This is a genomic window from Rhodococcus artemisiae (genome assembly GCF_036327795.1).
GTDB classification, from domain to species: Bacteria; Actinomycetota; Actinomycetes; order Mycobacteriales; family Mycobacteriaceae; genus Rhodococcus; species Rhodococcus artemisiae.
This window is the reverse complement of sequence record NZ_JAUTXY010000021.1, coordinates 1-55,173: the sequence shown is the minus strand read 5'-3', so window position 1 is coordinate 55,173 and position 55,173 is coordinate 1. Positions and strand designations below refer to the sequence as shown.

Annotated in this window: 62 protein-coding genes and 1 pseudogene (1 of these 63 only partly in view); 22 read left to right on the top strand and 41 right to left on the bottom strand. The window is 65.8% G+C overall.

Going from position 1 to position 55,173, the window contains the following annotated elements:
• On the top strand, positions 1-149 hold the 3' end of the coding sequence (locus tag Q7514_RS29935; RefSeq protein ID WP_330136888.1) for a hypothetical protein. The gene continues 268 nt to the left of window position 1, outside the view; only the last 149 of its 417 coding nucleotides appear in the window; the start codon falls outside the window, past its left edge; its stop codon occupies positions 147-149.
• A gap of 581 nt (positions 150-730) precedes the next feature.
• Positions 731-895, top strand: coding sequence for a hypothetical protein (locus Q7514_RS29930; protein WP_330136887.1), 165 nt, complete (start codon positions 731-733; stop codon positions 893-895).
• Positions 896-1,124: 229 nt separating this feature from the next.
• On the opposite strand, the gene Q7514_RS29925 is transcribed toward Q7514_RS29930, so the two are convergent.
• Together Q7514_RS29925 and Q7514_RS29920 are read right to left on the bottom strand one after the other, a co-directional pair.
• Positions 1,125-2,120, bottom strand: a complete 996-nt coding sequence (locus Q7514_RS29925; RefSeq protein ID WP_330136886.1) for a DUF4192 family protein — start codon at positions 2,118-2,120, stop codon at positions 1,125-1,127.
• Positions 2,121-2,961: 841 nt separating this feature from the next.
• On the bottom strand, positions 2,962-3,111 hold the full coding sequence (locus Q7514_RS29920; protein ID WP_330136885.1) for a hypothetical protein: 150 nt from the start codon (positions 3,109-3,111) through the stop codon (positions 2,962-2,964).
• 227 nt (positions 3,112-3,338) lie between these two features.
• Between Q7514_RS29920 and Q7514_RS29915 the strand changes: the two genes are divergently transcribed.
• Positions 3,339-3,617 carry a hypothetical protein gene (locus Q7514_RS29915; RefSeq protein WP_330136884.1) on the top strand — a complete coding sequence of 93 codons (279 nt, stop codon included), beginning with the start codon at positions 3,339-3,341 and terminating at the stop codon, positions 3,615-3,617.
• Positions 3,618-3,797: 180 nt separating this feature from the next.
• Here the strand turns inward: Q7514_RS29915 and Q7514_RS29910 are convergent, their stop codons facing one another.
• Positions 3,798-4,397, bottom strand: coding sequence for a recombinase family protein (locus Q7514_RS29910; RefSeq protein ID WP_330136883.1), 600 nt, complete (start codon positions 4,395-4,397; stop codon positions 3,798-3,800).
• A 511-nt stretch (positions 4,398-4,908) separates the two neighbouring features.
• Between Q7514_RS29910 and Q7514_RS29905 the strand changes: the two genes are divergently transcribed.
• The 8 genes and pseudogenes from Q7514_RS29905 (at position 4,909) to Q7514_RS29870 (ending at position 10,496) form a co-directional block, all read left to right on the top strand.
• The gene (locus Q7514_RS29905; protein WP_330136882.1) at positions 4,909-5,325 is read left to right on the top strand and encodes a hypothetical protein; all 417 of its coding nucleotides are present in this window, start codon (positions 4,909-4,911) and stop codon (positions 5,323-5,325) included.
• Positions 5,326-5,485: 160 nt separating this feature from the next.
• Positions 5,486-6,391, top strand: a complete 906-nt coding sequence (locus tag Q7514_RS29900; RefSeq protein WP_330136881.1) for a hypothetical protein — start codon at positions 5,486-5,488, stop codon at positions 6,389-6,391.
• A 679-nt stretch (positions 6,392-7,070) separates the two neighbouring features.
• Positions 7,071-7,337, top strand: a complete 267-nt coding sequence (locus Q7514_RS29895; RefSeq protein WP_330136880.1) for a hypothetical protein — start codon at positions 7,071-7,073, stop codon at positions 7,335-7,337.
• A gap of 54 nt (positions 7,338-7,391) precedes the next feature.
• A complete protein-coding gene (locus tag Q7514_RS29890) occupies positions 7,392-7,997 on the top strand; it encodes a hypothetical protein (protein WP_330136879.1) in 606 nt (201 codons plus the stop codon).
• Complete coding sequence (locus tag Q7514_RS29885; protein ID WP_330136878.1) at positions 7,994-8,437, top strand: hypothetical protein; 444 nt, start codon at positions 7,994-7,996, stop codon at positions 8,435-8,437. The genes Q7514_RS29890 and Q7514_RS29885 overlap by 4 nt, the downstream gene beginning before the upstream one ends.
• A 204-nt stretch (positions 8,438-8,641) precedes the next feature.
• Positions 8,642-9,003: pseudogene (locus Q7514_RS29880) on the top strand (Tn3 family transposase); the annotation flags it as partial.
• Positions 9,004-9,093: 90 nt separating this feature from the next.
• Positions 9,094-9,495: a MerR family transcriptional regulator gene (locus Q7514_RS29875; protein WP_330136877.1), complete on the top strand. Its 402-nt coding sequence runs from the start codon at positions 9,094-9,096 to the stop codon at positions 9,493-9,495.
• Positions 9,492-10,496 (top strand): alkylmercury lyase family protein, encoded by a 1,005-nt coding sequence (locus tag Q7514_RS29870; protein WP_330136876.1) that lies wholly within the window; start codon positions 9,492-9,494, stop codon positions 10,494-10,496. The genes Q7514_RS29875 and Q7514_RS29870 overlap by 4 nt, the downstream gene beginning before the upstream one ends.
• A 73-nt stretch (positions 10,497-10,569) precedes the next feature.
• Here Q7514_RS29870 and Q7514_RS29865 read toward each other — a convergent pair whose 3' ends face one another.
• Positions 10,570-11,493, bottom strand: coding sequence for a cation diffusion facilitator family transporter (locus Q7514_RS29865; protein WP_330136875.1), 924 nt, complete (start codon positions 11,491-11,493; stop codon positions 10,570-10,572).
• A gap of 220 nt (positions 11,494-11,713) precedes the next feature.
• On the opposite strand from Q7514_RS29865, the gene Q7514_RS29860 reads away from it, so the two are divergent.
• The 6 genes from Q7514_RS29860 (at position 11,714) to Q7514_RS29835 (ending at position 18,567) form a co-directional block, all read left to right on the top strand.
• A complete protein-coding gene (locus tag Q7514_RS29860; protein WP_330136916.1) occupies positions 11,714-13,723 on the top strand; it encodes a cytochrome c oxidase assembly protein in 2,010 nt (669 codons plus the stop codon).
• 376 nt (positions 13,724-14,099) lie between these two features.
• Positions 14,100-14,762, top strand: a complete 663-nt coding sequence (locus Q7514_RS29855) for a M23 family metallopeptidase (protein WP_330136915.1) — start codon at positions 14,100-14,102, stop codon at positions 14,760-14,762.
• Between the two features lie 48 nt (positions 14,763-14,810).
• Positions 14,811-15,173, top strand: a complete 363-nt coding sequence (locus Q7514_RS29850; RefSeq protein WP_330136874.1) for a BlaI/MecI/CopY family transcriptional regulator — start codon at positions 14,811-14,813, stop codon at positions 15,171-15,173.
• Positions 15,170-16,117 (top strand): M56 family metallopeptidase, encoded by a 948-nt coding sequence (locus tag Q7514_RS29845; protein WP_330136873.1) that lies wholly within the window; start codon positions 15,170-15,172, stop codon positions 16,115-16,117. The genes Q7514_RS29850 and Q7514_RS29845 overlap by 4 nt, the downstream gene beginning before the upstream one ends.
• 96 nt (positions 16,118-16,213) lie before the next feature.
• A complete protein-coding gene (ctaD, locus tag Q7514_RS29840) occupies positions 16,214-18,001 on the top strand; it encodes an aa3-type cytochrome oxidase subunit I (RefSeq protein WP_330136872.1) in 1,788 nt (595 codons plus the stop codon).
• A gap of 41 nt (positions 18,002-18,042) precedes the next feature.
• Entirely contained in the window at positions 18,043-18,567 is a 525-nt protein-coding gene (locus tag Q7514_RS29835) for a hypothetical protein (RefSeq protein ID WP_330136871.1), read from the top strand.
• 306 nt (positions 18,568-18,873) lie between these two features.
• On the opposite strand, the gene Q7514_RS29830 is transcribed toward Q7514_RS29835, so the two are convergent.
• Positions 18,874-19,497: a vitamin K epoxide reductase family protein gene (locus Q7514_RS29830; RefSeq protein ID WP_330136870.1), complete on the bottom strand. Its 624-nt coding sequence runs from the start codon at positions 19,495-19,497 to the stop codon at positions 18,874-18,876.
• Positions 19,494-20,165, bottom strand: coding sequence for a DsbA family protein (locus Q7514_RS29825; protein WP_330136914.1), 672 nt, complete (start codon positions 20,163-20,165; stop codon positions 19,494-19,496). The genes Q7514_RS29830 and Q7514_RS29825 overlap by 4 nt, the downstream gene beginning before the upstream one ends.
• Positions 20,166-20,342: 177 nt before the next feature.
• Here Q7514_RS29825 and Q7514_RS29820 point away from each other — a divergent pair, with 177 nt between their 5' ends.
• A complete protein-coding gene (locus tag Q7514_RS29820) occupies positions 20,343-20,915 on the top strand; it encodes a copper resistance CopC family protein (RefSeq protein WP_330136869.1) in 573 nt (190 codons plus the stop codon).
• 128 nt (positions 20,916-21,043) lie between these two features.
• Positions 21,044-22,279 (top strand): Nramp family divalent metal transporter, encoded by a 1,236-nt coding sequence (locus Q7514_RS29815; RefSeq protein WP_330136868.1) that lies wholly within the window; start codon positions 21,044-21,046, stop codon positions 22,277-22,279.
• 24 nt (positions 22,280-22,303) lie between these two features.
• On the opposite strand, the gene Q7514_RS29810 is transcribed toward Q7514_RS29815, so the two are convergent.
• The 11 genes from Q7514_RS29810 to Q7514_RS29760 form a co-directional block, all read right to left on the bottom strand.
• On the bottom strand, positions 22,304-22,576 hold the full coding sequence (locus Q7514_RS29810; protein WP_330136867.1) for a DUF4229 domain-containing protein: 273 nt from the start codon (positions 22,574-22,576) through the stop codon (positions 22,304-22,306).
• 60 nt (positions 22,577-22,636) lie between these two features.
• Positions 22,637-23,371, bottom strand: coding sequence for a DUF305 domain-containing protein (locus Q7514_RS29805; RefSeq protein WP_330136866.1), 735 nt, complete (start codon positions 23,369-23,371; stop codon positions 22,637-22,639).
• Positions 23,364-24,068 (bottom strand): DUF3105 domain-containing protein, encoded by a 705-nt coding sequence (locus Q7514_RS29800; RefSeq protein ID WP_330136913.1) that lies wholly within the window; start codon positions 24,066-24,068, stop codon positions 23,364-23,366. The genes Q7514_RS29805 and Q7514_RS29800 overlap by 8 nt, the downstream gene beginning before the upstream one ends.
• Positions 24,069-24,269: 201 nt before the next feature.
• Positions 24,270-24,998: a M23 family metallopeptidase gene (locus Q7514_RS29795; protein ID WP_330136865.1), complete on the bottom strand. Its 729-nt coding sequence runs from the start codon at positions 24,996-24,998 to the stop codon at positions 24,270-24,272.
• 208 nt (positions 24,999-25,206) lie between these two features.
• Complete coding sequence (gene lnt / locus Q7514_RS29790) at positions 25,207-26,772, bottom strand: apolipoprotein N-acyltransferase (RefSeq protein ID WP_408016214.1); 1,566 nt, start codon at positions 26,770-26,772, stop codon at positions 25,207-25,209.
• Between the two features lie 79 nt (positions 26,773-26,851).
• The gene (gene ccsB, locus Q7514_RS29785) at positions 26,852-27,811 is read right to left on the bottom strand and encodes a c-type cytochrome biogenesis protein CcsB (protein WP_330136864.1); all 960 of its coding nucleotides are present in this window, start codon (positions 27,809-27,811) and stop codon (positions 26,852-26,854) included.
• A gap of 3 nt (positions 27,812-27,814) precedes the next feature.
• Entirely contained in the window at positions 27,815-29,434 is a 1,620-nt protein-coding gene (resB, locus tag Q7514_RS29780; RefSeq protein WP_330136863.1) for a cytochrome c biogenesis protein ResB, read from the bottom strand.
• Positions 29,431-30,258, bottom strand: coding sequence for a cytochrome c biogenesis CcdA family protein (locus Q7514_RS29775; RefSeq protein ID WP_330136862.1), 828 nt, complete (start codon positions 30,256-30,258; stop codon positions 29,431-29,433). The genes resB and Q7514_RS29775 overlap by 4 nt, the downstream gene beginning before the upstream one ends.
• Positions 30,255-30,827 (bottom strand): TlpA disulfide reductase family protein, encoded by a 573-nt coding sequence (locus Q7514_RS29770; protein ID WP_330136911.1) that lies wholly within the window; start codon positions 30,825-30,827, stop codon positions 30,255-30,257. Before Q7514_RS29770 ends, Q7514_RS29775 begins: the two co-directional genes overlap by 4 nt.
• Before the next feature lie 44 nt (positions 30,828-30,871).
• Positions 30,872-31,504 (bottom strand): TlpA family protein disulfide reductase, encoded by a 633-nt coding sequence (locus Q7514_RS29765; RefSeq protein WP_330136861.1) that lies wholly within the window; start codon positions 31,502-31,504, stop codon positions 30,872-30,874.
• 207 nt (positions 31,505-31,711) lie between these two features.
• Positions 31,712-32,524 carry an SURF1 family cytochrome oxidase biogenesis protein gene (locus Q7514_RS29760; RefSeq protein ID WP_330136860.1) on the bottom strand — a complete coding sequence of 271 codons (813 nt, stop codon included), beginning with the start codon at positions 32,522-32,524 and terminating at the stop codon, positions 31,712-31,714.
• 394 nt (positions 32,525-32,918) lie between these two features.
• Between Q7514_RS29760 and Q7514_RS29755 the strand changes: the two genes are divergently transcribed.
• On the top strand, positions 32,919-33,104 hold the full coding sequence (locus tag Q7514_RS29755) for a hypothetical protein (protein ID WP_330136859.1): 186 nt from the start codon (positions 32,919-32,921) through the stop codon (positions 33,102-33,104).
• Positions 33,105-33,224: 120 nt separating this feature from the next.
• On the opposite strand, the gene Q7514_RS29750 is transcribed toward Q7514_RS29755, so the two are convergent.
• The 4 genes from Q7514_RS29750 to Q7514_RS29735 are packed head-to-tail and all read right to left on the bottom strand — an operon-like array spanning position 33,225 to position 36,410.
• Entirely contained in the window at positions 33,225-33,572 is a 348-nt protein-coding gene (locus tag Q7514_RS29750; RefSeq protein WP_330136858.1) for a DUF3703 domain-containing protein, read from the bottom strand.
• A complete protein-coding gene (lspA, locus tag Q7514_RS29745; RefSeq protein ID WP_330136857.1) occupies positions 33,569-34,078 on the bottom strand; it encodes a signal peptidase II in 510 nt (169 codons plus the stop codon). Before lspA ends, Q7514_RS29750 begins: the two co-directional genes overlap by 4 nt.
• A complete protein-coding gene (locus Q7514_RS29740; protein ID WP_330136856.1) occupies positions 34,075-36,036 on the bottom strand; it encodes a heavy metal translocating P-type ATPase in 1,962 nt (653 codons plus the stop codon). The genes lspA and Q7514_RS29740 overlap by 4 nt, the downstream gene beginning before the upstream one ends.
• On the bottom strand, positions 36,033-36,410 hold the full coding sequence (locus Q7514_RS29735) for an ArsR/SmtB family transcription factor (RefSeq protein ID WP_330136855.1): 378 nt from the start codon (positions 36,408-36,410) through the stop codon (positions 36,033-36,035). The genes Q7514_RS29740 and Q7514_RS29735 overlap by 4 nt, the downstream gene beginning before the upstream one ends.
• A 1,417-nt stretch (positions 36,411-37,827) precedes the next feature.
• Between Q7514_RS29735 and Q7514_RS29730 the strand changes: the two genes are divergently transcribed.
• Positions 37,828-38,367, top strand: a complete 540-nt coding sequence (locus tag Q7514_RS29730; protein ID WP_330136854.1) for a DinB family protein — start codon at positions 37,828-37,830, stop codon at positions 38,365-38,367.
• A gap of 358 nt (positions 38,368-38,725) precedes the next feature.
• On the opposite strand, the gene Q7514_RS29725 is transcribed toward Q7514_RS29730, so the two are convergent.
• The 20 genes from Q7514_RS29725 to Q7514_RS29630 form a co-directional block, all read right to left on the bottom strand.
• Positions 38,726-38,893: a hypothetical protein gene (locus Q7514_RS29725; protein ID WP_330136853.1), complete on the bottom strand. Its 168-nt coding sequence runs from the start codon at positions 38,891-38,893 to the stop codon at positions 38,726-38,728.
• Between the two features lie 165 nt (positions 38,894-39,058).
• Entirely contained in the window at positions 39,059-39,385 is a 327-nt protein-coding gene (locus Q7514_RS29720) for a hypothetical protein (protein WP_330136852.1), read from the bottom strand.
• Positions 39,386-39,404: 19 nt separating this feature from the next.
• On the bottom strand, positions 39,405-39,650 hold the full coding sequence (locus Q7514_RS29715; protein WP_330136851.1) for a hypothetical protein: 246 nt from the start codon (positions 39,648-39,650) through the stop codon (positions 39,405-39,407).
• Positions 39,651-40,179: 529 nt separating this feature from the next.
• On the bottom strand, positions 40,180-40,767 hold the full coding sequence (locus Q7514_RS29710; RefSeq protein WP_330136850.1) for a 3'-5' exonuclease: 588 nt from the start codon (positions 40,765-40,767) through the stop codon (positions 40,180-40,182).
• A 133-nt stretch (positions 40,768-40,900) separates the two neighbouring features.
• Positions 40,901-41,866: a coiled-coil domain-containing protein gene (locus Q7514_RS29705; RefSeq protein WP_330136849.1), complete on the bottom strand. Its 966-nt coding sequence runs from the start codon at positions 41,864-41,866 to the stop codon at positions 40,901-40,903.
• A gap of 289 nt (positions 41,867-42,155) precedes the next feature.
• Positions 42,156-42,482, bottom strand: a complete 327-nt coding sequence (locus Q7514_RS29700) for a hypothetical protein (RefSeq protein ID WP_330136848.1) — start codon at positions 42,480-42,482, stop codon at positions 42,156-42,158.
• A gap of 18 nt (positions 42,483-42,500) precedes the next feature.
• Positions 42,501-44,450: a Fic/DOC family protein gene (locus Q7514_RS29695; RefSeq protein WP_330136847.1), complete on the bottom strand. Its 1,950-nt coding sequence runs from the start codon at positions 44,448-44,450 to the stop codon at positions 42,501-42,503.
• On the bottom strand, positions 44,447-44,680 hold the full coding sequence (locus Q7514_RS29690) for a hypothetical protein (protein WP_330136846.1): 234 nt from the start codon (positions 44,678-44,680) through the stop codon (positions 44,447-44,449). The genes Q7514_RS29695 and Q7514_RS29690 overlap by 4 nt, the downstream gene beginning before the upstream one ends.
• Before the next feature lie 82 nt (positions 44,681-44,762).
• Positions 44,763-45,320 carry a DnaB-like helicase N-terminal domain-containing protein gene (locus tag Q7514_RS29685; RefSeq protein WP_330136845.1) on the bottom strand — a complete coding sequence of 186 codons (558 nt, stop codon included), beginning with the start codon at positions 45,318-45,320 and terminating at the stop codon, positions 44,763-44,765.
• The gene (locus Q7514_RS29680) at positions 45,317-45,595 is read right to left on the bottom strand and encodes a hypothetical protein (protein WP_330136844.1); all 279 of its coding nucleotides are present in this window, start codon (positions 45,593-45,595) and stop codon (positions 45,317-45,319) included. Before Q7514_RS29680 ends, Q7514_RS29685 begins: the two co-directional genes overlap by 4 nt.
• Before the next feature lie 216 nt (positions 45,596-45,811).
• Positions 45,812-47,287 carry a ParB/RepB/Spo0J family partition protein gene (locus Q7514_RS29675; RefSeq protein ID WP_330136843.1) on the bottom strand — a complete coding sequence of 492 codons (1,476 nt, stop codon included), beginning with the start codon at positions 47,285-47,287 and terminating at the stop codon, positions 45,812-45,814.
• 171 nt (positions 47,288-47,458) lie between these two features.
• Positions 47,459-47,902 (bottom strand): hypothetical protein, encoded by a 444-nt coding sequence (locus Q7514_RS29670; protein ID WP_330136842.1) that lies wholly within the window; start codon positions 47,900-47,902, stop codon positions 47,459-47,461.
• 428 nt (positions 47,903-48,330) lie between these two features.
• Complete coding sequence (locus tag Q7514_RS29665) at positions 48,331-48,651, bottom strand: hypothetical protein (RefSeq protein ID WP_330136841.1); 321 nt, start codon at positions 48,649-48,651, stop codon at positions 48,331-48,333.
• Positions 48,648-49,448, bottom strand: a complete 801-nt coding sequence (locus Q7514_RS29660; RefSeq protein WP_330136840.1) for a ParA family protein — start codon at positions 49,446-49,448, stop codon at positions 48,648-48,650. The genes Q7514_RS29665 and Q7514_RS29660 overlap by 4 nt, the downstream gene beginning before the upstream one ends.
• A 664-nt stretch (positions 49,449-50,112) precedes the next feature.
• A complete protein-coding gene (locus Q7514_RS29655; protein ID WP_330136839.1) occupies positions 50,113-51,396 on the bottom strand; it encodes an IS256 family transposase in 1,284 nt (427 codons plus the stop codon).
• 88 nt (positions 51,397-51,484) lie between these two features.
• A complete protein-coding gene (locus Q7514_RS29650; protein ID WP_330136838.1) occupies positions 51,485-51,970 on the bottom strand; it encodes a DUF3560 domain-containing protein in 486 nt (161 codons plus the stop codon).
• A 16-nt stretch (positions 51,971-51,986) separates the two neighbouring features.
• Positions 51,987-52,331 carry a hypothetical protein gene (locus Q7514_RS29645; RefSeq protein WP_330136837.1) on the bottom strand — a complete coding sequence of 115 codons (345 nt, stop codon included), beginning with the start codon at positions 52,329-52,331 and terminating at the stop codon, positions 51,987-51,989.
• 83 nt (positions 52,332-52,414) lie between these two features.
• Positions 52,415-52,627 carry a hypothetical protein gene (locus Q7514_RS29640; protein WP_330136836.1) on the bottom strand — a complete coding sequence of 71 codons (213 nt, stop codon included), beginning with the start codon at positions 52,625-52,627 and terminating at the stop codon, positions 52,415-52,417.
• 24 nt (positions 52,628-52,651) lie between these two features.
• Entirely contained in the window at positions 52,652-52,843 is a 192-nt protein-coding gene (locus tag Q7514_RS29635; RefSeq protein WP_330136835.1) for a hypothetical protein, read from the bottom strand.
• Positions 52,844-53,594: 751 nt separating this feature from the next.
• Positions 53,595-54,338 carry a DUF2637 domain-containing protein gene (locus tag Q7514_RS29630; RefSeq protein ID WP_330136834.1) on the bottom strand — a complete coding sequence of 248 codons (744 nt, stop codon included), beginning with the start codon at positions 54,336-54,338 and terminating at the stop codon, positions 53,595-53,597.
• 712 nt (positions 54,339-55,050) lie between these two features.
• Here Q7514_RS29630 and Q7514_RS33270 point away from each other — a divergent pair.
• The coding region (locus Q7514_RS33270; RefSeq protein WP_408016215.1) for a DUF4158 domain-containing protein at positions 55,051-55,173 on the top strand (123 nt) is incomplete at its 3' end.

Here is a 55,173-nt window from a genome sequence, read left to right as displayed (position 1 = left end):
GAGCGTCGACGGCGCAGGCTGTCAGCCGGGGCAAGACGACTGGCCCCGATCGGAATAGCGACCGGGAGTCGTCTACTCAGGCGAGCTCGAGTGCGGCGCCTGCGTCGTCGTCGGACGCAGTCCCTGACTCGACGGCTGCGGGCGAGTAGCGGTCGGCTGCGGTGGGAGCCGGGTGATGTGATCGAGCGGACCCGCTCCGGATTCCTGCCATCTATGGTTGGGCGCTCTGGGCGATGACGGGTACGGGCGCTTCTGGATTTCTCGCGGCGGGCAACAGATCGTCGTTCACCCGCACCGGTACGCGCTCGCCCTCGAACTGGACCAGGACTTGGAAGAGAATGAGGTGGCGATGCACCGGCGTTGCGACAATCCTCTGTGCGTCGACACAGACCGGCGATCCGTTCCTCGCGCACGTGGTGCTGTCGACCTCCTCGGAGAACATGTCGGACATGGGCCGCAAAGGTCGCGGCGGTGGACGTCGATGGTGGTTCGGTGTCGAACGGGCTCGACGTTCCAGGGCAGTGCAGAAGACCATTCTCAAGAACGGTTGGAGCCAACAAGCGATCGAGGCGGCGCTGTACGAAGGAACTCAAGGCACCTTGTGGTAGTCGATGATGCTGTCGGCAGGCGGGTGCCGGTCTCGATACTCGTCGTCAGGGTCGACGAACGCAGATGATTACAGTCGACCGCGCTGCTTCGGCGGTTGCGGTCGCAGACGTTAGGAGTTCGAATGCAGCGAAGTGTGGTGGAGTCGGCCTTGCTCGATGCGGTGCTCGATGTGATGCCGGTGTCGGACGTAGCACTTGAGGCTGCGGTGGCCGGCATTCCGATTCTCGACGTCCGGCGGTCTTCGGGTGTCGAGGTGATGCGGTCCAAGGACGGCTGGGACATCTGAGCGGCTTTCCTGATCCCGCATGACGCGGAGACAGTGACGGCGCGCATTGTTGCGACGGCCTGGCACTGGGCGGGCTGTCCTGTGCAGGTGTCACGGGAGGGGCCGGCCGAGGGGCTCGATGCCCCGAGGTCGGCGATGCGCATAGGTGCGGGGGTCGGGGTGGTGGTGTGTTGATGGGGCGAGGCCCCGCACCGGATTGGCGCGGGGCCTCGTGTACTTCGTGGAGGGGTTAGTCCTCGTCGGTGAATCCGAATTCGGGTAGTACCTTGCGGCCTGCTTTGAGGACTTCTTGCACTCGGTCGGGGTGCACGACGTTGTCGACTGCGGCGCGCATGAGTAGGGCGAGTTTGGGGATTTGGGTGTCGTGGGCGACTTCGGCCTCGATCACTTCAAGTGCGACTGCGGCGCGGGCGCCGTTTCCGTGCGCGTAGGCGACAGTTGCGAGGACGGATAGCACGGCGAAGCGTGCGTATCCGGCGGTGTGGCAGGCGGCGTCGGCGAGGATCGCGTCGGATCCGTTGGGCTGGGAGAAGTACAGAGCGACGTCGCGTGCGCGAGGGTTGTCGGCGAGAGTAACGGCAAGGGCGATGGCCTCGGTGGGAGTGAGCGCGCGACGATCGGTGACGGCGGCGCGGTAGGTGTCGAGGTTTTCGGTATCGGTAACTTGAGGGGCCTCGGCGCGGGTGTGGCGGGCTTCGAATTGGCGGGCGAGCGATTCGGCGGTGTCGTCCGCGGGGGCGAGTTCGTCGGCGAGAGCGTCGCGGCTCTCCGCAATGGGTGCGCTTCCGGCGACTATGCGGGCGGTGGCTACTGCGCTCGTGTGGGGGTCGGCGAGGTGGGCGGCGGTGGCGCTGGGGAAGTCGAAGAAGAATTCTCCGGCGGCGTACTCGCTGAGGACGGTCGCGATGGGCACCTCGAGACCAAGTGCGTGGGCGCGCTTGGTGGCGGCGAGAAGTGTGTCCTCGGCGGTGTCGCCGTCGGGGTGGGCGCTGACTAGCGCGACACTCACGGCGTCGGCCTGGGCTGTTTGCTTGAGCGTGTCGACGGCGTGGACTGCGGCGGCGGTGTCGTGGTCGACGCGGGCGATGGCGCCGACTCGTCCGGTGAGGGTCAGTGTGGCGATGACCAGTGAGTTATTGGGGATCATGCCGAGCATGGCGGGCACGCTGGCGATGAACTGGGCGAGGTTGACGGTGGTGGCGGGGTTGTTCTCTGCGTTGTTCATGTCTTAAGTTTACATCTGTTTTGGTGCTTTTCCGATGTTTATTAGGTGCTTTTCTGGTGTTTTTTTGGTGATGGTGGTCACAGTGTTTTAGGGATTTGACCTGGTGTTTTGTGGTGTATCGGGGGTGTGGGGTTGAGGTGGGAGCGGGTTCCTCGGTCGGTCGGCGTGGCCTGGTAAACCGGGCGCGGTGGCCGCCGGGCAAGGGCGGGTTTTCCCTTGCGTGGTGGTCGGCGGGTCCGGTAAGGCCCGTGTGCGGCGTCCGGGCGAGGGGCACGCGGGAAGCGGGAAGCGGAGACCTTGGGAGTGAGGTCGGGGGTCCGGGGGAGGAGCCCCTGGGATCACTGAACCGCCGCTGTCGGCAGACGGGCCGGGCACGCTACTGGCCAGGGCGAGGGGCACCGGCCGCCGACCGCGGAAGACACCGGCAGGCGCCCACTGTCGCTGTGGTACTCACCTGCGACTGCAAGTGAGCACGCGACTTTGCCCCCATCTCGCTGGTAGGGTCTGCCGCGGTTGCTTGTGAACCGTTTCCCAGTGGGCGACACTCACCGTGGCGCTGGGATAAAGACAAGTGCAGTGCCCGGTAGCTGAACTGTGACCGCGTCGAACAGAATGCGTCGAGGTGAGAGACGCGAAGACTGGTCGACCCATGCACACCTTCGGTTTTCAAACGTTCACCGGTGAATCCCGCTCATATCTTGCGTCGCGAACGCGAAACCCTTCCCCTGCACTGCTTTACTCAAACAGCCGCAGCCAAGAACTACTCGAATCGACGGTATTCCGCAGCCTGGCGGACATTCGAGAGCCCTCAACACATCTACTGCACGTCAAGCGCATCCGGTTAAGCGAAGTACGTGTGCCGATCGTGTTCCTCGACGCGCCCGCGGGGGACCTCAACTTCGGCGCACGATTCCTGGAATCCTGTCTCCCCGTCGAGTTTCTCGGTGGCGGACTGTCGTGCGGGATCGGAATCCGCATACTCGCCGCTCATGGTCGCGACCTCCACCTGGGGCTGGTGGACTCGAATGCTCGCCTGATCATTCGAGGAGCCCCATACACCGACTGGAACGCGTTGAGGAAGTCCTTCACCCGCCACTTGGAGGGATACGCCATTCCGCTGTGGAGCGAGAAGAAGCTGACGCCGGTAGAGCGCGCGTTCATCACCGACCTCCCCGCACTGCGGACACCGTCGGGCCCACGCATTCAGATGGAGTCGAGTTGCTCCGCAGGATCGGGGTCTTCAACGCGTTCAGCGCCGCCCACCTCGCCTACGCCTATCTCGGCGGCGCGGACACGACGCATGTGTGGTTGGAATACGATCCCTCGGCCCCGAGGGACCACGACACGTTGGTGGCGGCACTGACCGACCCACTCTGGGGGATCAACATGCAGGTCACCCGGGAGAGCTGCCGCTGCAAGGTCAGGGAGTCATGTCGCGTCGAGCTCACCAGCCGGACCGGTGATGCGACCTTGACACTGCGCGTCTCGGACGATTAGCACCCTCAACAATTCTGAGGTCCGGAGCGAACTCTATCTGCATCCCTCCTCGCAAGGTCGGCTGGTCGGTGATGGCGACCAGGATTAGTGGAGGATCAAGGCTGCCGCTGAGCGAGCGTGGGAGCGCCCGCGGACCACAAATCTGACCGATTGCCAAATCGAGTAGTAGCGACGACTGACCTACACTCCGGCCATTGGGCATGGCTCCTCTCGTGCGCGTCGGAGCGCCGCGTACATCGCCGACCGCGAGAGCCCGCTGATCTCGCAGAGCTGCGCGGCGCTGTACTGACCGGACTCGTAGTCGTCGAGCAATCGCTTGTGTTGCAGCGAGGAGAGTTTCGGCTGTTTACCTTTGAGTCGGCCGGCCTTCTTCGCTTCGGCCATGCCTTCCTTCGTCCTGGCCCTGATCAAGTCGGACTCGAACTCGGCCATCAACGCGAGCATGCCGAAGAACATCTTGCCGATCGGGTCCGTGGGGTCGTGGATGGATCCGCCGATGTTCAGGAGGGTGCCTTTCGCTTCGAGCTCGTCGGCGATGGCGCGCAGATCGACGGCGGAACGACCTAACCGGTCCAGTTTTGCCACGACGAGCTGATCGCCCTCCCGACAGGCGGCCAGTGCTTCGCGCAGGCCCGGTCGGAGGCGGTTGCGTCCGGTGTAGCCCTTGTCGGTGTAGATCCGGTCCGGCTCGACGCCGAGACGTTTGAGCGCTGTGCGCTGCGCTCGCAGATCTTGGCCTTGAGTTGAGCATCGGGCATACCCGATGAGGATTTCGGTCACCAGGCAACGATAGTCCGTCATAGGCAGCCTATTCCGGACCAACATGCAGGACGGTTAACCAGCACGGCCTGCGGGGCGGTGATCGGCGGCGGGATTCGGGGGCGGACCGGTTTTCGGGTGTGCTGGTAGACGATCGTCTTACAGGACACCGTTTCACCTTGGGTCAGGAGCCGTTGAGTCTGCAATGAACGCGATCGGAACACAGAGAGCAGAAATAGAGGATCTGGACTCCGATATGAGTTCCGGTCAGGGACGAGCGCCCAATGCTCTGCTCGGGGCCTGGAGGACTTAGAAGCCCTGTTGACTCCGTTCAGCCTGAAGATACGCCGGTACCATCGTTTAGCCGGATAGAGACTCTGATATAGGAGTCCCTCCACCATCAAAACCTCAACCTACGGTTCCGTAAGTTTGGAAATTACGATGGAAAACGTCACTCAGAACTTCAACCATCCGTTCAGAAAGGAGTTGCTACATCATCGTTTGATACACTCAATCCAGACAGGAGGCCGCAATGGGATTCGAAGTGTTCGACAAGAGGATGGCTCCACTGGCGAAAGCTCCCAGTGTCACCATCCAGAAGCGTGGAATCTTCTCGATCAATAAGGCCGCACACAAGCTCATTGGAGAGCCTGCGTCGGTGGAGATCCTGTTCGACAAGGACAACCAGGTCATTGCGTTGCGTGAATCCGATCAACCGCACGCTTACACGGTTCGGCCCCAGTCTGCGAGGAAGGACACAGGACAGGTCATCATGTCGGCGACTGCGTTTACACAGTTCTATGACATCGACACGACCATCAGTCGCCGATACAAGCCATACGAGCAAGACGGAATGCTTTGCATTGACCTCAAGGGTCCGAGCGTGGAAATTGTGGGAAACCGCTCGAAACGCACCACGGATGATCATTCGGAGGGCGACGACTCTTAAAAGACTTCTGGCCTGATCCCGCGCCAACGGGATCAGGCCAGTAACCGGTCCGAGGACGCGGTTGATGACTGTGCAAGTCTTCTCCAGCGTAGCGGAGTCCACTAGAGACGCGTGTCTCTACTCCTCATCCTCGGGCTAATTACCTGATGAGGAGGGCCTCATGGCTCCTATCACCAGCGCGTACGGGATAAGTGATCCCGTACCGTTCCTGGATGTCGATATCACTGTCGACAACAAGTGGTTTCTTGATCCACGCGCCATTCGACTCCACCAGCGAGCGGATCCCTTCGCCGTCAAAGCGAACGAGTGCACCGAGACGTTCTTCGAGGAAGTCCTCGACTGCGTCACTCGGGGAGACGTTCGGCGCGGGCTGTGGCTTCTTCAGCAGTTTCCCGAGCCATGGGAAACTCGATTGGGTCTTGCAAAGAGTGGGTTCAGCGGCCACGGTGGCGCTAACGAAGTCGGCTCTTGGATCTGGCAGTCACTCAATGAAGACCTCAAAGCCTTCATCGTGCTTGGTCTTTTCAAAGAGATCGAGGAGTTGCCACTCTTCATAGAGGGCATCGACAAGGACATCACATCGGACATCACCACGCGCATCATTTTCGACGCGCTGGCCGAGTTCACGTCCTACATGGTGGATCAGTATCCGGAGTTCACGTCCGGTGGTCATCGAGTAGACACCTTCGAGTGCCAGGCGTGGGATTCCTCTACTCGCGGCTGGGTGGTCAAAGCGTTCGAGCTTCCAGTTGCAGCCGGCAAACCCCTTCTTCTCGTTCCCAAGGGCTGGGTACGTCAGAATCTGCTGATGTCCGCCTCTCGCTACTACGAGACGAAAGTGCTGGGTTACGCCCAGCTCGAGCGGGCGATACCACTGAGTACGGGCAAGCTGATCAAGACTCCGAAGGACCAGTTGAAGACCGTGCCAGGGCTGGGACGCGGCCGATCTACCAACCTCAAGGTCACTCGTCGAGCACATGAGAACAACAACGATCTCATCGCTGAGTTCAAGCAATTCGTCGACATGAAGTGGACGCCGCCCCACGACGGCCGGCGTATCGCGTAGGACTTGTCGCGGGGGGCCTGGGCCCGCCGCGACGCCTTCGCCAGGCTACGGCGACTTCTTGGGACGGATCAAGCAGCCTTTCAGTCAGTCGTGAGTCGACCATCTTCATGCTTGACGCTGGCCGTGGCCACCGTCTGAATCCGCTCCACGATGCGAAGCGGGTTGCCGTTCTCATCGCACCAATCGTGTGATTCATTGACTCTTCTAAAGCTTTAATCGGTGTGCACACGGTGCGGTATACCTCGCGCGCCGATCATGCGGTCGAACCGGTCGACGCCCGACTGGGTGGCCGCCGCGACTGGAAGGGGCGTCACGTGGCGAATTCCGGTCGCGATCGTCTTTCTGCTGGACCGGAAACGTGGCGGATGCAGTTAGTTGCCTCCCGGAGTCCCGAGCTGATGCGTATCGCGTGGTGGGATCCCACGAAAGCATGTTCATCGCCAGCAGCACCCAGAGAGAGGACACCCTGGATGCGTGACGGACCGACGCGCTCTCGATGACGGCGCCGAACCCTACACTGTCCACGCAGCGCAAGACGACCGGGAACGCGCGGCCTGGCCGCGGCGGCCGGACGACATGAAGGGTGGCATTCCGATCGACCCCGAACTCGGTGAGCGCTGGAGACCTGGAACACGCACCCACGAACTCCACTGCCCTGTCGTACCAGTTAGCCCGACGTATGAGTGAGGCGTGGAACGAGGTCAGCCTCAAGGACGCACGGGGCTCACTCGACAAGGAGGTCTACGCCGTGGTCGAGGACCTCGTGAAGAACAAAGGGTGGCGCCTGCGGGCACAGGGCCACAAATACGCGGTGTACTGCCCGTGCACCGACGGTCGGGCCAACTTCATCACGCTGCCAGGAACGTCGAGGAACCCAGGAAACGCCGCCAAGCGTGTGAAGCGCTCTGCATCTCGGTGCCCGGATCGACACGAACTGATGAAATGAGATCGACCGCTGTTGTCAGTTGACAACAGTTGAGTAGGTGCGCATGCTGGGGGTATGTCCCCGACCGAATTCGAACTTATTTTCGTGACCCCTGGCCTCACCGGGCCGGGCGACAACCGAGTCTCGATGGTCGAGGAGCATCTGGACATTGTGGTCGAGTCCCACAGCGGTCTCACCCTCGCGACCGTCACGGCGGAGGGCGCCGACGCGGTCACCGCGGCTCTGTCCGCGGCAGCAGTGCTGTCCGCGTGTGGCCTCGCGCCTGTGCGGTCTTACCCGGACATGGTCACCCGCCAGGACATCGCTGACCGGGCCGATGTCTCACGCCAGGCGGTCGGCAACTGGGTGCGAGGGGAGCGTATGCAGTCCGATCCTTTCCCCACCCCGGTCCACCTGGTCGGTGGCGGGGTCTGGTTGTGGGGCGACGTTGTCGCCTGGCTCCGGCGACACGGACACGACATCGAGGACCTGATGTTCCCCTCGATTGCCGATCATGCCCGCATCGACGCTGCACTGCTACAGACCCCGGCGCGCTCGGCGACGTTCGCTGGGCATGTGACCTTGTCCGGCGAACGGGCCACTGCCTTGTATGCCCCCTCCGTCAGCGCAACCATCAGGCACTGGGAGAGCTTCCAGTCGAGCTACGCCCTCGCCATATGAGCGCTGCCCCGCAACCTCGCACGGTCACCGATGCCCGCGAGCTCCTCGATCTTGCCGAACTCACCGACATCGTCTTTTATGAAACCTATGCGCGACGCACCTCGGACGGCGAGGACAACCCCTTGGCCATTCAGATCGCGCTGCGCCGGGAGGAACTTGTCCTCGAGATCCGCTGCAGGGCCACCGTCGCCGGCGCCGGAGGCGAATACCTGACCGACGCTTCGGCCGTGTTCACTCTGCACGAACCGATCGAAGCTCCCGACACCGTCGTTGCCGAATTCGTCGAACGCGTCGGCGTGATGTCTGTCTACCCCTACCTCCGCGAGTCCATCACGCAGTCCGCAGCCAAACTGGGCCTCGATCGTCCAATCCTGAAACTGCTTCGCCCCGGCGATGTCCACGTCACCCCCGACATTCAGGACCCGAGGGTCGCCGGTTGATATAGCGACCGGACGTCGGTCAGCGAAGATGACAAATCACATCTGAGGCGGTATTCGCCGTGGCGGGTTCGGTCGCGTTCCGGAACGCAGACAAGCCCAGCGTCGCGGTTGAGTCAGCAGCCCGGCGCCGCGCTATCTGCGGGTCGGCTCACCCCCTGGCTGTCCGAGTCGGGGCCGCCGCGCGATCACGGGCACCTGGCCGCTCTGGACAAGGGCGAATCCCTGCACGCACTCCGCCGCGACCTGCTCTACGCGCACGAGGGCCCGTGCGCGCGAGGCACCTGGAGGGACAGACCGAACAGGCATGGTGCCTCACGTTGGCGACCAACGCCGTCATCGCCTGGACGACAGAGCGCCTGGACGACAGAGTCCAGTACGGGCTGGCGACCGAACAGATGCGGTGGTCCGGGCGGCGCATCGACGACGAGGTGCTGACGCACATCTTCCCGGCCCACAGCGAGAACATCAACTTCTTCGGCGCCATCGACGTGGACATCGAGGGCGAACTCGTCCAGCTCGGCCCCACCTGCTACCGGCCGCTGCGCGTGCGCGACACCCTGTTCTGACCCCGGGAAGCCGAGAGACACCCAGCCGAGAGGATCCGGCAGCTGTGCGGCCTTGACCCTGTACTCGGGTACAGGGTTGAGAATGGGTGCATGCGGACCGGTGAGCTGGCAGCCAGGGCGGGGGTCAACGCACAGACCCTGCGCTACTACGAGCGCCGTGGGCTACTCGCGCAACCGGCGCGGTCCCCGGCGGGCTACCGCAGCTACCCCGACGAGTCGGTCGCGGTGGTCAGGTTCGTCAAACGATCCCAGGAGCTGGGGTTCACCCTCGACGAGGTCGCCGAACTGCTGCGGCTGGCCGACGGCGGCCCCGACGACTGCGACGCCGCCCGGGCACTGGCCGAATCGAGGGCCGCCGAGCTGAAACGGCGTATCGCGGACCTGCAGCGCATGCGCGGCTCGCTGGCCGAGTTGATCGCGACGTGCGAGCTTCCCCGCCACCGCCGGTCCTGTCCGATTCTGACCTCGCTGCACGAAGGAGACCACCGATGAAACTGGAAATCCTCCACGTTCCCGACTGCCCCAACGTGGCGATACTCGAGCAGCGCATCCGGCAGGCGACCGCCGGCCGGCCGGTGCAGCCCGAGATCACCCACCGCGTGATCGCCGATCCCGGCCAGGCCGCCGCCGCGGGTATGACCGGCTCACCCACCCTGCTGGTCGACGGCCACGACCCGTTCGCAACGCCGGGCCAGGTCCCGAGCGTGTCGTGCAGGCTCTACCCCTCAGACGCCGGGCGGCTCGACGGCGCACCCCCGGTCGCCGCGTTGCGCGCCGCGTTGCGGCTCGCCCCGGACGCCGCCGCGGCACTCGGGGACGACACCGCATCCTCGTGCTGCACCCCACCCGCCGCCACCGAATCCCCGGCAACAGTGCTGCGCGCCCGGCGCGCCGCCGCGCAACCGGCAGACCCCGCTGAAAAGGCTGTGCACCAGGCGATCCTGCGTTCCTTCGCTACCGAGGGGCGGGCACCGACCAGTGACGAGCTGACCGAGACGGCCGACGGGCTCGACGTGCCGGTCGATCAGCTCCTGCGCCGCTTGCACGATGCCGACATCGTCCGGCTCGACGCGACCGGGGACATCGCGGCGGCGTATCCGTTCTCGTCCACACCGACGCCGCATCGGGTCCGGGTCGCTGGCGGAGCCACGGTGTCCGCCATGTGCGCGGTCGACGCGCTCGGTATGGCTGCGATGCTCGACACCCCGGTGACGATCACCTCCGCCGACCCGGTGACCGCCGATCCGATCACGGTCACCGTCGACGGCGGGCACGTCACCGCGCAGCCGGCCACCACGGCCGTCTTCGTCGGCGCACAAGCCGGCCAAGGCCCGTCCGCCGACACCTGCTGCCACTACCTCAACTTCTTCACCGACCGCGCCAGCGCCCAAGGCTGGGCCGACACCCACCCCGGTATCGGCGGCGTCATTGTCGAACTCCCCGACGCCCACCACCTCGGCACCACCATTTTCGGGCACCTGCTGCACAGCTGACCACACCCGGGCTTGCCACGGATAACACCCTGTCATCCGTGGCACCATGAGGAATCTGGCTGGTCTGCCGAAGTCACCACGATAGTTCGCGGCAGCGGCCCTCACCGTCGAGGGGTTCGACTTGCAGGGTGGCGTGTTCGAGGTGGAAGCGTTCCGCCAACAGAGTTTGTGCCGCTGCGAGCACAGCCGTGGGGTCCGTGTCGGTTTCGGTGACCAGATGCGCGGAGGCGACCTCCATGCCCGAGGTAAGAGTCCAGACGTGCAGGTCGTGGGATTCTTGCACTCCGGGAAGGGCATTGAGGGCAGCGTTGACCTCGATGATGTCGATACTTTTCGGTGCTTGTTGGAGCAGGATGCCGATCGCGTGTCGGCCGAGGTTGTAGGCCCGCGGCAGGACGAACAACCCGATAGCAACACCGATGATCGGGTCGGCGTACCGCCAGCCGAACACGATGGTCACCACACCGCTGATAAGCACGCCGACCGAGCCGAGCATGTCAGCAAGGACTTCGAGGTATGCCCCGCGGACGTTGATGCTTTCCTTGGCTCCGCCGCGCAACAAGAGAAAGGAAATGACGTTCATGGTGAGGCCGACCACGGCAACGATGGTGACAGGAAGACCGGGGACTTCGGGTGGTTCGGACAGTCGCTGGAGGGCTTCGTAGAGGATCCAGATGGCGACGCCGAACAGCAGCAGTGCGTTGAGCAGCGCGGCGAAAACTTCGGTGCGGTACAGGCCGAAGGTGCGGTCCGGCCGGGTGCGGGCGCGCTGGGCGACGGTGATGGCGGTGACGGCCATCAAGATGCCGAACACGTCGGTGAACACGTGTGCTGAGTCGGAAAGCAGAGCCAGCGACGAGGTGGACAGTCCGACGACGAGTTGGATCACGAATGTCACCAGACCCAGGGCCACGGCGATCCACAACCGTCGGACGTATCGGCCGGAGGCGCTGGTGGCGTGGGCAGGCGAAAGGCCGTGTCCGTGTCCGTGGCTCATCGTTTTCCTTCCTCGAGACACCGGCATCATATAGCGACATACGCATGTTTGCATATGTGGCCATGGCAGCCACGTAGCAATCGGGTCAGCACGGTCAACTATTCTTCATAGTATTTCGGCGGCGAGGCGCGCGCCTGCAGGTTCGGCCGGCGGGAACGGGCGAACAACGGACGAGGTGAGGTTTTCCGTGGCAGGCACCAGTAGAGCTGCGGTCGGCGTGATGGTCAGCTGGACAGCAGGCGCGGCCCTGGTTGCGGCGGCCCTGGCGGCCGTGTCGAGCAGCGAGGTCCTGCGGTTGCTGGGGTTGCCGGACCCAGGAGTGATCACGAGATACGGGCTCCCGGCCGCCACCGCGATCGGGGAAGTCGCGGCGGTGGTGATGATCGGGTCGTTGCTGGTGGCGGCGGTGCTGGTACCGCCGCAACGCTCCGGGGTGCTCGATGTCGACGGATACCGAGCGGTGCGGACCGCCAGCGCGGCTGCGGCGCTGTGGGCAGGGTCCGCACTGGTGTTGATTCCTCTGTCGTTGTCGGACACCTCCGGCCAACCACTGAGTACCGTGTTCGCCGATCCGCTTCAGTTCGTGGACTCGGTGGGGCAAATCGAGACATCCACCGCCTGGCTGTGGACCGCGTGCCTGGCCGCCGTGGTGGGGTTGGGATGCCGCCTCGTTCTGCAGCACCGGTGGACACCGGTGCTGCTGGTCATGGCAGTGGGGAGCCTGATGCCACGCGCGTTGACGGGACATTCAGCCGGGGGCGGATCGCATGATCTGGCCACCAACAGCCTGATACTTCATCTGGTCTCGGCAGGACTGTGGGTCGGGGGATTGGCGGCGCTGGTGCTGCACACTGTGCGTGGTGGCGGACATCTCGATGTGGCCACGCGCCGGTTCTCCGCGCTGGCGACCGTGGCATTCGTGGTGATGGCCGCCTCGGGAACGATCAATGCTCTGGTGCGGGTTCCGCTCGGGGAATTCCTCTCCGGCCCGTATGGGTTTCTGATCCTGGCCAAGGTGGCTGCGCTCGGTGTGGTGGGCTGGCTGGGATGGCGCCAACGGACGGTGGCAGTCACTGCGCTGGCTGCCGACCCCTTCGATCGGCGCGCGTTCATACTCCTAGCAGCGATCGAATCGGCGGTCCTGACCGCCACCATCGGACTCGGAGTGGCGCTGGGGCGCACTCCGCCGCCGCAGGGTGAACGTCGCGAACCCAGCCTGGTCGACGAAGTCTTGGGGTACGGGTTCGACGGCGCCCCGACGCTGGGCAGGCTGATAACGGAGTGGCGGTTCGATCTGCTGCTGGGAACAGCGGCGGTGGTGCTGGCAGCGCTCTACCTACTGGGGGTGCGGAGGCTACGTGCGACAGGGCGACCGTGGCCGGTCCGGCGCACCGCGTGCTGGCTGCTTGGCTGCGTGGTGCTGCTCCTGGTGACCTCCTCCGGGATCGGGCGCTACGCCCCGGCGGCGTTCAGCGTGCACCTGCCCTCATCCGCGGCACTGGCGATCGCCGTGCCCCTGTGTTTGGTTCTGGGTGCTCCGCTCACCTTGGCGGCCCGTGCGGTTCGCCCCGGCCCTGCCGATGCTGTCACAGGCGCTCGCGACTGGATGCGCGCGATCTTCACCACTACCGCCTTACGCTGGGTGACCCACCCGGTGGTCGCCACGGCGCTGTTCGTGGGCACCTTCTATCTGCTGTATCTCGGAGGACTGTACGACGGGGGCTCGTATCCGGGACGCATGGTGCTGAATATTTGGCTGCTGGCTGTGGGGTTGGTCTTCTTCTGGGTCACCGTCGGGATCGATCCGGTCCCCGTGCCGCAGGGACCGTTGACGCGTGTGGGAGCAGTGGCGGTCGCGTTGGTCGGCTATGCGTTCTTCCTGGTCGCCCTGATCATGGCCGATTTCGTGATCGCCGCCGAGTTCTACAGTTCGCTGCAACTGGGATGGTTCGACGACTTGGCTGCCGACCAGCGACTGGGAGGCAGCTTGGCGTGGGCCGTCGGCGAACTTCCGCTACTACTGGCCACCATGCTCGCGATCGTGCGATGGGGTTCTGTCGAGAACCGACGTGATCGTAAGCGGGACGACAAGGTCGACCGCGAGGGGGACCTCGAACTCGCCGCCTACAACGCGATGCTCGATGGGCTGAACCCCAACACTCGTATCTCGGCGGAAGCCAACGAGGACTTCCCGGAACGCGACCACAAGCGCCAGCGGGAGGTCGAGTAGCGATCCGTTATTGAAACTATGCAACATAGTAGTACTGTGGCGGTGTCCGTCACCGTTTCGTGATCGAGTGAGCGGTGCCCTTCACGAGGATGCGATCTTGGCCCGACACCGCAGACCAGAACCCGAACCCACCGTCCCCCGACACTTTCGCCGTGACATTCCCGCGGGGGAGGCCGACGATCGGGCCGGAAGCGTAGGAGGAGCTGGGAGCCGCGACGGGGAGGCTCCTACGACGGTCTTGCCGATTCCGGTCTTCGACGAGCACCCCGAGGACGAGAACCAGGACGACCTTCCAGGCCGGGCAGAGTCCGTCCCCCAGGCGCGGGCAAGAAGCGCAGGAGCGCACCGCCGAACGAGCACGGGGACCAGCGGACGCGTGCTGACGGTGTCGGTGGCGGCAGGTGCATTGTTCGCGGCAACGACCTCGAGCGCCCATGCCACCTCGGCCCATCCCCCGGTCGGCAACGAGATCGAGGCCGCGCCGGAGCCCTCGGCGCCGACGGAAGTGCTCTCGCAGGCCCCGCAGGTGCTGCAGGTGGTGCAGGTGCCGACCCTGGCGGACTTCGCAGACCAACTCGAACGGGCTCGCGTCCGAGAGGAGCAACGGCTCGCACGAGAGGCAGAGGCCCGGCGCCCGAAGACGCTGATGCCCGTCAGCGGCACGCTCACCTCGAATTTCGGGCCACGATGGGGAACAACCCACTACGGCCTCGATATCGCCAACACGATCGGCACACCCATCGTCTCGGTGACCGACGGCACGGTCCTCGAGGCCGGGCCGGCCTCCGGCTTCGGTCTGTGGGTGCGAATTCTGCAGGACGACGGAACAATCGGGGTGTACGGACACATCGATCAGGCCTTGGTGTCGGCGGGCCAGCGGGTACGCGCCGGGGAGCAGATCGCCACTGTCGGCAATCGAGGGCAATCGACCGGGCCGCATCTACACTACGAAGTCTGGGAGCCGGACGGTCGTAAAGGTGATCCCATGGCATGGTTGAGCGCACGCGGAGTTCAGGTCGCGCCGGATGCGCGTGCATAGACAGCGCTTGGATAAGGGATAATTTGGTCCATGTCTGCGAGGGGAGCCATGAATAGGTTGGGTGGCCTCGAGGCCGAGGTGATGAACGAACTGTGGTCGGTCGAGGAGCCGCAGTCGGTTCATGATCTCGTCGATCGGCTTCGCGAACGCAAAGAGTTTGCCTACACCACTATCTTGACCGTGGTCACCCACCTGCACGAGAAGGGCTGGGTGCAACGAGAAAAGCGTAGCCGCGCTTACTTCTATTCGCCCTCGCGCAGCCGCGAAGAGGCCACCTCGGAGGCCTTGCGCGCGTTGCTGGACAGCAGCGCCGACCCCAGCGCGGTGCTGTTGCATTTCGCCAAGACAGTCAGCGACCGCGAGTACGACGCGCTGCGCCGGGGTTGGACGAGTCGGGCCGCCGACCAATGACACTGGCCCTGGTCCTGCTGCTGGGTGCGGCTCTGATCTCGATCGCCGCGCCGCGGATGCTCGTCACGCTCGCCGGCACTTCCCTGCCTCCTGGGGTCCTGCTGGCGGCATGGCTCGGCAGTTTGGGCGGGGCACTGTTCCTCGGCGCTTCCGCGGTGGTCACCTTGGCATGGCCCGACCATGCGCCTGCTGAGACCGCGGTCGAAGCCGTGGTGCGGTGTCTGAGCGCCGTGTCCCACGCCGTGCAGCCGTGGATCACCGAAACCATGGCAGCAGTCGGGGCTCTGGGGGTACTCGCCGTGGTGGTCCGAGCCGTGATTCTGGGTCGGCGATACGCCCGAGAACAGGCCCGTCTGCGCACCTACCACCGCGATGTGGTGGCCATCGTCGCCCGGTCCCGCGACGACGATGTGATGTGGCTCGCGCATCCGATGCCGATGGCCTACAGCGTCGCCGGGCGGCCTGGGTTCGTCGTCGCCACGGACGGGTTGTCGGACTTCCTGACTACGGGTGAACGCGACGCTGTGCTCGCCCACGAACGGGCGCACCTGCGCGGCAGTCACCACCTCATCGTCACCACGTGCGACATTCTCGCCGCGGTATTCCCGGCCGTGCCCTTGTTCGCGTCCGCCCCGGCCGCGGTCAAAACGCTGGTCGAACTCACCGCAGATCAGCACGCTGCGCAAGCCACCAGTACAGCAACCGTGTGCTCGGCGCTGACCGTGGTCTCGGCGTCGACACTGTCGCAGCCGGCCGGAACCCTGGGGTTGAGCAACGAAACGTCGCTGCGGCTGCGCACACTGAATATCAGCTGGCGGACCCGATGGCCGAGGCTGTCCTACGCGACCGCCGCCGCACTGTCCGTGACCATGCCCATGGCCACGGCACTGGCCGGGCTCGCAATGATCTCCACGACGGTCTGCCTCTTGGCCACCACGGTCTGATCCGCACCCCTAAATACTATGCTGAATAGTATTTGGGTACGCTCGTGACGTCTCATCGTTGTGCGCACGCGCAAAAACCGGATCGGACAGCAACTCATGACCGCTCTCGCCCCGCCACCTCCACCTGTCGCCACCCGCCCGATGCCGGCGCGGCGCAGTCCCAAGGGTTCGTTCATCCACAAGATGGTCACCACGACAGACCCGAAGGTGCTGGGTCTGATGTATCTGGTGACCTCGTTCGCGTTCTTCGGGGCCGGCGGCCTGATGGCGCTGTTCATGCGCAGCGAGCTCGCCGTACCCGGTCTGCAGTTCCTGTCCAACGAGCAGTACAACCAGCTGTTCACCATGCACGGCACGATCATGTTGCTGATGTATGCCACTCCGGTGGTGTTCGGTTTCGCCAACTACATCCTGCCGCTGCAGATCGGGGCACCCGATGTCGCCTTTCCCCGGCTGAACGCCTTCAGCTACTGGCTGTATCTGTTCGGTTCCCTCATCGCCGTCGGCGGGTTCCTCACCCCCGGTGGAGCCGCCGACTTCGGTTGGACCGCCTACGTTCCGCTCAGCTCCGAACTGCACTCCCCCGGCATGGGCGCCAACCTGTGGATCGTGGGTCTGGCCGTCTCCGGCCTGGGCACCATCTTGGGCGCGGTCAACATGATCACCACCGTCGTGTGCATGCGGGCCCCCGGCATGACGATGTTCCGGATGTCGATCTTCACCTGGAACATCTTCATCACCTCGATCCTGATCCTGCTCGCGTTCCCGCTGCTGACCGCGGCACTGATGGGACTGCTCTACGACCGGATGCTCGGCGGACACCTCTTCGACCCCGCCACCGGCGGAGTGCTGCTCTGGCAGCACATGTTCTGGTTCTTCGGCCACCCCGAGGTCTACATCATCGCGCTACCGTTCTTCGGTATCGTCTCCGAGATCTTCCCGGTGTTCTCCCGCAAACCGATCTTCGGCTACACCGGCCTGGTCTACGCCACCCTGGGCATCGCCGCCCTGTCGATCGCGGTGTGGGCGCACCACATGTACGCCACCGGCGCGGTGCTGTTGCCGTTCTTCTCGTTCATGACCTTCCTGATCGCCATCCCCACCGGTGTGAAGTTCTTCAACTGGATCGGCACCTTGTGGCGGGGGCAGCTGACGTTCGAGACGCCGATGTTGTTCTCCGTCGGGTTCTTGATCACCTTCCTCTTCGGTGGTCTGTCCGGCGTCATCCTGGCCTCCCCGCCGATGGACTTCCAGCTGCACGACTCGTACTTCGTGGTGGCGCATTTCCACTATGTGGTGTTCGGCACCGTGGTGTTCGCGACCTACGCCGGCGTCTACTTCTGGTTCCCGAAGATGATCGGGCGCATGCTCGACGAGCGGCTGGGCAAGTGGCACTTCTGGTTGACGTTCGTCGGCTTCCACGCCACCTTCCTCGTGCAGCACTGGCTGGGGAACGAGGGCATGCCCCGCCGGTACGCCGACTATCTGCCGTCGGACGGGTTCACCACCTTGAACATCATCTCGACCATCGGCTCGTTCGTCCTCGGCGCCTCGGTCCTGCCGTTCATCTGGAACGTCTTCAAGAGTTACCGCTACGGCCAGGTCGTGACCGTCGACGACCCGTGGGGCTACGGCAACTCGCTCGAATGGGCCACCAGCTGCCCGCCGCCGCGGCACAATTTCACCGAGCTGCCGCCGATCCGCTCCGAGCGCCCTGCTTTCGAACTGCACTACCCGCACATGGTCAAACGCATGCGAGCCGAGGCCCATGTCGGATTCAGCGGGACCCCCAAGAGTGCCCACGTCGATCGTGATCCCGCCGACTCGCAGAACTCCGTGTTCTCCACAGACACAGGGGCTGAGCACACGGACACGAAGGACTAAAGGGTTCGCACTCGCGCGCGAAAGATCGGACAGGATTACCCATGAACACGAGTACGCCGTCGGTCACGGTACCGGCGACAGACCGGGCCACTGCAGCATTGGCGGACTGGCTCATTCGAGATCTGACCGCGTTGTTGCTCGAGCAGGCCGGGCTTCCGGATCCTCAGCGGCTGCGTCGCCTGCCGACCATCACTGCCGCACACATCGGCAAGCCGAGCAAGCTGCGCCGGCATGTGCGGGCGTTGGAACAGGTTCTGGGACAGGTGGATCGGCACCTTCACGCCAGCACGTCTCCCCCTGGGCTCGGCGCCCAGTCGGTACCTGCCGTGCCGAACGAGATCTTCGATGTGGCAGCCGATGTGGCCGGGACCGTCGCCGACTACGGCAGCCCCGCCGCCGCTCTGGCCAATCGGACGGTGCTGATCGCGGCGGCAGTGATCAGCGATGGGTGGGGGATGATCGAGGCATCCGAGAGCTGGTCCAACACCGCGCAGTCTTATTGCGCGTTCATCACGCGGCTGTGGCGCGACGAGCCGCAGGCACAGGTGCTCGTCGATCCCGGATAACGACCGAAACCACTGCAGTGGATACCGACCGGGCTGCAGTGGCCTGTCTCGGACGAATCGGGCTGGATCCGTCCGAGACAGGCCGATCCGGACCCGGGAGGCCGGGGCGCCGCTCCGGGACTTTCCTGAATCCGAGAAGGGTTTGTGAACGAGTCGGGGCGTTTTGGCGTCCGGGAGATGTCCAGAGGCCTCGACTCAGCTCTCGACCGCCGCAGAACATCGACGCGTTCGGTGGCGTCGATGTGTGCAGGTCGAGGACACGGAGTGGGCAGACGAGAGTCGCGGTCTACGCTTATTCCGGCCGTGTCAGATCAAGGTCCGCCAGTACGGCCAGAAGGCTTCGGCGACCAGGGTGAGCACGCTGAGCACCCACACGGTCGGTAGCACCGAATGATGACGGAGGAACAGCTCGCGCCACCGTCCGGGCCTGCCCGCCGCCGTTTCGATGTGCAGTAGGCAGTACCACCAGGCGAGCACGGTCACCAACCACACCACCATGCAGTACGGGCACAATGCCCCGATCCGGTAGAGACTCTGGAACACCAGCCAGTGCACGAAGGCGACAGCGGCGGTCAGACCGGTGAACAGGCCGTTCCAATACCATCGCGGCAGGTCGGCCCCGGCCAGGACCGTGACGGCGGTGGTGAGCACGACCGCGAACCCCACCAACCCCAGCAACGGGTTGGGGAAGCCGAACAAGTCCGCTTGCCATGAGGTCATGATGGACCCGCAACTGATGACCGGGTTGATGCTGCACGAGGGGCGATAGGTCGGATCGGCCAGCACGGCGAACTTCTCGATGGTGAGCACCAGCGAGGCCATTAGACCCGCCGCGCCGCAGACACCGAGGATCGCGCCCACCGCGCGCGTGCCGAGCACCCGACCCGACGCTGCGTCGGCGACTGTCGCCGGAGGCGTCGGGGCGCTCACTCGGCCAACGCCGCGTCGATCCGATCCCGCAGCTGCTCGTAGGTGGGCATGGGCGGCAGCTCGACGCCGTTGAGGAACAACGTGGGCGTGCCCTGCACGCCGAGGGCGAGACCGGCGTCGAAGTCCTGGTCCACGCGTGCGCTGACGGCGGGATCGTTGACATCACGCTCGAATACGGCCATATCCAACCCCAGTTGTTCGGCGAAACCCCAGAACACCCTTTCCTGGGACTGCCCGGACTCACCCCACTGTGCCTGCGTTTCGTACATCAGCCGGTACATCGGCTCAAGCTGGCCTTGCCGGGCCGCGGCCTCGACGACCCGGGCCGCCAGGTGGCTGTTGGTGTGGCTGGGGATGGGGAAGTAGCGGATGCCGAGGTCGATCCGTCCGGCGTACTCGCTGCGGATCTGTTCCATCACCGGGTACAACGCCCGGCAGGACTCGCATTCGAAATCCAGGAATTCGACCAGCTGGACCTTGTCGTCGGGGGCAGTGGCCAAGGTACGAATGTCCGGTGTCCACACCGGTGTCGCCGCAGAGCCAGGTGCCTCTTGACTGTTCGTCTCAGCGTTCGTGTCGGCCCTGTTGGTGTAGAGCAACACCGACAACACCACCACGAACAGGGCCACCAGGGCCGCGGACACTTTCACATTGGTCGTCAGTTTCATGTTCTCGTCCGTCTCGGTACCTGGGAGCGAGCCGGTAAGCGTCACCGACCCACCATAAAACTACGCTACATAGTAGATGGGTTAGGGTGGACCCCGATCAGCGCCCTTCGCGTTCTCTCGACAGGCCACCGCGCCGGACTCCGAGCCCGGGGTAGGAAGCCGAGAAAGTATGTCCCCATGAACAAACTCGTCACGATCTTCGCCGCGGCCGCAGTGGTTCTGCTGCTCGGCGTCGCACCCGCGCAGGCTCACAGCACTTTGATCGGCTCGACTCCCGCGGCCGACGCCACGGCGGCAGGTTCCCCCGACGAAATCGAGCTGGAGTTCAACCAACCCATCAATACCGCGTTCGCCACCGTGACCCTCACCGACGGTGAAGGCGCGCAGCGTGGAAGTTCCGAGGCGATCGTCGACGCAGAACGGGTGCGGCTGGCGATCCCCGAACCTCTGAGCGCAGGAGACTACACCGTCGGTTACCGGGTCGTCTCCGCCGACGGCCATCCCATCACCGGCTCCTACGCTTTCACCATCACCGCGGCGGCCGGGCAGGCACCGACCTCCGACGCCCCGCCGGCGTCGTCCTCCTCGCCGGTCGCGGCCGAGCCCGAGACCACCCAGACGCAGGCCACCCCCGAGGACTCGGAGCCCTCCGGCTCGTCGATTCCGGTGCTGCTGATAATTGCCGTGGCGGCAGTGCTGGTCATCGCTGGGGGCACCTGGGCTGCGGTGCGCGCCTTCCGGAAGAGTTGACCAGGGCACTCGGCGAGCCCATCGACCGCACTCGGTCGATGGCCTCGCCGAGTATCCACGCACACACCGCGACTCCTTGAAATTTCGGGTGCCCTGACTTTTAATTCAGGGGAACCTTTGGAGGGCGGATGGCGCTGACACTACGTGTCGGACGAGTACAACGGTGGCGGCGGTGGACGCTTCTCGGACCGGCCTTCGTCGCCTCCATCGCCTACGTCGATCCGGGCAACGTGGCCTCCAACGTCAGCGCCGGCGCCCAGTTCGGGTACCTGCTGGTGTGGGTGGTCGTGGTGGCCAACGTCATGGCCGCGCTGGTGCAGTACCTGTCCGCCAAACTGGGTCTGGTCACCGGCAGGTCCTTGCCCGAGGCGCTCCGCGAGCGCATGCCCCGCTCGGTGCGATTGGCGTACTGGGGGCAGGCGGAACTGGTCGCCATGGCCACCGACCTGGCCGAGGTCATCGGCGGCGCCATTGCCCTGAACTTGTTGTTCGATCTCCCGCTGTTCACCGGAGCACTGGTCACCGGGGCGGTATCGCTGCTCCTGCTACTGGTACAGGACACGCGCGGTCAGCGCAGCTTCGAACGGGTGATCACCGGTTTGCTGCTGGTCATCGCGATCGGGTTCGTCACCAGCATCTTTGCCGCACCGCCCCCGGCCCAGGCCGTGGCCGACGGACTCGTGCCGCGCTTCGACGGCGCCGAATCGGTCCTGCTGGCCGCGGCCATGCTCGGTGCGACGGTGATGCCCCATGCGGTGTACCTGCACTCGGGTCTTGCCCGGGACCGTCACGGCCATCCCGAGCCCGGCCCGCGACGGGCCATGCTGCTTCGGGTCACGCGCTGGGATGTCGGATTGGCCATGGTGGTGGCGGGCACGGTGAATCTGGCCATGTTGCTCATGGCCGCGACGACGTTGCGGGGACGCGAGGGAGTCGATTCGATCGACGGGGCGCACACGGCACTGGGCCAGGAACTCGGCCCGACGGTGGCGCTGCTGTTCGCACTGGGCCTGTTGGCCTCCGGGTTCGCGTCGACCTCGGTGGGTGCCTACGCCGGAGCCTTGATCATGGACGGGCTGCTGCGCAGACGGATACCGCTGCTGGCGCGGCGCCTGATCACCCTGGTGCCGGCGTTGGTGGTGGTCGCGCTCGGGACGGATCCGACCCGGGCACTGGTGCTCTCGCAGGTGGTGCTGTCGTTCGGCATTCCGTTCGCGTTGATTCCCCTGGTGCGTCTGACCAGCGATCGGGCGCTGATGGGCACCGACGTCAACCATCGGCTCACCACCGCGTTGGCCTGGACCATTGCCGCCACGATCACGGCGCTCAATCTGGTGTTGATCTATCTGACGGTGTGGCGGTGACCGCCTCGGTCCGCGAGACCCGGATCAGGACCGGGACCGTTTCGGTCGGTCTCCGCGCTGGTCGTCGACGATGCGGATCTCGTCGTTGATCCGGGTGCGCAACCGGCGCAGGGCCACCATCGACACTGCCATGCCGGCGAGGACGCCGACAATGAGCACCCACGTCAGCGACACCGCCAATCCGAGAATGCGGACGCCGGCCACCGCGGCGCCGGCGCACCCGGCCACGACCGCCAGGCGGGCCGCGGTGTAGAGGAATACCAGGCGCGGCAGACGCATCGTCGACGTCTGTTTCATGATCACTCCTTGACGCCCGACCCGGCCGGTGCCGGTCCGGATCCTGGCAGGGTTCACCGGTCAGTTCATCGGTAGGGGTGCGGCGCCTCGGGCCGTGAGCAGCTGCTGCATCGTTGTCGATTCGGCTTGCTGGGTGTCGACGATCTGGCGCGCCAGTGTCGTCACCACCTGTTCGGAGGCGTTGGCCGCGGCATCGCGGGCCATCGGCAGGCCGCCCTGATGGTGCCGAAGCAGCAGTTGCAGGTACAGCGTGTCGAAGGCGGGGCCGGTGGTGCCTCGGAGCGTGGCGAGCTCGGAGGTGGTGGCCATCCCGGGCATCAGGGGCCCTGGGGGCCCGGACGGCATCGCCGTGTGCTCGGCCATTCCCGGCATCGCCTCGGCGCTGTTGTCGGTGGCACGCATCCAGGTCATCGGCTTCCCGGGTGGCTGCAGTGGTCGGTCCCACACGGCCAGCCAGCCCTGCATCGTGCCCCACTGGCTCTGCTGGGTGGTGATCACGTCGTAGGCCAGGGTGCGCACCGCCGGGTCGGTAGCGTTGGTCAACGCCATCGCCGACATTTCTACCGCTTGGCTGTGGTGCACGGACATGTCCTGTGCAAAGCCCACATCGACCGAATCGTGCGCGGGCGGTTCGGGGTTCCCGGCTCCCAGTCCCAGTCCCAGTCCCGAGGCACTGATGCCCAGATAGAGGCCGACGACGAGCGCGAACACTCCCACGGCGAGCGTGCGGCCGAGTCCGGCGCCTCTACCGGGGTCGGGGGTGGTGGGGGTGGTGGGGTCAGGGGTCTCAGCCATTGCCGGGTCCGAGGTTCGAGCCCATCGCCGGGGCGGGGCCGGGCTGCGGGCCGATTGCCATGGGTACGGCGTCCGGCCCCGGTACTGACGCATCGAATGGCGGCGGAGCACTCGGGTCGAAGCTGCCCGGTGTGGTGGAGCAGGTGGCACCGGCCTCCGGGTGGGTGTTGGGGTTGCGGCGCAACGCGGTGATGAACTGATCGAGTCGATCGTCTTCGGAGTCGTCGAGCGCGAGGCGGTGGCCCCAGGATTGCACCGAGATCGGGGACGGCAGGCCAGGATAGGGCGACATCAGGGTGTAGGGCTGGCCGTCGACTTTCGTCTCCAACGTCGGCACCTCGTTTCCGGCGACCTTCTGCGGGTCGTACGTAATCCACACCGCGCCGTGTTCGAGCGAGTGCACCGCGTTCTCGGTGCGGATCGGTTCGGGGTAGATCGTGCCGGTGCAGGTGGCCCAGTACTGATCGTGCGGGCCCCCCATCGGGGGATTCTGGTCGTATGCCACCCGCTGGGGCGCTTGCACGTGTGTGCCGGCCGGGTAGTCGATCGTCTCCACTCCGTCGATCATGGTGGACGGATCGGGGTTGTCCGCAGTGGGCACGTACCTCTGGGCCTCGGCGCGTTCGGACACCTTCGGGGCGAGGTTGTACGCGATGACCCCGATCAGGCCGATGATCACCACGGCAGCGCCGATCATCGGCCACGGGACCCGGCGCGAGCTGGTCAAAGTCACCGGTCCGCGGCGTCTGCGTGCCACGCGTGGCTTCGGTGTGTCTGAGCTGTTCACCGCAATTGCCTTCCTCGGCACCGATAGGGCATCACCCCAGTAAATACTATTCGACATAGTTTCTATGAGGGTGGGGTTGGACCAGCGACGCCTGAGCTGATCAGGCGGCCGTCACACCTGCGACAGATCCGCCGTCGGTGCGCCTCGTTGCTGCAGCCACTGGGCCGGATCCACCTTCGCGCCGGCCGGATCCGTGGTCTCGAAATGTAGGTGCGGACCGGTGGACTGACCCCGATTGCCGACGGTGGCGATCTGCTCGCCGGCTTGCACACGCTGCCCTTCCGTGACCAATGTTTCGTTGATGTGACCGTAGGTACTGGTCGACCCGTCATCGTGCCTGACCTGCACCCACAGGCCGAATCCGGAGGCGGGCCCGGAGTCGATCACGGTGCCCGAGGCGGCCGCGTAGACGGGTGTGCCGATGCTGTTGGCGATGTCCAGACCGGCGTGGGACGAGCCCCACCGGGGTCCGAACGCGGAGGTCAAGGTGCCCGACACCGGGGTGACAGCGAGGGGCTGCGGCATCGAGGCCCCCCAGGGCGCCTGACCGACCGGCACCGCGGAGGACGACGGCATGGCCGGAACCGCCGCGGCGGGGGGCGCGACCGCGGAAAAATCCGGAACCGCGGCGAACTGGTCGAGCACCGCCTCGACTTCCGGCAGGGCGGCCAGCGCCGCGAGTTCGGCCGGCAACGGGACCGGCGCCGGGGCTGCGGTATGCGCGCCGCCGGGGGCAGGCTGGGCTGCTGCCGCGCCCGGGGCGAAAATCTGCGATCCCACGATCAGCAGCGCGCCGGTCGCGACCGACGACGCACATGTCGCCGTTGCCGCGCGGTTCACCGGCGCCCGGTGCCGTCCCCCGCGCCTCACCGGTCCTCGCGTGAAATCCGCATTGATTTCGGTAAGGTAACGGTTTCGGGGTTGGATGGATGCGCGGTGCCGTCCCACAATACTGCTCCTGACATGCTATTTCGATGGGTATCCGTCGTTTTCGCGACAGATAAGATAACGAAACGATATACGAGAATCGTCCTAAAAACTACCCAACTTAGTAGTTGATGGGGGCTCGGGCCTTCCTGTGGCCGGCAAGCAGGAACACCAGCACGGACGCGGCAGCGAGCACCTCAGGAACCGAACCGAGCCGGGTAGCCCAGGTCAACCGGGCACTCAGGGGCAGCTCGCCGACGAGGACGTCGGCGGTGAACATCGTGCTGCGGTCGGTGACCGTGCCGTCGGGAGTGATCAGGGCACTGACCCCGCTGGTAGCCGCGACCACCACGGACCGTCCGTGCTCGACCGCGCGGAGCCGAGACATGGCCAGCTGCTGGTAGGTCATCTCGGTGCGGCCGAAGGTCGCGTTGTTGGTGGGCACCACCAGCAGCTGCGCGCCTGCCCGCACCGACTCGGCGACCGCATCGTCGAAGGCGACCTCGTAACAGGTCGCCACCCCCACCGGCACGCCGTTGAGCTCGACCCGGCCGGTGCCGTCTCCGGGGACGAAGCGGCCGGCCTGTGCGGCAGCCGGCCACAGTCGCTCGATCACCGGGCGCAGCGGCAGGTATTCCCCGAACGGCACCAGTCGCCGCTTGAGGTGTCGGTCCCCGGGACCTGTCACCGGGTCCCACACCAGCGCACCGTTACCGCTGGTGCCGTCACCGTTGTCGAGCACGGCACCGACGAGGATGGGCACACCGAGGGCGGCGGCGGCCTCATCGATCTCGGCGCGGGCATCGGCCTGACGCAGCGGATCGATATCCGAAGAATTCTCCGGCCACACCACCAGCTGGGGCCGGGGCAGGCGGCCCGCCGCTACGTCGGCGGCAAGTCGTTCGGTCGCCGCGACGTGATTGTCGAGCACGGCCCGACGTTGGGCGTTGAAATCCAGACCCATTCGCGGCACGTTGCCCTGCACGGCCGCGACCGTGACCGCGGGCGCCAGTGAACTCGCGGAGTTGACCACTCCGGTGAGCGGTGCCGCTGCAAACAGGAACGCTGTCAGCAGCATCCAGCCCACCGCGACCGTCGGCCGCCGCTCGCGCGCAGCGGCCACGGCTGCGACCACCGTGGTACCGATCACCGCGACGGCGAACCCCACCCCGGCCGCCCCGGCAACAGAAGCCAGCGGCAGAAGCGGCCCCTCGGCCTGCCCGAAGGCCAGCCGGCCCCACGGAAAGCCTCCGAACGGTAGCCGTGCGCGTATCGCTTCGGTGAGCACCCAGGCGGCGGCGATCGACACCGGCGCGCCCGGGCGGCGGCTGAGCACAGCGGCCAGCGCCCCGAATATGCCGACCGCGAGTGCCTCGACCGCCGCGAGCACCAACCAGGGCACCGACCCGACATAGACGCCGACCCAGGGCAGCAGCGGCAGAAAGAAGCCCAATCCGGCCAGATAGCCGTAGCCGAAGCCGGCGCGCACGGTTCGGCCCCGCAGCACGGCGGTGAGCACCGCGATAGCGAGCGGAGCCAACCACCATCCCGTGCGGGGCGGAAAACTGGCATAGAGCATCAGCCCGGCCAGGATCGACGTCGCACCGCGCACCAGCACCGACAACTCCGGCCCACGACGTCGTACCGCGAAGGTGGAGCGCGCCGCGACCTCCGCCACCTCACTCATCGGAGATTGCACTGCGCAGGGATTTCACTGCGCAGGGAGGCGGGGGAAATCCTGCACCGGTGCACATGCCACAGGCGCGTCAGTTCAGTCCGGCATAGGAGTGCAGCCCGGAGACCACCATGTTGATGACGAACAGGTTGAACAACATCGCCACAAAACCGGCGATGTTGATCCAGGCCGCGCGGGTTTCCCGCCAGCCGGCGGTGGCCCGAGCGTGCAGGTACGCGGCGTAGATCACCCACGCGATGAACGAGACGGTTTCTTTCGGGTCCCACCCCCAGAACCGGCCCCACGCCGCCTCGGCCCAGATCGCGCCGAGGACGACCCCGGCCCCGAACAAGGGGAACGCGAAGATCGTCGTGCGGTAGGCGAGCCGGTCGAGGGCACGGGCGTCCGGGAGCCGCTGCATGAGACGGGCCAGCCGGGTATCCGGGCGTTTCTCGGCGTTCAACGCCAGCAGAAACAGGGTGCTGGCTACCCCTGAGACGAGGAACACTCCGCTCGAGACGGACACCACCGAGACGTGGATCGGCAGCCAGAACGACTGCAGTGCCGGCACCACCGGGGCGGCGTCGGCGTAGAGCACGGTGCCGGCAACAAAGAGCAGGATCAGCACCGGGATGAGCGCGAAGGCCCACAGCACGCGCAGCGCCGGGCGGCGCAGCACGATCAACCCGGCCAGTACCCCGATTGCGCAGGTGACGGTGACGAACTCGTACATGTTTCCCCATGGGAAGCGGGAGGTGGCCAGCCCGCGCAGCACCATCGAACCGATGTGCAGGATCAGGGCGACCACCAGGACGCTGACGCCCATGCGGCCGAGCCGGTCCGACAACTCCCGCCGGGCCGGTTCGATGACTCGGCCTGGCCCATCGGCCGGGACGGCAGCGGTGGTGGCGGATACCAGCTCCGGTGCGCTGCGGCGTACCCGCACCGCCGCGAACTCGGCGACGAACAGCACCAGCGCCAGCAGGTAGACGGCGAAGGCGGTTTCGAAGCTCAGATCGGAGTAGCGGGCGAGGGTCTCGTCGATCGGCATACGCTATCGGTCTTCTTTCGCAGCAGAGGGAGTGTCGGGCAGCAGGCGCTGGCAGAGGTCGGTGAACTCCGATCCCCATCCGGCCTGATCGGTGCGGGCCAGCCCGCCGAGTTCGACGGTGGTGCCGGCGCCGGCGGCGGGGCGCAGCCGCACCCAGATCCGGCGTCGTTTGATCACCAGTGAGGCCAGGAGTCCGCCCATCATGGTGATCGCGAAGACCAGCACCCAGTTCTGGGCGGGATCGTGGGAGACCTGCAGGTAGGCGAATTCCTCGGCGCCGTCGAACCGCACCGTCGTGCCGTCGGCCAGGGTGGTGGACTCGCCGGGCCGCAGGTTGACCCGGGCCTGCTTGACCAGGCGCCCCTGATTGATCATTTCGGAGTTGAGCGTGAAGATCGACTGCGGGATGCCGGTGTCCAGGCCGGTATCGCCCTTGTAGATGTCGATGGCCACGGCCGGGTCCAACATGTCCGGAAACGCCGAGGTCAGCAGGGTTCCGTCGAACGCTGCGGTGGGGGCGAACAACCCTTCGAGCGCGATCTGGTTGCGGCGGCGCTCATCCGGATCCGGATAGGTACCGCCGGGCGGATCGAAACGCATGGCTCCGCTGCTGAGGAACGTGGTGGCGTCCTCGGGGGCGAACTGCAACGTTTCGCTGCGTTGTTGCCCGTCGGGGAAGATCACGGTGAACCGGGGCGCGTAGCCGTGGCCGGTGAGGTAGACCCGTTCGTTGCCCAGGCGCAGCGGTTCGTTGACCCGCAGTCGGTGCTGCTGCCACCGGTCGGTGCCCAGATCCGCCCCGCTTTGGTAGGAGATGTTCGAGGTGAACATCTCCGCTTGGCCGTTGTCGAGGTAGTCGGCGGAAAAGTCTTCGACTCTGACGCAGAAGGGATCGAGTCCGGTGCCGTCGGTGGCGGCGCCGGCACGGAACGAGTCGTACACCGCTGGGGAGGTGTTGCAGAACCCCGGGCCGCCGTCGGCGATGACGATCACCGCGCCCTCGTATCCGAACAGCCGGCCGGTGGCCACCGCCACCAACAACCCCACCAGGGAGAAGTGGAAGACCAGGTTGCCGGCCTCGCGCAGGTATCCCTTTTCGGCCGAGATCGACTGGTGCCCATCGTCGCCGGTGCGGGTGACCGTTCGCCACCGGCGCAGCACGGTCTGGACCTGCTCGAGGGTGTCGTCGATCGGCGCGTCGAGCACCCCCTGTTGGTGGTGCGGTAGCCGTGACAGATTGCGTGGCACCGCGACCGGCTCACTGCGCAGCGCGCGCAGATGCTCGCGCAGACGGGGAAGCAGGCAGCCGATGAGCGAAATCATCAGCAACGCGTAGATGGCGGTGAACCAGAAGCTGGCGAACACGTCGAACATTTCGAGCCGGTCGAGGATCGGCCCGAGGACCGGGCGTGCGGCGATGTACTCGTCGACCTTGCCGGCGTTGAGATTGCGTTGCGGCAGCAGTGCCCCGGGGATCGCGGCGACGGCGAGCAAGAACAGCAGCACCAAGGCGGTGCGCATCGAGGTGAGCTGGCGCCACAGGTTCCGGGCGGTCGCGACGGCATGGCGCCACGGAGACGGACGCGGCAGCGGTGGTGCCGGATTCGGGTCGGTGACGGTCATATCGGCAGCACCACGTTGGTGACGAACTCGTCGCGGATCCACGCGATGAACAGCTCCCATGCTCCGGTCACCAGAGCGATGCCGACCGCAAGGAGCATCACCCCGCCGACGATTTGAATGGTGCGCGAATGTCGACGAAGCCATCCGACACCGCGCAAGGCCGAGGACGAACCGAACGCCAAGGCGATGAACGGCAGCCCCAGTCCCAGGCAGTACGCGACGATCAACAGCACTCCGCGGGCGGCGGTGGTGCCCTCGGTGCCGGCCGCCACCGACAACACCCCGGCCAATGTGGGGCCTAGGCACGGTGTCCACCCCAGCGCGAACACTCCACCGAGCAGCGGGGCGCCGGCCAGGGAGGAGATGCGCCGGGGCGCGAAGCGGGTGTCCTTCTGCAACGCCGGAATCAGCCCGATGAACGCCAGGCCCATCACGATGGTGACCACTCCGCCGGCGCGTTGGAGCAGTTCCTGGTTGATCCGCAGTGCTCCGATCACCCCGAACACCGAGGCGGTGGCCAGGACGAACACCACGGTGAAACCGGCGACGAACAGGCCGGCGGCTCCGGTGACCCGCCACCGGCCCGTCGTGCGCACGGCGGCATCGCCTCCCCCGGCGGTGCCTGCCCCGGGGGTCAGCGCCGGTGTCTCGGCGCCGGAGACCCCGGCCAGATACGACAGGTAGCCGGGCACCAGAGGCACCACGCACGGGGAGGCGAACGAGATCAACCCGGCCAGCACACACGCGCCCACCGCCAACAGCAGCGGTCCGGACGCGGCTGCATCCTGGAAACTCGCACCGATTCCTTGCGCCAGCACGATCACTGTTCGGCCGCCACTCGTTCGATCACCGGTTGCAGGTCTTCGGTCAGCAGCGCCCGCAGGAACACCGCCGCCACCCGATGCTGCCGATCGAGCACGAGTGTGGACGGGATGACGCTGGTGGGGAAGTTGCCGCCGAGAGCGGTCAACGTGCGCATCGGTGGGTCGTAGATCGACGGGTAGGAAACCTGGTTGTCGATGACGAAGTCCTGGGCTTTGTCGCGTTGGGGGTCGCGGACGTTGATACCGAGAAACTGCACCCCCAGATCCTGAGTGGCGCCGAAAGCCCGTTCGAGGTCGTCGGTTTCGCTGCGGCACGGAGCGCACCACTGGCCCCACAGATTGATCACCACCACTTGCCCGGCGTAGTCGGCGAGATCGACCGTGACCCCGTCGGTCATCAGGTCGGGGCCGGACAGCGGGCCGAGGGTCCCGCGCTCGGACGGCGGATCGTAGAAGATGTCGGTCTGACCGCCGGGAGCAACGAAATCGAAGGATCCGCCGCCCTGGGCGACGGCATCGGACCCAGTGGCGCAGGCACTGGCCCCCAGTAGCGCAACCAGTGTCACCATCAGCGCAGGCCACAATCGTCGGCGGCGTACTCGGCTCACTGTCCTCATCGCAGCATCGCGTCCACCGCGGCACGAACCTGAGCCGGTTCGGCGAACACCGGCGGGTCCACCACGCGTTCGACGGACCCGTCACGGTGCACGAAAAAAGTCAGCGGCAGCACCGGAGGGCCGGCCAGTGCCTTCTGCGCGGCCTCGTCGATGTCGATGAACGAGGGGTAGCTCACCTCGAGGGCGGCCATCAGCGCCAGCGCAGAAGCCGGTGTGTCCTGCACATTGAGGCCCACCACCCGGATCGCGCCGGGCTCGCCGGCATAGGCGTCCAAGACCGGCATCTCCTCCCGGCACGGTCCGCACCATGACGCCCACACGTTGAGCAGGGCCGGTTCTGCGGCCAAGGCGCCGCCGAGATCGACGGGGCGGTCCGAGCCCAGGCATCGCACTGTCACCTCCGCCAGGGGGCCTGCAGCACCGGCACCCGTGCCGGTCGGGCAGGGTGGTGCCTGGTCCGGGGCGGGCAGGGCACTGCGCGCCGGGGTGGGCAGCGCGGATGCGTCCGCCGGCTGTAGCCCGGAATCGGCTGTGGTCACGGCGTCGTCCTCCCGTCGGGGCCACAGCGCCACCACGAGCACGGCGATGACGAATAGACACGTGATCGACCATGCAGCTCTGGCGGACATGGGGCCCTCTCCGTTGTCGTCCGCCGAAATACTACGTGAGATAGTATTTTGGTTGGACGGCCGGTCAGGGCTCAGCAGCACATCATGGCCGCGCACATCTGGCATGCGCCGCTCAACATCATCACCTGGCATTTCCACAGGGCTTGCAGATTCGGCGCTCGCGTACCTCGCGAACTTTGTCGGATCGGAGCACCACGCTGGGCTCGGCTACCGCGATCGGCCGTATCGATCGGCGAGCCTTTCGCTCGCGGAGAGCGGCGTCTCGTCGTCGGTTCTGGTGGGCTTCGCCTTGCGGCGTTCCCTCAGCTCCGCCCACACGAAATATCCCAGGCCCAGCGGGGCCATCATCCCGAACGCGAGCCACTGCAGCCCGTACGACAGGTACGGACCCGCATCGAGCTGCGGGAGTGGGATGATTCCGAGCCCGCCCGGCTGGTCGGCGTCGAGCTGCAGGTAGACGTCCTCGAGTTCGAGGCCGGTCACGGCTGCGACCTGCGGGGCGTCGATGAAGTACACCTGTAGGTAGCCCGCGTCGGTGAACGGCTCCTTGCTGTCCATCGTGCCTTCGGACATGCGGATCCGGGCATTGAGGGTGACGCTTCCGCCCGGTGCGGCCGGGATCTCGGGCACCTCGCTGCCGCGCACCGGACGTACGTAACCGCGGTTGACGAGGATCGTCCGACCATGCTCGAGCGCGAACGGCGTGAGCACCTCGTAGGCGGGCTGGGATTCGACACTGCGCAACCGGACAAGCACATCCGAGTCAGGCAGATACGAGCCCTGCGCGAGGACGCGTTGCCACTCGTCGTCGATTGTCGGACCGTCCTTGCCGAGCAGTTCGGCTACGGGGACCGGATCCTGCGTCATCGACGCCGAGATCCGTGCATTCCGCTCTTCGGTGCTCGTGTTCTTGCCCAGCTGCCACGGGGCGAGCATGGTGAAGCACCCATACGCGAAGCCGACTACCACCACGGCCAGAATCAACCAGCTCGGACGGAGGAGAAACATCACACGGCGCACTCGTTCACGGTAGACACCGAGGTGCGCTCCTCTACCGTCGCACCCCAGTCGAACGGACCAGGGACCACGGCGTCGATCTGGATCCTGGACCTGCTCGAACTCGTCGAGAGCCGCAATAGAGACCGGCGACGCCCACGGCACCATTTGCAATGCGTACATCGACGCTGAGAACGTCTTTGCTGAACGCGCCGGAGAGCTTCAGCCGCCTCATGACGTTGATGACGGCGTTGGGCGGGGCTGAATTGACCGACCCCAAGAAGGTCGCCCAGTGGTGGGAACTCCTAGCCCACCAGGGGGATCAGCGGGCGCCGCCGCACGGTGAGATAGGTCAGGCACAGTTGCTCTGGACTGGAAGAACGCCGGCGGGACGGTCGGTGCGCCGTGGCCGGCAGGGGTGCGAGCGGCACTGGTCTATTTCGACCAGGACCCGCTCTTTCCCACTCACGAGTCGACCGCCACGGCCCGACACCTGGGCTCGAACACCGAGGTAGTGACCGTGGCGAACGCGGGCCACGCCGGACTGCTCACCCGGCCGATCGTGGCGTTGATCGAACTGCTGGCTCGATTGCACTCCGGATAGGGCCGCCCACGCAATCGATCCGCAGTAGCAGCCGTGGGGTCCACGCCAAGTGGTCCTGTCAGACGATGCTCGTGCCGGAGGTTTCAGCCGAGGAGATTGGTGACGGGGCGGCGCAGTGGTTTACGCGCCGCTGGAGATGGTTTCGGCGAGGTCGTCGGGTATGGGCATAGGTGTCGTGAGGCCGACGTTGGTGCGTCCGGTATTGCCTTCGGGGTAACGCCCGAGGGCGGAGCCGGGGGCCGCGACAATGATGCGGATGATCTGACCCAGCGCTTCGCGGCGGTCGTGTTGGCGCAGCGCCAGGCCGAGCATGGCGATGTGGTTATGGGTGTGGGGCCAGGGGTAGGGCTGGGAGATGATGTGGGCGCGTTCGAGGTGATGCCAGCGCCCGGTGTCGTCGTCGGCGTGGCGGGCGGCGGTCATTTCGGCGGTGTAGACGCTGCGCAGGTGATCAGGCATTCTGCTCATGGTGTGTGGTCCTTACTGGTGGATTCGAGGAGTAGCGCGCCGAGGACGAGGACAACGCCGCAGGTGATGTAGGTGTCGGCGAGGTTGAAGGTGGGAAACCATCCGGTGTGGAAGTAGTCGGTCACCTTGCCGTCGAGGATGCGGTCGATGACGTTGGCGGTGGCGCCGGCGACGATCGCGGCGAGTCCGATGGTCTGGATCGGTCGGCTGTCGGGTGCGGTGCGCCAGGTGAAGATGCTGATCGTCGCGGTGATGGCCGCGGTGACCGTGAGGACGACGGCGGTAGGGAGCTGGTCACCGAGACTGAACGCGACCCCGGTGTTGTAGGCCAGGCGTAGCTGCAGCAGGTCGAGATCGACGGTGCGGCCACCGGAAAGCGCTTCGCGCGCAATCGGATCGATGATCAACGCGACCGCAGCCAAGGCAACGGCGACCGCCACGAGGGCTCGGCGGCCGTGACGCCACCCAGCCGCAGACATCGAGGCGGAGGCCTCGGCGGGTGTCATGACCGGGCTCCGGCGATCGGCTCGCGTGTCTTCGCCGATTGCGGTGCAGCGGCGGTGAGAGTTCGGGCTCGTCCGGCACGGACCCCGTTGGCGATGACGACGATCTCGGCGACCTCGTGGACGAGGACGACGGCAGCCAACCCGAGGACACCGAACAGAGCCAGTGGCATCAGCACGGTGATGATCGCCAGCGACAGGCCGACGTTCTGCAACATGATCGTCCGCGACCGCCGGGCATGCTGCAGGGCTTGGGGCAGGTGCCGCAGGTCCTCACCCATCAGAGCGACATCGGCGGTCTCGATGGCGACATCGGTGCCCATCGCACCCATCGCAATACCGAGATCGGCGGTCGCCAAGGCCGGGGCATCGTTGACACCATCGCCCACCATCGCCGTCGGGCGTGACGCGCTCAGGGTGTGCACGATGCGGGCCTTGTCCTCCGGACGCAGGTCCGCATGCACCTCGTCGATACCGACGTCGGCGGCCAACGCTCGTGCGGTGCGCTCGTTGTCACCGGTGAGCATCGCGACGCTGTAGCCGTCGCGGCGGAGCCCAGCAACGACTTCGCGGGCTTCGGGGCGCAGCTCGTCGCGCACGGCGACCGCCCCGATCAGGGTGCCGCCGCGTTCGATGAGCACCGCGGTGGCTCCGGCGTGCTGCATCCGCTCGATGTCCGCGGCGAGGGGGCCGGGGTCGATCCACCCGGGCCGACCGAGACGGGCGGGGGTGCCGCCGATGTGGCCGGTCAGTCCGGCGCCGGTCACAGCATCGACGTCCTCGGCCGGGGTGTAGTCGTCGACGGCGGCGAGGATCGCTGCGGCGAGGGGGTGTTCGCTGCGCGCCTCGAGTGCGGCTGCGACAGCGAGTACGTCGTCGCGGGTGGCACCGCCGGTGGTGGCGACGTCGATGACCTCGGGGCGGTTGCGGGTCAGGGTGCCGGTCTTGTCCAGCGCGACGGTGCGGACCCGGCCGAGGGATTCGAGGGCGGCGCCGCCCTTGACCAGGACACCGAGCTTGGAGGCGGCACCGATCGCGGCGACCACGGTCACCGGGATCGCGATGGCCAGCGCACACGGGGAGGCGGCGACCAGTACGACCAGGGCGCGTTCGATCCACACCAGCGGATCGCCGAGCACGCTGCCGATCGCGGCGATCAATGCCGCGGCGACCATCACACCCGGAACCAGGGGCTTGGCGATCTTGTCGGCAAGACGCTGAGCCTCACCCTTGCGGGACTGCTCGGCCTCGACGATCTTCACGATCTTGGCCAACGAGTTGTCCTGCGCACCCGCGGTGACCTCGACCTCGAGGACGCCGGTGCCGTTGATCGACCCGGCGAACACCTCGTCGCCGGGGCCGGCTTCGACGGGCACCGATTCCCCGGTGATCGCGGAGGTGTCCAGGGCGGTGCGCCCGGACCGGATGGTGCCGTCGGTGGCGATCCGCTCCCCGGGTTTGACGATCATGATCTCGCCGAGAGCGAGATCCGACGGCGGGACGGTTTCCTCCCGGCCGTCGCGGAGGACGGTGGCGGTGTCCGGGACCAGGGACAGCAGTGCGCGCAGGCCGCGGCGGGTGCGGGTGACCGCGTACTCCTCGAGGCCCTCGCTGATGGCGAACAGGAACGCGAGCATCGCGGCCTCGCCGACCTCGCCGAGCAGGACGGCGCCCACGGCAGCGATCGTCATCAGGGTGCCAACCCCGATCTTGCCGCGGACCAGGCGCGTGAGCGTGGAGGGGACGAAGGTGTAGCCGGCGACGATCAGCGCGAGCGCTTCGAAGCCCGTTCCGAGAGCGTCGGGCCCGCCGGTCATGCGGACGAGCAGGGCTGCGATCAGCAGGAGGCCCGCGATGGCGGCGGCCCGGATCTCGGTGACCTGCCACCACTTGTCGGGCTCGTGTTCTTCCTCGCCCTCGGGGCGTGGTTCGTCGTGGCCACAGCCGCACGCGTCACTCATGACGTCTCTCCGGTGTCGGTGCCGTAGTTCGGGCACAACGCGACCGCGTTGCCGGTCGCGGCCAGCAACGTTTCCGCGGAGGCGAGCAGATCCATCAGTTCCGGGCGGGCCAGCGAGTAGAACACCTGCCGGCCCTCGGGTCGACCCTGCACCAGGCCGCAGTCCCGCAGACACGCCACGTGCGCCGACACCGTCGACTGCGCCAACCTCAGCTCGCCCACCAGGTCCGCCACCCGGGACTCCCTGTCGGCCAGGCTGCGCACGATCGCCAGCCGGGTGCCATCGGAGAGGCTGTGGAACAACGCCACAGCCGCATCCAGGTTCGATCCGGTGCCCGCCGCGGCGAGGCACCCATCCGCGCTATCAATCGTCATATGACGATAATAACCGGTGTTCATCGATTAATAAACTGTCTCGTCGGCGAATCGCCGCTACCGCTTCCTTCGAAGGGGCCGGAGGTTGCTGCAACCATCCGGCCCGCTTTGTTCCTCGGTCCGCAACGTCGACTCGGAGCCCCGTTGCTCGAGGTCATGGTCGAGATCGGCCGACGTGACGTGACGATCTTCCACGTCATGGAGGCACGGAAGAAACACCTCGACCGGATGAACGACTGAGCACAGCAGGATTGGAGAGAAAGCAATGAGCACCAAAAAGACGGATTACGACGACGACGCCCGATGGGCCGAGGAGGACATGGTTCTTCCCCACACTCGAGACGGCCCACCGCGGGGACGCCGCCGCCTCGGGCCGGGCTCTGCTCGCCCGCGCGCGCCGGCCGGCCGGCGAGTCTCGATCCGCAGGCCACGCCGGCACCGAGCCGCCGAAGCGGCAGGTCCGCGGTCAGCGACACACGATCACCGCCCAGGGCCGTCGCTCCGCGGAGGTCATGCGTGAGGCCATCACCTTGTATGTGCAGGAGCAGCAGGCCACACAGAGGTGAGCCGGCCGCAGCAAACCGGAGTGCCATTCCAGGCTCCGTGTTCGGCTGATCGCGGTGTCGTCGTCTCGCGTGTACGACGCCCGCGAGTGGAATCCTTCGGAAGAACATGCATGGGTGTGTCCGAGATGAGAAATGCTCCGGGGCTGCAGGGGTGCAGCGCCGGAGCGGCGTGCCGCGGGGATCCAGGGGATCGGTGGAGCGCAGACGGTGCGACACCGCCGCACCCGAATCCAACTCGATGGCGTGGACGTAGCCCGTCATCGACCCCCCCGTCCGGATCGAGGGTTGGTCGGCACCGACAACCCCCGGCACGCGGATTCGCTTCGGGTCAGGCGAACTGGTCGATCAGTGCCGTGCGGTCACCGGAGTCGATCGCACAGACCGTGCCGTTCGCGTCGAGGACGAACCGATAGTGGATCACCCCGGTGCCGAACGCACGGACATGCCTGCTCGCAGACCGTGTTCCTCGAACCCGACCGGACCCAACGCTTTGCGGTCCAGTCGATCCAGATCACGCGGTGCATCGGTGACGGACCTGCTCGATCACCGTCTCGAACTCGGTCATTGTCGTTCCTATCTCGTCTATCGATTCGGTCAGGATACGAAAGACGTCGGACATGGCTCGGACCGGGACGGTTTGCTGCGTCCCGGCCCGAACCTCGGCCACACGTGTCAATAGGTGGGTGGCGCTGCCAGGCGAGCAGATTGACGGAACATGGGCGTGGCGGCGACTCGATATCGGTTCTCGACACAAGACGCTGCGGGTCGGTAGTTGTGGAGCCGCCCGGGAGGGGTGGAGTCTGGTATCGACGGCCACCGATGCCGGTGGCTCCCTGGGCAGGTGGTGGATCATGAATCGCGCCGAACGGGTGGAGAGGGCCGCCATTGCCGGTGAGCTCGAACGCACCCGTGTGCATCTGCACCAGCTCCTTGCCGATGCTTCCGATATCTCGTTGCGGCGGCGGTCGGCGGGGACACGGTGGACCAACGAGCAACTGCTGTTCCACATGGTCTTCGGTTACATGGTGGTGGCGGCGCTGCTGCCGTTGGTGCGGGTGGTCAGCCGGTTACCGGCCGGAGTCGGGCGACGATTCGCCCAGGTTCTCGATGCCGGTACGCGGCCCTTCGATGTGGTGAACTATTACGGTTCGTGTGCTGCGGCGCTGGTGTTCGACCGGAACCGGATGGGCGCGAAAGCCGATCGGGTCATCGGTGCGTTGAGCCGCCGGTTGCAACGCGAATCGGAGCAGGCGTGGGGGCGCGGCATGTTCGTCCCGGTGCGCTGGGACCCGTTCTTCACCGACTACATGACCATCGGTGAGCTGTACCGGTATCCCACCAGACATTTCGACTTCCACGAACGACAACTCACCCTCGATCGTTCACGCTGAACCAGAAATCCTGATACCAGCGCGATCTGGATCGACTGGGCTGCAAAGCGTTAGGTCCGGTCAAGTAGTTGGTAGCAGTGGCTTGCACCACGATCCTCGCGTCGCAGCTCGTCGGTTCGAGTGCGACGAGTGTGGCGATTCGCAAGTACATTCCGTGGCTCGACGAGGCGCTCGAGGCCATGTCCACTCCGATGAGTACTCCGGATGTGGCTCGTCTCGCGGAGCAATGGCGGGAACGCCGCCGGCCCTATACGAGCAATCCGAAGTGGGCCGATCTTGATCATCACGGACCCGATTTCCCGGCGGCCAGCGGCCCTCTGGTGGCGTGTGACCCGCGGCGACCAGCCCACCCCCGCAGTCAGAACCCGCCGAAGAGTGAGCTCGGAGCCGGTCCGGCGGCGCCGAGGATCGTCCCCGGAAATCGAGTCCACTGCGTACCTGCGAGATCTCCGGTCCATCCGGTCGGCAGGAGGACGATTTCGCCGTGGGGGCCGGTTCCGACGGGCATGCCGTCGAACGTGGTCATGGGTTTTCCGTGGGCATCGGTCGAGGGCAGGATCGTCCGTCGGGAAGCATGTATACGGGCAGCTCTTGGTTGTTCAACGGATTGTCGGCGGTCGGCGTCATGGGGGTTGCTGTTCCTCTCGTTGAGGGTCGAGTGTCGATGCGTGTGCCGGGCGCGAGTATCTCGTCACTGTGCGGTCTGATGCTCCTGCACGTACAAGGTGATGGCCTCGCGCATGACCTCCGCGGCGCGGCGGCCCTGGGCGGCGGCGATGGTGTCGACCTGCTCGCTGACGACCTGCGGCAGGCGGACCTGCCGCTTCGGTGACTCGGTGCCGGGCTCGGCCTGCGGATCGAGGCTGGGCCTGCCGGCGTGTGCGCGGGCGAGTAGAGCCCGGCCTGCTGCGGCGGCGTCCTCCCCCCGGCGGGCGGTGGTCGAGTTGCGGGGAAGAATCATGTCTTCCTCGGCCCATCGGGCGGCGTCGTCGTAATCCTTGTTCTTCTTGGTGCTCATGGTCTTTCTCCTGCTGTGCTCAGTCGTTCATCCGGTCGAGGTGTTTCTTCCGTGCCTCCATGACGTGGAAGATCGTCACGTCACGTCGGCCGATCTCGACCATGACTTCGAGCAGTGGTGCTCCGAGTCGACGCCCCGGACCGAGGAACAGGGTGGGCGGAATGGTCGACGGTGGGCGGGGTTCGTCGAAGTCCTGTTCCATGTAGTGTGCGTGCGCGATGGCATGTTTCGCGTCCTCGATGTCGATGCCGTGCTTTGAGTGCACTGTCGGTCCACTTGATCGCCAAACGTAATACTGTAGTCCACAATTGGCTATTTGTGTAGTACAAAATTACCGGTTTCGGCTGGGCGTCGAACCCTGTCCATCTGACGGCGTGGTAGCCGCGACGCTTCCCGAGCACCGTTCCCGGGGCTCCGCCGCGGCTACCGCACTCCAGTATATAGAACATATGTTCCCATACTCCGTTTCCAGGGAACGTGTGTGCGAAAATAGCGGAATGGTCCCCCACCAGGAACCAGCTCCTGATGTTTGCCCGAATGGCCACAGACTCGGACCAAACATGATCTTGATCGGATGGGCCCCCTGTACCTGCGCGACATCGACGACCTCGGCGGGAAGTCACGGACACCGGACGTTTCAGTGCAGACGGTGCTCGGCCATCATCTACCGGCCACCGCATGTCGGCCCGGTGTGGCAGGGCGTCCAGTGGCCACGAGATGACGATCCTGGCCAGGTCGAGGCGTAGAAACCGGATCGTGCTGCCGACATCTCGTACCTTACGGTCTCAGCGGGATCACCGAGTCGGAACGCCCGGCTGCTGCCGCTCCTGCCGCAGTGCCAGCGCGGCCTGCCCCGCGTGGTCCGGTCGGCCGTCGGCGAGCAGATGCAGCAGGGCGCGGGTGGCCTCGACGTCACCTCGTGCCCGGTGGCCGCCGCCCAGCGGGATGCGGATGTCGGTGTCGAGTGCGGCGCAGCGGCGCTGCATGACGCACTGCCAGCGGTCCTCGTCGGCGAGCGGGCCGGGGTCGGTGGCGGTGCGGGCGCAGTCGTGCAGGGTCCGGGCGCGGTCGAAGGGCGCGTTGTAGGCCAACACGACCCGGCCTCCGATCACCTCGACCAGGAGAGGCAGCACCTCCGGCCAGCCGGGGGCACCGATCAGATCACCTGCGGTAATGCCGTGCACGGCCTGCGCTTCGGGTTCGATCGTGATGTGCGGGCCGGGAAAGACGAGGGTGTCGAGCAGAACCTCACCGGTGGCGGCGTCGAGGACAGCGATCTCGAGGATCGAACCGTCGAGCCCGGAAGTCTCGACGTCGAGTATGGCCGCTGCCCCTGGTGTGAGAATCTGCTGTGCCCATCGGCGCACGTCGAGCTCTACCACGCTCCTGGACACCGCACTTCGAGGTGGCTGCGTGCGCGTGTGCGGGATCATCGGAGCGACTGCGATGTCACGACCTCGCCGATCTGAGCAACGAGCGCGGTGAGCTGGACAGCGAAGGTCATCGGTGGCTCATTCATTCGGTTTTGATGTCGGTCCCACCAGCGGGCTCAGTAGTCGCCCCGCGGCGCAGCTCGCGCAGTTCCTCGCGCAGTTCCTCGATCCGGTCGCGGGCGCTAGCCGTCTCGGCTCGGGATGCCGAGACGTCCGCGCGGGCGTCAGCGAGGTCGTCGCGCAGCCGGTCCGCTCGGCCACGTTCGTCTGCCGCGGCGGTGCGGGCCGCAGCCAAGTCTGCTTCGAGCCGTTCGATGCCGGCCGCAGCGGCAGCGGCCTGCCGTTCCGCGTCGACGCGCACCTGCACAATCTCGGCACGGCTCTCGTCGAGATAGACGCGCAGCTCCGACATCTGCCGTTCACGGTCGGAGATCTGCCGTTCACCTTCCGTGGCGCGGTCTTCGAGGGTGGCGACCTCGCGAGCATGCTCTGCCTGCATCTCTTCTAGACGCGCGTGTTCTCGATGGATCGCGGTCTCGTGCTCGGCTGCGGTGTCGCTGATCTTCTTGTCGTAGGCGGCGCACTCGTCCCGGTGCTGGATCTCGGCCTTCTCAAGCTGCTCGGCGGCCTCGGCCGCGGCGTTTTCGGCCGTGCGGGCCACTAAGTCTGCAGTGTCCCGGTCGTGGCGTGCCACCTCGAGTTCGTCACGGAGGTCGGCGATTTCCGCGGCGGCATCAGCTCGGGTCTTCTCTGCGTCGGCGCGCACCCGCCGCAGGTGCGTATCGACCGCAGCCGGGTCGGCGAGCAGTTCGGTAGATGCAGCGATCGACTGGAAGACCGCAGTCAGGCGCGTGACGGCGTCGTCGGCTTCCTGCCGCAGGCGCGGGATCGCGTCAGCGAGGGTGGTGACTGCGTCGGTCGGGCCCACCGGTGCCGCAGTCTCGACCCGTTCGGCCTCCCGCTTCTGCTTCTGTCGCTCTCGCCATGCCCGGACCCGTTCGGCGTCGGTCGCGTACTGGCGTTGCCGTCCGCCCTTGTGCTCGGCCATCGTCCGCCCTCTCGATTAGCGTCGTTCCCCGATATCGTAACATAACGTTTCGTTACGTACGTTACACGCGTACGTAAACGAAAAGTGGCGATCCGCAGACGCTCAGGGAAGCAATCGCCACGTCCCCGGATATTCGCGGCTCCGCCTTCCTCGGCTGTGCAATCACGCGAGATTGCCTGGCGGGTCATATGCTCCTGGGGGCGCCGGGATCGACCCCGAACCGCCCGGTCTTTAATTCTGGATTTCTTGGTTTTCTGTTCCGTTCGGTATCCGGTCGTTCGGGTGGGATTCAGGGGTCGGAACTTGCACTGGGCACAGAGGCGCGGATGCTTTCGGCTTCGGCGCGGATGTCCGCAGGCGTCCGCAGAGGTCCGCACCTGGGCGGGCCACTGCGGTAGCAGTGGAACACGGTGGTGATTCCGTATTGCTCGCGAACCTGCTTGAGTTCTTCGGCTGCGGCGAGGAGGTCTTCCTTGACCTCGTCGTCGAGAGCGTGCCAGGCGGCGGCGACTTCCTCGGAATAGCCGGCCTCAGCCTCGGACCAGGCTGCCCCAGCAGCGCGGTCCGAGTTGTTCCGGTTGAGGCGGCGTCGCAGTCGGAAGCGTTCGAGCATCATCGATCCCTTTCGGTCGGGTCAGAGTTCGTGTCCGAAGTGCCGTTCCTGGGTCGGACCGTGGTGGTCGTGAGCCGACGGCGGCCGCCCGTCTGGATGGGCGGGTCGATGCTGGTGTTTCGGTGCGGCCGAAGGTGATTCGGACTCGACCGAGATCGCGCGCTCTCTTCGGGGGCCGGTGTCGCGGTGGGGTGCCTCCTGGCGTTGCACGAGTTCGTCCTGGACCAACCAGTTGTTGTGGGTGGTGATCTGGTCGTGCTCGGGTTCGGGGCTGAAGTCCGTAGGGTCCCATCGCTCCGGTCCGTCTGGAGCAAGGTTGGGGACGGTGACCGGCGCGAGCAGGTCGGCCTGGTCGAGAGTGCCCTCCTGGAGTTTGGGGCTGCGGTATTCGGCCAACTCGTCCCAGTGGCGCTCATACCGGAGGTTCGGGTCGAGATCTCCGGGTCCGGGGGCGACGGTCGGGAGTTCGGTGGTGACGGCGCGCTCGAGTTCGGCGGCGAACGCTTCGCGGCCGACGGTCCGCATAGCGTCCTCGAGTGCGAAGTCCGGGTCGGTGCCCTCAGGTGGGTCATCGTGGAAGTTCGCGGCGTGGGTGGCGGCGCGGAGTGCTTCGGGGTCGATCACGCGCCAGTCGATCGTGCGGTCGGGATTGCTGTGGGCGAGCTGGTCTGCCACGAGCAGTACGGCAACGGATTGGATGCCTTCGGTTTCTTCTTGGATGGCGGCGAGGTGGCGTCCGAGCCGGCGCGGGTCGGCGATCGTTTGTGTGTCGGCCGCCGGGATCTTCGGTTCGGTGTAGGCGGCGGTGTCGCTGATGATCGGCATGAAGTCGGTGTGCAGTTCACGGTGCACGACGCTGGCGTGCAGTTCGCTGCCGTCGCCGGTGATCTCACGGTGGGCGAGGTAGTCGGCGGTGCGCAGCGCCAGCTCCCAGGTAACGAGTTCGTGCAGGCGTGCCGGGTCGCGTTCGTCGAATGCGTTGACCACGGCTCCGGTGTCGTAGCGCATGGTGGTCTTGCCTGCGAGCGGGTCGAACAGATCCTTGTAGCGGTCGTTCGTCTCGGGCAGGCCGGCGGCGGCGCGTTCGGCCTCGATGGTGGAGGTGCCCTCAAGGATGCGGTGCACGGCGTCGTCGTGGGCGTTGCCGTAGTTGGTTCGTTCTGCGAGGGTCAATCCGAGGCGCACCAGGGCACGCGCGTTATCGAGCTCGGCTCCGTGTAGTGGTCGTTTTCTCACTCGGGGTACCTCTCTGAAAGTCGCTGGTGCGGTGTAGGGGCCGCTGCGGTCGCGGTCGTAGTCCCGCATGATCGCCAGATGGCTGGTCAGGGACAGGACGGGGCGACCGGGCTCAGGTGGGATCGGCGCGTATCCGTCCACAGGCACGACGGCCGGGGCCAGCACATCGGCGAGCAGTCGGGGGTCTCCGCTTTCGGCAGTGATGTAGCGGGATGCGGCCAGGGCGGCCAGATCGATACGCGCTGTGTCGATCTCCCATCCGGCACTGTCTGCGATACGCCGGAACAACTCGTACTGCGATCGTGAATTTCCGTCGGGGAAGGGGTGGATCTCTGTCATCCGCGCCCAGTAGTCGGCCAGGCGGGTGACGAAGGGGCCGTGGTCGAGTTCGACAAGGTTGTTCTCGGCAGCGAGGTCAGCGAACAGGTCGTCGACGTCGGCAGCGGTGTCTTCGGGATGTGAGTGGGCGATCGGCAGGTTTCCCTGGCTGGTGGGCACGGTCTTGTATTGACCTGCCCACGAGTACAATCCGTCGAATCCTCGACGGTGTATCTCCCGCAGGAAGTCTCCGGTGAACTCTTCCGGGGACGGGACGGTGGCGAACTGCCATATCGCCTGGGTGAACAGTTGCTTCTCGACTTCGGCGAGTTCTTGCGCGTCGGTGATGCCGAGCAGGTTGACTCGCGTGTCCGTTCCGGGGATGTAGCCCTCGACCGAGGGTGATGCTGTGGTCACTCCTCGCCTCGGCCTGTGCGGCGGTAGGCGTTGAGAATGTCCTCGCGGGTCTGGCCGGCCTCGAGCCGGTCGATGATCGCGCGGGGATCTTCGCCTCCGAAGTCCCCTGCCATTGCGCAGGCGGCGCGGACGTGCTGTGCGATGGTCTCTCGCGCTGCATCCTCACCGAATGGCTCGAGCCGTTCTCGGAGCGAACGTCGAGGGTTGGTGTCGTCGGTGCTGTCAGTCATGGTGGCCTCCTGTGTGTGTCGGACGGTCGGGTCGTGAGGCAGGATCCGGCGTCCCCTCCCCTCCCCTCCCCTCCCCTATGTTCTACTCGGCGGTTCCGACGGTCGGTGCGGCGCCGATGCGGGCTCGAACGCGGTCGAGTCGGCGGGTTGCGGCGCGTTGCGCGTAGCCGATGGTGAGCAGGTGCTCGAACAACTCGTGCTCGGGCAGGGTTTCGGCGGCGGAGGTGATGACGGCTCCGGCGGTGCGGAAGCTGCGGCGGTAGGCGGCGCTGACGATGGCGTGGGCGTAGTAGAGGGCTGCGGTGGGGTCGGCTCCTGCCGTGGTAGCGGTGGTCAATGCGTAGGCGAGGCGGCGTCCGTGGTGTCCGGCGAGTTTTCCGTGACGCTCGAGTTGGGTCAGGACCATTGCGGGGTCGTGCGGCTGGCCTGCCGTGACAAGAGCTGCGATCGCGTCGAACAGGTCGGCGTGGAGCGACTGGTGGAAGTCGGTGGTCTCGAGCAGGTCCACGACGTCGGCGGCGGTGTCATGGCCGGCGAACAGCACCGCGCACAGCAGCAGGGTTTCGGTGTCGCCGTTCTCGGGGGCGAACTCGTCGGCGCTGCGGTAAATGCTGGGTTCGTCGAGCAGCGTGGCGGTCATGCGCTGATCCGCTCGTCGAGCGCGTCGGCGGCGTCGAGGACGGGCGTGGGGTCGGGCTGGCCGGTAAGCGCGGCGGCGAGGGTGGCGCAGGTTGCGGGGCGGCCGTCGATGGTGATGGTCACTTCGCTACCGGCGGGCGCAGCGTAGGCGAGCGCGAGCGTGCGCGCTGCTTCTGCGGCGTCGGATGCAGCGGCAGCATGTGAGAACGCGCAGCCGGAGTCGGAGTCGGAATGCGTGAAGGCGGGCGCGGTCAGTGCGGCGGTCCAGACGATCATGTCGGGTCTCCTTCTGCGGGATGGGGTTTTGCCAGGTCTCGATCCATTGTCGTCTCAATATCATCTTTTGTGAAGCCTTTCAGGTGCTTATTTATCATATTTTCAGGTGTGGTTTTGATCTATTTTTGATGTTTCTAGGATTCGTGCGGCGGTGCGGAAGGGGCCGCAGGCCGGGGTCCCGGCGGGCGGCACGGGGCAGCCCACCGGGACGGCGGTTTACTGCTCGTCGGTCAACGGCTCGAGTCCGGCGGCGCGGCGCTCGATGTCGGACAGCGTGTAGCCCTGGTCCGCGACAGCGCGCAGGTAGAACTGCGCGAAGTCGGCGGGGGTGCGCCAGTGGTCGGCGTTGACCTGGGATTCGAGGGCGATCAGGATTCGTGCGCGGAGCAGGACCATAGCGCGGGCGTCGGGCGCGGTAGCGAGCTTGGTCAGGGCGTCCGCGGCGGGAATCATCTGTTCGGTCAGCGCGCGGGCGTGGTACGCGGAGGGAATCTGCGGCCACTTCACCAGTGCGGTGGCCACGAATGCAGCAGTGCCCTTGGGAGCGGTCTTGCGGGTGCTCTGCTGGGCGAGCCAGGTCCGGCGGACTTCGGTCGCAGCCCGCCATGCTCGGTTGTTCTCGATCACCTCGCGGCGCTGAGCGGCACGGGCCTCGGCGTCAACTTCACCGGCGGCGGGGTTAGCAGCGCGGTTACCCCAGTAGGTGCGCCACGGGGAATCTCCGCAGCGGATGACATGCCAGTAGCGGATGGTTTCCTCGGTCTCGATAACCTGGTTGCGGGGGATCATCCACTCCTCGCGCTGATCCTCGGCGGGTAGCTCGTCCACGAGATCGTCCTCGTCGACTTCCTCGCCGGTCTCACGGTGGTAGCAGATACTCCGACTGTCGACGTAGAGGCCGAGGTGTCCTGCGGCGGCGACTTCTTCGATCGTGGGGGTGTTGCCATCGACGTCGGTGACACGCTCGATCGTGGCACTGTTGGCATCGTCGATCCATTCGTGCATCGATCCCATTGCGACGGCGTCGATGCCGGCCTCGGCGAGGACTGCGGCGGCGCGGGCCAAGGCTTCAGTGCGTTCGGTCCTGCACAGACGTTCGGCAGCGAGTGCGTGGTCGAGTCGCCTGCTTCGGATGGCCCATTCGATGCGTCCGACAGCGGCGGGGTCGTCGCTGAACTCGGCGATGGCGGCGGCCTGCTCGATGGTCAGTTCGCCACGCTGTACGGCGTCGCGTTGTTCGGTGCCTCGCAGAGTCAGGGCGGCGTCGACCTCTGTGCGGCGCACTTTGGTGCGGCGGGCGATCTTTGCGGAGTCGAGTCCGTGGTCTGCCAGGGCCTCGAACAGTGCCAGGCGCTCGCCGGTGGTGATGGCGGCGCGGTGTTCATTCTCGCTCCATTGGGTCACCAGGCGGTCGATGGTGGCCTCGGTGCCGTCCTGCTCGTCGCCGACGATCATTGCGGGGATCTGAGTCAGTCCAGCTTCGAGGGCGGCGGCAGTGCGGCGGTGGCCGGTCAGTACGCGCATCGCTCCGGCGGCGGTGCGGCAGACGGTGATGGGGGTCAGGACCCCTTGTTCGGCGATGGATTCGCGGAAGTCGTCGGTCAGGTGGAGGTCGTGGCGGATGTTGGTGTCGGCGAGCAGAGCGGCGGGGTTGACGGTTTCGAACTGCGGGACTGTTCCGTTCTCGTTCATGTCACTTAGTTTACATCTGTTTTGATGCTTTTTCGATGCTTTTTTGGTGTCTGGATGTACATTTTTTGGTGACTAACTTCACGCATTGTGGCCGTTGACCTGGAGGTTTTCTCCTTAGTGACCTCCGGCCCCGCCATGGGGCGGGGCTGGAGTGTTCAGTGTTCTACGCGGTCATGGACGGGAAGGATGCTCGCCCGATAGTGAAGGAAGTGAGCGGCGAGCTCGGGGAGTCGAGAGTCGGAGGTGGCGGCGTAGTTGCCTCCGAACATCACCCACGAGCGTGTGCGGCGGTAGCGATTGGCCTCGTCGTCCCATTCGACTGGGACCAGTGCGGCGTAGTTCTCGTGCGAAGAAGCTGCGGGCTCGGATCTGTAGCGCGACCGTGGGGCGGGCCGGGCCTTCTCCGTCGAGGAAGTGACGGCGGGCGCGATGTGGGGCGTATTCGGCGGGCAGGACGTCCACCTCGGTGGCGAAGGTGCGGCATTCGTCGAGGGTGCCGACCAGAAGTAGGTCACCGTGGGTGGCGCTGACTCCCCCATTGGTGCAATCGCCGTACCGGGAGGTGCGGTAGACGTCGAGTACGAGGCCGGACGGTTGGTGCATATCACTGTTCATGCCTCAATTTTACATCTATTTTGATGCTGATTTGATATTTATTAGGTGTGCTTCTGGTGTTTATTGGTGATGGTGGTCACAGTGTTTTATGGCTTTGAACTGGGGTTTTGTGGTGTATCGGGGGTGTGGGGTTGAGGTGGGAGCGAGTTCCTCGGTCGGTCGGCGTGGCCTGGTGGACCGGGCGCGGTGGCCGCCGGGCAAGGGGGTGGGTTTTCCCTTGCGCGGTGGCGGCCGGGTCCGGTAAGGCCCGTGTGCGGCGTCGGGCGAGGGGCACGCGGGAAGCGGGGAACCTTGGGAGTGAGGTCGGGGGTTCGGGGCGGAGCCCCTGGGATCAGTGGACCGCCACCGTCGGCAGACAGGCCGGGGAAGGTCTGCGTAGACCGAAGGCCCCGAACAAGTCGGGGCCTTCAACGGTTTGCGTCGATCGGTCAGTCGTCGGAGTCCTTGGCCTTGCGGCGGCGGATCTTCTCGACATCGGGGAAGGGCTGGCCGTCGTTGTACTCGCGTTGGAGGTTGGCGGTGTATTCGGCGATGGCTTCTTCGATGTAGCTGTTGATGCTGCGATGCGATCCGGGGTAGGCGCCTCGCAGGGTCTTCTGGGCATTGGTCGCCGCATCGATGACGGACTCGGCGAGGGTGAAGGTGCGCCGGACCAGACTGGGCTGCTGTACGACCTTCTTGGGCGTACGGGCGGCGGGGGTGTCCTCGTCGGGTTCGTCGGCGTCGAACATGCTGCGGATCTCGCTCATGACTTCTTCCTTTGCGTGACGGTAGCGGCGAGCTCGTCGTAGACCAGAGCGTGGCGCCAGCCGTCTTTGGTTTCGGCCAAGGCAATTCCCGCTTCGATGGCCGCTTTGATTGCTTCTCGGTAGCCGATAGTGGCCAGGATGGGGATGCCGGCCTCAGCGAGGTCTGTGGTCCACTTTTGGGCAAGCTTGGTGTTGGTCTTGTACATGTTGAAGATCGCTCCGCGTACCCATAGACCGGAGTTGCTGCGTTTTTTGATGCGCTGCGCGTAGGCGGTGACTCTCTGCATCGCGTCGACGCTGAACTGTGTGGGTTCATTGATCACAACGAGCTGATCGGCTGCTACGAGCGCGCACAGTTCGAGGGCGTTTCGAGTGGGGGAGCAGTCGACGAGGATGTAGTCGTAACGCTCACGGATCGATTCGAGCGCTTCGCGCAGGATGTGTGGGCCTTCGAGGGGATCGTTCGAGATGTTCTTTTCCGCGCTGATCAGGTCGGCGGGGTTCTTGGGTGCGGCGATCAAGTCCATCCCGCCGCGGATGTCTTTGATGATGGCGTCGGAGGCAGACTGGCGTCGATCGGCGTGCAGCTCGACGATGTGGTCGACAGTCACCGTCGCGTCGTCCCGGCGTCCGGGTTGTGTCTTGGTGATTGTGAGGGTGAGGTTGCCGGAGGGGTCCAGGTCGACCAGGAGCACTGCTTTCCCGGCTCGGGCGAGGGCTTCACCGAGGTTCAGCACGGTGGTGGTTTTGCCTACGCCGCCTTTTTCATTGGTGAGCAGGATGATCTGTGAGCTCATGGCCGTCCTTTCTTGGTGCGAGAATACATCACTTCTGGTTCGTATCGGGTGCTGTTTTCGTGCTTTTTGCAGTTTTGGTGCTTATTTCGTGTTGTTTCGGTGCGGTTTAGGTGTTGGTGACCAGGCGAATGCCAACGGCCAGGGCTCGATGCCCTGGCCGTTGGCCGTTGCCGGCGTGAGGCGGGTGGGGGTTAGGTGGGCTGGAGGCAGTCGCGGCGTTCCCACCCCTTGCGGGGGTCTGGGTGCAGTTGCGATGCTGTTCACACATCCAACACCATTGGTTGGTGCGCCGCGTATTGGTTGTCTCGGGCTTTGATGTCGGCGTGAGTGAGGGGCTGAGCTCGTCGGCGACTGGCTGTGTGCGGCCTGGCAGGATGCCCATTCGGCGAACGGGGATTCGGCGAACGGGGATTCGGTGGCCATGGGGTCCTCGCGGCGAAGCCCCCTCGGCGGCCGCGATCGGGTGGCGGCGGCCGAGGGGGTGGGGTTACTCGCCTGGTCGGATGGTGGTTTTGGCGTCTTCGGCGCGGGCGTCGGTGATCTTGTCGTAGGGGATTTTGTCGTTCCAGCCGGGGTCGGTGTCGACGGTGACGGTCTTTGCGTTGACTCGGCGGACCGAGGATGTCCCGAAGTTCGTGGAACTTCGGCAGTGGCCCCTGTGGGATCAGGCCGCGCTCACCCGATCAGTGTGCACGATCGCCGCCTCCTGGTCGAGCGCGGCACGCAACGCCGGCAGATGCAGGTACCCGTTGACCCGACGGAACTTCTTGCCGGCCTCGACCATCCCCGCCGCGCACCACCGCAGCGCCATCTGCGCATCCCGCCACCGCTTGACGTTACGGGCATGATCGCGGCAGATCGAGATCATCGACTCGATCGCGTTGGTCGAGCGCAACGTCCGCGCCAACGTGGGCGGCACACCCAGGCGCAGCACCGTCACCGTCTCGGCCATGCCCTCGCGCAGGCTCGCCGCCGCACCCGGATAGGTGCGCTCGAGATCCCGGGCGATCGCCTCGAGCGCCGGCTCCGCCTCGACCGCCGAGTCGGCATGGTAGGCGTCGGTCATCTTCCGGCCCACCGTGGTTCGAAGTTTCTGCGGCAGGCGGTCTTTCACGTTCCGGATCTTGTGCAGTTGGCAGCGTTGGATGACCGGGTGATCGAACACCTCGACCACCGCCTTGCGCAACGCGGCCGATCCGTCGATCCCGACCAGGACCGGGCGGGTGACATCGAGTCCGCGCTCCCGCAGACCCGTCAACAGGGCCGTGACGGTGGTGGCGTTCTCGGTGCCACCGTCGACGAGCGCCAGCGGATGCTTGGCACCGCCCGAGTCGATACCGAGGGCGACGACGCAGCACGTGTCGGCGAAATGCACCCCGTCGATCATGATCGCCACCAGATCCAAGCCCGACAGGTCCGCAGCGAGCAGGTCCGTCAGGGCGGTTTCGGTCATCGCCACGAATTTGCGGGACACCGCGGATTTGCTGGTGGCAAAAGCTGTTTCGGTGACCTTGTCGCCGACGGGTTCGAGGCCGACCGGATACCGGCGGGTCGACAGCCCGGCGAGCATCTTCTCCATCGCCATGTGGCCGAGGACCTCGGTGGAGGTGAACAGCTCGTACGACGGGACCGGCAGCTCACCGGAGCCGTCGGCGGCCCGCACCCGCGGCCGGGTCACCGGCACCCGGCGCCCGCCGAGGGTCACCGAGCCGCGTTCGCGGCCGTGACGGACCGCGGTGCGCTCCGCGTCGTGGCGGCCTTTCGGGCCGGCCAGCATGGTGACGTCGGCGTCCATCAGGGCCTGCATGACCTGCAGACCGGCGCCGACGGCCAGCGCCAGCAGGCCTTCGTGCATGTTCTCGGCGATCTCGGTCATCGCGACGTTGACCTGCTCCGGGAGCACGGGTGGTGTCGCGTCCACTGACGGGTTCTGGCTACTCTTCTTCACGGTGGTCCCCTTGCTGTAGGAGTTCTTGGCGGAACGCCCGACACCTACCACACGGCAGGGATCGAGCGGGGGACCACCACCTCAACTTCTACGAGACCCGGGACAACCTCCGGCGGACTCGGTACCAGGAGTTATGGCAGCAGATGTAGTAGCCGGGGCGTAGGTCGGTGCGACTGTAGAGCTTGGGGCCGTCTTGGGCGTCTTGTTCGGCGCGGACTGCGGTCCAGTATTCGATGTCGGATTCGAGCTCGGCTTTGTTGAGTCGGAGCTGTTCGATGTGGCGGGTTCGGGCGGGGTTGTCGGTGTCGTTGTGGTGGGTCTGTTCGTATGTGGTGAGTTGGCGGTCGATGCTGCGCAGTTCGGCGGATTGGCGCTCGAGTCGGCGGTGGATCACTGCCGGGTTGTAACGGTGCTCGGTGCTGCGGGCGGCAGCTGCGGCGCGGCGGGTGGTTTCGGCGGCGAGGGTGTCGGCGTCGCGGGCTGCGCGGGCGGTGGTATGGGCGCGGTCGAGTGCGCGGCTGTGTCGGTTTTCCGAATGATGTCCGATTTTCACGGGTTCGCCTCCGGGTGGCAAAGAGTCGCAGGCGCGGTCATGGCGGGCGTGGGCGTCGGCGGCGGCGTCGGCTTTGCTTTTCGGCTTTGGCGGCGAGGGCTTCGGCGCGGTCGGTGAGTCGGGCGTCTCGGTCGCGGTGTGCGTCGGCGGCGGCGCGGAAGGTGGTGTCGATGTCGGTTTCGACGTCGTACCCGGCGTCGCGCAGCGCGGCGACGGTGCGGTCGATGCGGGCGAGCTGGGGTGCGCGGTCGCGGCTGAACGGTAGGTACCACGCGGTGATGCTGCGGCCCCATTTCCAGCCAGCGGCCTTGAGGATGGCGGCGGTGCCGTCGCCTTTACTGGTGCCCTCGATGATGGTTCCGTCGGCGGGTGCGTGGGTCATGGCGAGCATTGGGGTGTGTCCTTTCGGTCGGTGGTGGGGGTGGGGAGCCTGTGGTGAGGCTCCCCACCTGGTGTTGTGTGTGGTCAGTACTCGGCGAGGTAGTACGGCCAGAGGTCGCCGGGCTGGGCGGCCATGCGGGTGATCGGTCGCCAGTAGGTGGTTGTCGAATAGGCGGTTTTTTCGTGGCGGGGGCACATGACGAATTCGCCGTCGGTGTGGGTCGGCTCGGTGATGCAGCCGTAGTAGTCGCAGTGCGGCTGCGTGAGGCCGATCGTCTGACGGGTGGTGTTGTTCATCGCGTGTCTCCTTGGTGGGGGTCGTCAGCTCAGGCCGGACTGGAATGCGGCGCTGATTTCGTCTTCGGTCATGCCTGCGGCGCGGGCGGCATTCTTGGCCTCGGAAGATTCGGCGAGGACGACCGAGATGTCTTTTCCGGTCGAGATGTTGCTGAGCAGGTCGTCGACGTCGCGGCCGACGTCGCGGAGCTTGGCGGTGTTCTCTGCGTTGTTCATGTCTTAAGTTTACATCTGTTTTGGTGCTTTTCCGATGTTTATTAGGTGCTTTTCTGGTGTTTTTTTGGTGATGGTGGTCACAGTGTTTTAGGGATTTGACCTGGTGTTTTGTGGTGTATCGGGGGTGTGGGGTTGAGGTGGGAGCGGGTTCCTCGGTCGGTCGGCGTGGCCTGGTAAACCGGGCGCGGTGGCCGCCGGGCAAGGGCGGGTTTTCCCTTGCGTGGTGGTCGGCGGGTCCGGTAAGGCCCGTGTGCGGCGTCCGGGCGAGGGGCACGCGGGAAGCGGGAAGCGGAGACCTTGGGAGTGAGGTCGGGGGTCCGGGGGAGGAGCCCCTGGGATCACTGAACCGCCGCTGTCGGCAGACGGGCCGGGCACGCTACTGGCCAGGGCGAGGGGCACCGGCCGCCGGCCGCGGGAGCATACGTTTGCCGGCCCCGAGGCCAGGGAGGCCCCCATCCGAATGCGAAACAGACCCCGAGGCCGGGGTCTGCGTTGATGCCGGTATCGACCGGAAAGGGGGTCCGGGGGCGGATCGCCCCCGGTTATCCCCGTGCAGACATGACTCGGCGCACCGAACCGTGGTTGTTTCCGGGTTCGATGCGCCGAGGGGAATGACAGTGCAGGTGCTGATCACCTGATCAGCACCTGATGATCATTTTATTCTCATATGTTTTGGTGGTGTTGTGGTGTGGATATGATGCTTTTGAGGTGTTTTATTGGTGATTTATTCTGCCTGCGCTGGGCTTTCAGATCATGCTGCGGTGTGTTCGACTTCGGGGGCTTCTGAGAACCAGCGGTAGACGGTGGCGATGGAGCGGTCGACTTCCTGCGCGATGACCGGCACGTCGACTCCGGCTTTACGGCGGGCGAGTGCCCATTCTCGACGTTCTTCATGAGAGCCGAAGTTCGGCATTGCGGTGGGATCCGAGGCGGTGGCCCCGGGGGTGGCGGCCAGGTGGGCGAGGGGGACTTCGAGTTGGTGCGCGATGGCTCGGGTGCCGGGCTCGGTAATGGGGTGCGGAGCGGAGCTTGGTGGCGGCGTGAGGTTGTCCGCGGCGCTCTTCGACTCCTTGGCGGTCTCTTCCTTGGTCTCGGTTCCGAGAGTGGCGTGGCGGCCGAGCTTGGTCAGAGCGTGGGTGGACGCGAGAAGAGAGATCGGTGGGAGGGCCGCGATCACGGCGGCGAGGACGACATTGAATCCGGATGCGTGGGTGAGAACGGCGTGGATGGCGTTGCCTGCGATCGACACGGCGGCGGCTCCGATCAGGATCTTCCAGAAGAATCGGCGGGCCTGGCGGTCGTGTCGGCGGGTGACCACGCCCATCGTCGCTTGCAGGATCGTCCCGTCGATGATGACGGGGAACAGGAAGGCGATTTCTCGTGGTTGTCCGGCCTGGATCGACAGGTCTCGTAGCGCGATGAAGCTGAGAATGAATGATGCTGCGGCGATTCCCACGGTGATGGCGACCGAGCCGATCCACATGGGTGTGCTCACGCTCAAGGTTGCTGGACTCGCGGCGAGAGGGGCTTTCTCAGGGCGCGATTCGCGCCGCCGCTGCCGCACTGCTTTGAGAGGTCTCATGCGTCGCATCCATTTCATAGTTCCCATAATAACAATGGGAACTATGAAAATGGGAAGCTTTCCCGTCTCGACGAGAATCGCTGGTCGCGGCTCGGCTCTCACGGGATTCGCGACGCCAAGCTGCACGACGGCTTCGTGATTGGCGGTCGATAGAGCTGCGCCCCAACCGGGTGCGTGATGCATACCGGCCAGGGCGGATGTTCTCACTGCGACGGATTCCGCTCCCGAGCGCTGAGTGCGAACGTCACTCGGCGGTACCGGCGTAGCCGATCCTGCCGCCGCGATCGGGGAGGTGGAGTTTCGCGGGTGATAGGAGCGTCAGGGCGGTCGGTGAGAACTCCGCAACGTGCGGCGATACCGACTGTCAGGGGTTACGGGAACCGGTGATAGTCCGATAGCCAAGGCCGACTTGAGTTCGTTGCTGGTATCGGTGCGTGAACGTGACCATGACAGTGAGAATCACGGTCGCGTTCACGTCGGGGTAGCCGTAGCATCCGCCGGAAATCGGGCGGATTTGGCGTATCCGACTGGTGGGCACGGGGTTTCGAGTTCGGCATGCACTGTCGACTGGTTGGTGCTTGACTGCCGATGATGATGTTGGTCGGTGCTGGTGGAGGCTGAGGTCGTGGCGACGCGGATGTTCGCGGACGAGGAGTTGGAACGACTGCGGGGATTCCCGGAGATCAGCCGCGAGGAGCTGTTCCGGTACTTCACGCTGACGCCTGCGGATCTGGCGTTCGTGGATCCG

Excerpts from the sequence above, each read along its gene's own strand:
- Q7514_RS29815 (WP_330136868.1), top strand. The coding sequence starts at position 21,044 with ATGGCGCTGACACTACGTGTCGGACGAGTACAACGGTGGCGGCGGTGG.
- Q7514_RS29740 (WP_330136856.1), bottom strand. The coding sequence starts at position 36,036 with ATGAGTGACGCGTGCGGCTGTGGCCACGACGAACCACGCCCCGAGGGC.
- Q7514_RS29900 (WP_330136881.1), top strand. The coding sequence starts at position 5,486 with ATGGCTCCTATCACCAGCGCGTACGGGATAAGTGATCCCGTACCGTTC.
- Q7514_RS29890 (WP_330136879.1), top strand. The coding sequence starts at position 7,392 with ATGTCCCCGACCGAATTCGAACTTATTTTCGTGACCCCTGGCCTCACC.
- Q7514_RS29665 (WP_330136841.1), bottom strand. The coding sequence starts at position 48,651 with ATGAGCGAGATCCGCAGCATGTTCGACGCCGACGAACCCGACGAGGAC.
- Q7514_RS29720 (WP_330136852.1), bottom strand. The coding sequence starts at position 39,385 with ATGAGCACCAAGAAGAACAAGGATTACGACGACGCCGCCCGATGGGCC.
- Q7514_RS29640 (WP_330136836.1), bottom strand. The coding sequence starts at position 52,627 with ATGAACAACACCACCCGTCAGACGATCGGCCTCACGCAGCCGCACTGC.
- Q7514_RS29875 (WP_330136877.1), top strand. The coding sequence starts at position 9,094 with ATGCGGACCGGTGAGCTGGCAGCCAGGGCGGGGGTCAACGCACAGACC.
- Q7514_RS29705 (WP_330136849.1), bottom strand. The coding sequence starts at position 41,866 with ATGGCCGAGCACAAGGGCGGACGGCAACGCCAGTACGCGACCGACGCC.
- resB (WP_330136863.1), bottom strand. The coding sequence starts at position 29,434 with ATGACCGTCACCGACCCGAATCCGGCACCACCGCTGCCGCGTCCGTCT.
- ctaD (WP_330136872.1), top strand. The coding sequence starts at position 16,214 with ATGACCGCTCTCGCCCCGCCACCTCCACCTGTCGCCACCCGCCCGATG.
- Q7514_RS29765 (WP_330136861.1), bottom strand. The coding sequence starts at position 31,504 with ATGTCCGCCAGAGCTGCATGGTCGATCACGTGTCTATTCGTCATCGCC.
- Q7514_RS29865 (WP_330136875.1), bottom strand. The coding sequence starts at position 11,493 with ATGAGCCACGGACACGGACACGGCCTTTCGCCTGCCCACGCCACCAGC.
- Q7514_RS29730 (WP_330136854.1), top strand. The coding sequence starts at position 37,828 with ATGAATCGCGCCGAACGGGTGGAGAGGGCCGCCATTGCCGGTGAGCTC.
- Q7514_RS29735 (WP_330136855.1), bottom strand. The coding sequence starts at position 36,410 with ATGACGATTGATAGCGCGGATGGGTGCCTCGCCGCGGCGGGCACCGGA.
- Q7514_RS29675 (WP_330136843.1), bottom strand. The coding sequence starts at position 47,287 with ATGAACGAGAACGGAACAGTCCCGCAGTTCGAAACCGTCAACCCCGCC.
- Q7514_RS29660 (WP_330136840.1), bottom strand. The coding sequence starts at position 49,448 with ATGAGCTCACAGATCATCCTGCTCACCAATGAAAAAGGCGGCGTAGGC.
- Q7514_RS29750 (WP_330136858.1), bottom strand. The coding sequence starts at position 33,572 with ATGAGCAGAATGCCTGATCACCTGCGCAGCGTCTACACCGCCGAAATG.
- Q7514_RS29870 (WP_330136876.1), top strand. The coding sequence starts at position 9,492 with ATGAAACTGGAAATCCTCCACGTTCCCGACTGCCCCAACGTGGCGATA.
- Q7514_RS29860 (WP_330136916.1), top strand. The coding sequence starts at position 11,714 with ATGGTCAGCTGGACAGCAGGCGCGGCCCTGGTTGCGGCGGCCCTGGCG.
- Q7514_RS29685 (WP_330136845.1), bottom strand. The coding sequence starts at position 45,320 with ATGACCGCCACGCTGCTCGACGAACCCAGCATTTACCGCAGCGCCGAC.
- Q7514_RS29905 (WP_330136882.1), top strand. The coding sequence starts at position 4,909 with ATGGGATTCGAAGTGTTCGACAAGAGGATGGCTCCACTGGCGAAAGCT.
- Q7514_RS29700 (WP_330136848.1), bottom strand. The coding sequence starts at position 42,482 with ATGATGCTCGAACGCTTCCGACTGCGACGCCGCCTCAACCGGAACAAC.
- Q7514_RS29635 (WP_330136835.1), bottom strand. The coding sequence starts at position 52,843 with ATGAACAACGCAGAGAACACCGCCAAGCTCCGCGACGTCGGCCGCGAC.
- Q7514_RS29835 (WP_330136871.1), top strand. The coding sequence starts at position 18,043 with ATGAACACGAGTACGCCGTCGGTCACGGTACCGGCGACAGACCGGGCC.
- Q7514_RS29925 (WP_330136886.1), bottom strand. The coding sequence starts at position 2,120 with ATGAACAACGCAGAGAACAACCCCGCCACCACCGTCAACCTCGCCCAG.
- Q7514_RS29690 (WP_330136846.1), bottom strand. The coding sequence starts at position 44,680 with ATGACTGACAGCACCGACGACACCAACCCTCGACGTTCGCTCCGAGAA.
- Q7514_RS29825 (WP_330136914.1), bottom strand. The coding sequence starts at position 20,165 with ATGAAACTGACGACCAATGTGAAAGTGTCCGCGGCCCTGGTGGCCCTG.
- Q7514_RS29800 (WP_330136913.1), bottom strand. The coding sequence starts at position 24,068 with ATGATCGGCGCTGCCGTGGTGATCATCGGCCTGATCGGGGTCATCGCG.
- Q7514_RS29895 (WP_330136880.1), top strand. The coding sequence starts at position 7,071 with ATGAGTGAGGCGTGGAACGAGGTCAGCCTCAAGGACGCACGGGGCTCA.
- Q7514_RS29770 (WP_330136911.1), bottom strand. The coding sequence starts at position 30,827 with ATGGTGACACTGGTTGCGCTACTGGGGGCCAGTGCCTGCGCCACTGGG.
- ccsB (WP_330136864.1), bottom strand. The coding sequence starts at position 27,811 with ATGCCGATCGACGAGACCCTCGCCCGCTACTCCGATCTGAGCTTCGAA.
- Q7514_RS29810 (WP_330136867.1), bottom strand. The coding sequence starts at position 22,576 with ATGAAACAGACGTCGACGATGCGTCTGCCGCGCCTGGTATTCCTCTAC.
- Q7514_RS29645 (WP_330136837.1), bottom strand. The coding sequence starts at position 52,331 with ATGACCCACGCACCCGCCGACGGAACCATCATCGAGGGCACCAGTAAA.
- Q7514_RS29680 (WP_330136844.1), bottom strand. The coding sequence starts at position 45,595 with ATGATCGTCTGGACCGCCGCACTGACCGCGCCCGCCTTCACGCATTCC.
- Q7514_RS29845 (WP_330136873.1), top strand. The coding sequence starts at position 15,170 with ATGACACTGGCCCTGGTCCTGCTGCTGGGTGCGGCTCTGATCTCGATC.
- Q7514_RS29850 (WP_330136874.1), top strand. The coding sequence starts at position 14,811 with ATGAATAGGTTGGGTGGCCTCGAGGCCGAGGTGATGAACGAACTGTGG.
- lnt (WP_408016214.1), bottom strand. The coding sequence starts at position 26,772 with ATGAGTGAGGTGGCGGAGGTCGCGGCGCGCTCCACCTTCGCGGTACGA.
- Q7514_RS29805 (WP_330136866.1), bottom strand. The coding sequence starts at position 23,371 with ATGGCTGAGACCCCTGACCCCACCACCCCCACCACCCCCGACCCCGGT.
- Q7514_RS29885 (WP_330136878.1), top strand. The coding sequence starts at position 7,994 with ATGAGCGCTGCCCCGCAACCTCGCACGGTCACCGATGCCCGCGAGCTC.
- Q7514_RS29820 (WP_330136869.1), top strand. The coding sequence starts at position 20,343 with ATGAACAAACTCGTCACGATCTTCGCCGCGGCCGCAGTGGTTCTGCTG.
- Q7514_RS29725 (WP_330136853.1), bottom strand. The coding sequence starts at position 38,893 with ATGACCACGTTCGACGGCATGCCCGTCGGAACCGGCCCCCACGGCGAA.
- Q7514_RS29920 (WP_330136885.1), bottom strand. The coding sequence starts at position 3,111 with ATGAGCGGCGAGTATGCGGATTCCGATCCCGCACGACAGTCCGCCACC.
- Q7514_RS29930 (WP_330136887.1), top strand. The coding sequence starts at position 731 with ATGCAGCGAAGTGTGGTGGAGTCGGCCTTGCTCGATGCGGTGCTCGAT.
- Q7514_RS29670 (WP_330136842.1), bottom strand. The coding sequence starts at position 47,902 with ATGAACAGTGATATGCACCAACCGTCCGGCCTCGTACTCGACGTCTAC.
- lspA (WP_330136857.1), bottom strand. The coding sequence starts at position 34,078 with ATGACACCCGCCGAGGCCTCCGCCTCGATGTCTGCGGCTGGGTGGCGT.